52 protein-coding genes, 1 pseudogene and 1 riboswitch (1 of these 54 cut by a window edge) are annotated in these 56,227 nt (G+C 73.4%); of the genes and pseudogenes, 19 read left to right on the plus strand and 34 right to left on the minus strand.

The window, feature by feature from the left end; translation table 11 throughout:
• Positions 1-89: 89 nt before the first annotated feature.
• From ACZ4YY_RS03140 to ACZ4YY_RS03160, 5 genes are all read right to left on the minus strand, one after another.
• On the minus strand, positions 90-326 hold the full coding sequence (locus tag ACZ4YY_RS03140; protein ID WP_468283257.1) for a DUF6213 family protein: 237 nt from the start codon (positions 324-326) through the stop codon (positions 90-92).
• Positions 327-351: 25 nt separating this feature from the next.
• Complete coding sequence (locus ACZ4YY_RS03145) at positions 352-1,737, minus strand: NADP-dependent succinic semialdehyde dehydrogenase (protein ID WP_468283260.1); 1,386 nt, start codon at positions 1,735-1,737, stop codon at positions 352-354.
• A 157-nt stretch (positions 1,738-1,894) separates the two neighbouring features.
• Positions 1,895-2,359 (minus strand): NUDIX hydrolase, encoded by a 465-nt coding sequence (locus ACZ4YY_RS03150; RefSeq protein WP_468283263.1) that lies wholly within the window; start codon positions 2,357-2,359, stop codon positions 1,895-1,897.
• Positions 2,356-3,894: an ATP-dependent DNA ligase gene (locus tag ACZ4YY_RS03155; RefSeq protein ID WP_468283266.1), complete on the minus strand. Its 1,539-nt coding sequence runs from the start codon at positions 3,892-3,894 to the stop codon at positions 2,356-2,358. Before ACZ4YY_RS03155 ends, ACZ4YY_RS03150 begins: the two co-directional genes overlap by 4 nt.
• 29 nt (positions 3,895-3,923) lie before the next feature.
• Entirely contained in the window at positions 3,924-4,871 is a 948-nt protein-coding gene (locus ACZ4YY_RS03160; protein ID WP_468283269.1) for an NAD(P)/FAD-dependent oxidoreductase, read from the minus strand.
• A 77-nt stretch (positions 4,872-4,948) separates the two neighbouring features.
• Between ACZ4YY_RS03160 and ACZ4YY_RS03165 the strand changes: the two genes are divergently transcribed.
• From ACZ4YY_RS03165 to ACZ4YY_RS03190, 6 genes are all read left to right on the plus strand, one after another.
• Complete coding sequence (locus tag ACZ4YY_RS03165; RefSeq protein WP_468283273.1) at positions 4,949-5,536, plus strand: helix-turn-helix domain-containing protein; 588 nt, start codon at positions 4,949-4,951, stop codon at positions 5,534-5,536.
• A gap of 109 nt (positions 5,537-5,645) precedes the next feature.
• Positions 5,646-6,623, plus strand: a complete 978-nt coding sequence (locus ACZ4YY_RS03170; RefSeq protein WP_468283276.1) for an NADPH:quinone oxidoreductase family protein — start codon at positions 5,646-5,648, stop codon at positions 6,621-6,623.
• Complete coding sequence (locus tag ACZ4YY_RS03175) at positions 6,620-7,804, plus strand: acyl-CoA dehydrogenase family protein (protein ID WP_468283279.1); 1,185 nt, start codon at positions 6,620-6,622, stop codon at positions 7,802-7,804. The genes ACZ4YY_RS03170 and ACZ4YY_RS03175 overlap by 4 nt, the downstream gene beginning before the upstream one ends.
• On the plus strand, positions 7,783-8,883 hold the full coding sequence (locus ACZ4YY_RS03180; RefSeq protein ID WP_468283282.1) for an acyl-CoA dehydrogenase family protein: 1,101 nt from the start codon (positions 7,783-7,785) through the stop codon (positions 8,881-8,883). Before ACZ4YY_RS03175 ends, ACZ4YY_RS03180 begins: the two co-directional genes overlap by 22 nt.
• 172 nt (positions 8,884-9,055) lie before the next feature.
• The gene (locus ACZ4YY_RS03185) at positions 9,056-9,922 is read left to right on the plus strand and encodes a phosphatidylinositol-specific phospholipase C/glycerophosphodiester phosphodiesterase family protein (protein WP_468283285.1); all 867 of its coding nucleotides are present in this window, start codon (positions 9,056-9,058) and stop codon (positions 9,920-9,922) included.
• Positions 9,923-10,155: 233 nt separating this feature from the next.
• On the plus strand, positions 10,156-10,350 hold the full coding sequence (locus ACZ4YY_RS03190) for a hypothetical protein (protein ID WP_189940055.1): 195 nt from the start codon (positions 10,156-10,158) through the stop codon (positions 10,348-10,350).
• Positions 10,351-10,387: 37 nt separating this feature from the next.
• Here the strand turns inward: ACZ4YY_RS03190 and ACZ4YY_RS03195 are convergent, their stop codons facing one another.
• The 10 genes from ACZ4YY_RS03195 to ACZ4YY_RS03240 all read right to left on the minus strand — a co-directional run bounded on the left by ACZ4YY_RS03195 (position 10,388) and on the right by ACZ4YY_RS03240 (position 19,096).
• Positions 10,388-11,626, minus strand: coding sequence for a phosphodiester glycosidase family protein (locus tag ACZ4YY_RS03195; RefSeq protein WP_468283288.1), 1,239 nt, complete (start codon positions 11,624-11,626; stop codon positions 10,388-10,390).
• Between the two features lie 279 nt (positions 11,627-11,905).
• Complete coding sequence (locus tag ACZ4YY_RS03200) at positions 11,906-12,166, minus strand: hypothetical protein (protein WP_468283291.1); 261 nt, start codon at positions 12,164-12,166, stop codon at positions 11,906-11,908.
• Positions 12,167-12,201: 35 nt separating this feature from the next.
• Entirely contained in the window at positions 12,202-13,800 is a 1,599-nt protein-coding gene (locus tag ACZ4YY_RS03205; RefSeq protein WP_468283294.1) for a polyamine aminopropyltransferase, read from the minus strand.
• A gap of 10 nt (positions 13,801-13,810) precedes the next feature.
• Complete coding sequence (locus ACZ4YY_RS03210; RefSeq protein ID WP_468283297.1) at positions 13,811-14,248, minus strand: DUF350 domain-containing protein; 438 nt, start codon at positions 14,246-14,248, stop codon at positions 13,811-13,813.
• Positions 14,249-14,314: 66 nt separating this feature from the next.
• The gene (locus ACZ4YY_RS03215) at positions 14,315-14,716 is read right to left on the minus strand and encodes a DUF4247 domain-containing protein (RefSeq protein ID WP_468283299.1); all 402 of its coding nucleotides are present in this window, start codon (positions 14,714-14,716) and stop codon (positions 14,315-14,317) included.
• On the minus strand, positions 14,713-15,219 hold the full coding sequence (locus ACZ4YY_RS03220; protein ID WP_468284325.1) for a DUF2617 family protein: 507 nt from the start codon (positions 15,217-15,219) through the stop codon (positions 14,713-14,715). Before ACZ4YY_RS03220 ends, ACZ4YY_RS03215 begins: the two co-directional genes overlap by 4 nt.
• A gap of 160 nt (positions 15,220-15,379) precedes the next feature.
• On the minus strand, positions 15,380-16,621 hold the full coding sequence (locus ACZ4YY_RS03225) for a mannosyltransferase family protein (RefSeq protein ID WP_468283301.1): 1,242 nt from the start codon (positions 16,619-16,621) through the stop codon (positions 15,380-15,382).
• Positions 16,622-16,674: 53 nt separating this feature from the next.
• Entirely contained in the window at positions 16,675-17,913 is a 1,239-nt protein-coding gene (locus ACZ4YY_RS03230; protein WP_468283303.1) for a hypothetical protein, read from the minus strand.
• 135 nt (positions 17,914-18,048) lie between these two features.
• The gene (locus ACZ4YY_RS03235; protein ID WP_468283305.1) at positions 18,049-18,579 is read right to left on the minus strand and encodes a hypothetical protein; all 531 of its coding nucleotides are present in this window, start codon (positions 18,577-18,579) and stop codon (positions 18,049-18,051) included.
• A gap of 10 nt (positions 18,580-18,589) precedes the next feature.
• Complete coding sequence (locus tag ACZ4YY_RS03240; protein ID WP_468283307.1) at positions 18,590-19,096, minus strand: SigE family RNA polymerase sigma factor; 507 nt, start codon at positions 19,094-19,096, stop codon at positions 18,590-18,592.
• Positions 19,097-19,398: 302 nt separating this feature from the next.
• On the opposite strand from ACZ4YY_RS03240, the gene ACZ4YY_RS03245 reads away from it, so the two are divergent.
• Positions 19,399-20,403, plus strand: a complete 1,005-nt coding sequence (locus tag ACZ4YY_RS03245; protein ID WP_468283309.1) for a hypothetical protein — start codon at positions 19,399-19,401, stop codon at positions 20,401-20,403.
• A 13-nt stretch (positions 20,404-20,416) separates the two neighbouring features.
• On the opposite strand, the gene ACZ4YY_RS03250 is transcribed toward ACZ4YY_RS03245, so the two are convergent.
• The 10 genes from ACZ4YY_RS03250 to ACZ4YY_RS03295 form a co-directional block, all read right to left on the minus strand.
• Entirely contained in the window at positions 20,417-22,144 is a 1,728-nt protein-coding gene (locus tag ACZ4YY_RS03250; protein WP_468283311.1) for a VanW family protein, read from the minus strand.
• 220 nt (positions 22,145-22,364) lie between these two features.
• Entirely contained in the window at positions 22,365-23,477 is a 1,113-nt protein-coding gene (locus ACZ4YY_RS03255) for a PP2C family protein-serine/threonine phosphatase (RefSeq protein ID WP_468283313.1), read from the minus strand.
• A 91-nt stretch (positions 23,478-23,568) separates the two neighbouring features.
• Positions 23,569-24,327: an IclR family transcriptional regulator gene (locus ACZ4YY_RS03260; RefSeq protein ID WP_468283315.1), complete on the minus strand. Its 759-nt coding sequence runs from the start codon at positions 24,325-24,327 to the stop codon at positions 23,569-23,571.
• 103 nt (positions 24,328-24,430) lie between these two features.
• Complete coding sequence (locus tag ACZ4YY_RS03265) at positions 24,431-24,757, minus strand: antibiotic biosynthesis monooxygenase family protein (RefSeq protein WP_468283317.1); 327 nt, start codon at positions 24,755-24,757, stop codon at positions 24,431-24,433.
• A gap of 59 nt (positions 24,758-24,816) precedes the next feature.
• Positions 24,817-25,677 carry an energy-coupling factor ABC transporter ATP-binding protein gene (locus ACZ4YY_RS03270; RefSeq protein WP_468283319.1) on the minus strand — a complete coding sequence of 287 codons (861 nt, stop codon included), beginning with the start codon at positions 25,675-25,677 and terminating at the stop codon, positions 24,817-24,819.
• A complete protein-coding gene (gene cbiQ / locus ACZ4YY_RS03275) occupies positions 25,674-26,423 on the minus strand; it encodes a cobalt ECF transporter T component CbiQ (RefSeq protein WP_468283321.1) in 750 nt (249 codons plus the stop codon). The genes ACZ4YY_RS03270 and cbiQ overlap by 4 nt, the downstream gene beginning before the upstream one ends.
• A 6-nt stretch (positions 26,424-26,429) precedes the next feature.
• Positions 26,430-26,810 carry an energy-coupling factor ABC transporter substrate-binding protein gene (locus ACZ4YY_RS03280; protein WP_468283323.1) on the minus strand — a complete coding sequence of 127 codons (381 nt, stop codon included), beginning with the start codon at positions 26,808-26,810 and terminating at the stop codon, positions 26,430-26,432.
• On the minus strand, positions 26,807-27,508 hold the full coding sequence (locus tag ACZ4YY_RS03285; RefSeq protein ID WP_468283325.1) for an energy-coupling factor ABC transporter permease: 702 nt from the start codon (positions 27,506-27,508) through the stop codon (positions 26,807-26,809). Before ACZ4YY_RS03285 ends, ACZ4YY_RS03280 begins: the two co-directional genes overlap by 4 nt.
• 30 nt (positions 27,509-27,538) lie before the next feature.
• A riboswitch (cobalamin riboswitch) is annotated at positions 27,539-27,721 on the minus strand.
• Positions 27,722-27,803: 82 nt separating this feature from the next.
• Positions 27,804-28,253, minus strand: coding sequence for an ATP-binding protein (locus ACZ4YY_RS03290; protein WP_468283327.1), 450 nt, complete (start codon positions 28,251-28,253; stop codon positions 27,804-27,806).
• A gap of 229 nt (positions 28,254-28,482) precedes the next feature.
• Complete coding sequence (locus ACZ4YY_RS03295) at positions 28,483-29,646, minus strand: PP2C family protein-serine/threonine phosphatase (protein WP_468283329.1); 1,164 nt, start codon at positions 29,644-29,646, stop codon at positions 28,483-28,485.
• 208 nt (positions 29,647-29,854) lie between these two features.
• Here ACZ4YY_RS03295 and ACZ4YY_RS03300 point away from each other — a divergent pair, with 208 nt between their 5' ends.
• Positions 29,855-30,895, plus strand: a complete 1,041-nt coding sequence (locus ACZ4YY_RS03300; RefSeq protein WP_468283331.1) for a YihY/virulence factor BrkB family protein — start codon at positions 29,855-29,857, stop codon at positions 30,893-30,895.
• 97 nt (positions 30,896-30,992) lie between these two features.
• Positions 30,993-31,490, plus strand: coding sequence for a phosphatase PAP2 family protein (locus tag ACZ4YY_RS03305; RefSeq protein ID WP_468283333.1), 498 nt, complete (start codon positions 30,993-30,995; stop codon positions 31,488-31,490).
• 308 nt (positions 31,491-31,798) lie between these two features.
• Here ACZ4YY_RS03305 and ACZ4YY_RS03310 read toward each other — a convergent pair whose 3' ends face one another.
• On the minus strand, positions 31,799-32,758 hold the full coding sequence (locus tag ACZ4YY_RS03310) for a helix-turn-helix transcriptional regulator (RefSeq protein ID WP_468284327.1): 960 nt from the start codon (positions 32,756-32,758) through the stop codon (positions 31,799-31,801).
• A gap of 277 nt (positions 32,759-33,035) precedes the next feature.
• On the opposite strand from ACZ4YY_RS03310, the gene ACZ4YY_RS03315 reads away from it, so the two are divergent.
• On the plus strand, positions 33,036-33,332 hold the full coding sequence (locus tag ACZ4YY_RS03315; protein ID WP_468283335.1) for an ANTAR domain-containing protein: 297 nt from the start codon (positions 33,036-33,038) through the stop codon (positions 33,330-33,332).
• 401 nt (positions 33,333-33,733) lie between these two features.
• Here the strand turns inward: ACZ4YY_RS03315 and ACZ4YY_RS03320 are convergent.
• Positions 33,734-34,072 (minus strand): annotated as a pseudogene (locus ACZ4YY_RS03320) (amidohydrolase family protein); the annotation flags it as partial.
• A 267-nt stretch (positions 34,073-34,339) separates the two neighbouring features.
• On the opposite strand from ACZ4YY_RS03320, the gene ACZ4YY_RS03325 reads away from it, so the two are divergent.
• Positions 34,340-35,311 (plus strand): alpha/beta hydrolase, encoded by a 972-nt coding sequence (locus tag ACZ4YY_RS03325; protein ID WP_468283337.1) that lies wholly within the window; start codon positions 34,340-34,342, stop codon positions 35,309-35,311.
• A 20-nt stretch (positions 35,312-35,331) separates the two neighbouring features.
• Positions 35,332-36,051, plus strand: a complete 720-nt coding sequence (locus ACZ4YY_RS03330) for an alpha/beta fold hydrolase (protein ID WP_468283339.1) — start codon at positions 35,332-35,334, stop codon at positions 36,049-36,051.
• A gap of 687 nt (positions 36,052-36,738) precedes the next feature.
• Here ACZ4YY_RS03330 and ACZ4YY_RS03335 read toward each other — a convergent pair.
• The 3 genes from ACZ4YY_RS03335 to ACZ4YY_RS03345 all read right to left on the minus strand — a co-directional run bounded on the left by ACZ4YY_RS03335 (position 36,739) and on the right by ACZ4YY_RS03345 (position 41,477).
• Positions 36,739-37,698, minus strand: a complete 960-nt coding sequence (locus ACZ4YY_RS03335; RefSeq protein WP_468283341.1) for a TIGR01777 family oxidoreductase — start codon at positions 37,696-37,698, stop codon at positions 36,739-36,741.
• Positions 37,699-37,809: 111 nt separating this feature from the next.
• A complete protein-coding gene (locus tag ACZ4YY_RS03340) occupies positions 37,810-39,822 on the minus strand; it encodes a flavin monoamine oxidase family protein (protein ID WP_468283343.1) in 2,013 nt (670 codons plus the stop codon).
• A 263-nt stretch (positions 39,823-40,085) separates the two neighbouring features.
• On the minus strand, positions 40,086-41,477 hold the full coding sequence (locus ACZ4YY_RS03345; RefSeq protein WP_468283344.1) for a glycoside hydrolase family 43 protein: 1,392 nt from the start codon (positions 41,475-41,477) through the stop codon (positions 40,086-40,088).
• Positions 41,478-41,924: 447 nt separating this feature from the next.
• Here ACZ4YY_RS03345 and ACZ4YY_RS03350 point away from each other — a divergent pair, with 447 nt between their 5' ends.
• Complete coding sequence (locus ACZ4YY_RS03350) at positions 41,925-42,497, plus strand: GNAT family N-acetyltransferase (protein WP_468283346.1); 573 nt, start codon at positions 41,925-41,927, stop codon at positions 42,495-42,497.
• 106 nt (positions 42,498-42,603) lie between these two features.
• Positions 42,604-43,251 carry a TetR/AcrR family transcriptional regulator gene (locus ACZ4YY_RS03355; protein ID WP_468283348.1) on the plus strand — a complete coding sequence of 216 codons (648 nt, stop codon included), beginning with the start codon at positions 42,604-42,606 and terminating at the stop codon, positions 43,249-43,251.
• 232 nt (positions 43,252-43,483) lie between these two features.
• Here ACZ4YY_RS03355 and ACZ4YY_RS03360 read toward each other — a convergent pair whose 3' ends face one another.
• From ACZ4YY_RS03360 to ACZ4YY_RS03375, 4 genes are all read right to left on the minus strand, one after another.
• Entirely contained in the window at positions 43,484-43,936 is a 453-nt protein-coding gene (locus ACZ4YY_RS03360) for a hypothetical protein (RefSeq protein ID WP_468283350.1), read from the minus strand.
• Positions 43,937-44,414: 478 nt separating this feature from the next.
• On the minus strand, positions 44,415-46,517 hold the full coding sequence (gene ligA, locus ACZ4YY_RS03365; RefSeq protein ID WP_468283352.1) for an NAD-dependent DNA ligase LigA: 2,103 nt from the start codon (positions 46,515-46,517) through the stop codon (positions 44,415-44,417).
• Positions 46,518-46,960: 443 nt separating this feature from the next.
• Positions 46,961-48,052: a sugar ABC transporter substrate-binding protein gene (locus ACZ4YY_RS03370; RefSeq protein WP_468283354.1), complete on the minus strand. Its 1,092-nt coding sequence runs from the start codon at positions 48,050-48,052 to the stop codon at positions 46,961-46,963.
• Positions 48,049-50,592: a SpoIIE family protein phosphatase gene (locus tag ACZ4YY_RS03375; RefSeq protein ID WP_468283356.1), complete on the minus strand. Its 2,544-nt coding sequence runs from the start codon at positions 50,590-50,592 to the stop codon at positions 48,049-48,051. The genes ACZ4YY_RS03370 and ACZ4YY_RS03375 overlap by 4 nt, the downstream gene beginning before the upstream one ends.
• Before the next feature lie 226 nt (positions 50,593-50,818).
• Between ACZ4YY_RS03375 and ACZ4YY_RS03380 the strand changes: the two genes are divergently transcribed.
• The 5 genes from ACZ4YY_RS03380 to ACZ4YY_RS03400 form a co-directional block, all read left to right on the plus strand.
• Positions 50,819-51,919, plus strand: coding sequence for a sugar ABC transporter substrate-binding protein (locus ACZ4YY_RS03380; RefSeq protein WP_468283358.1), 1,101 nt, complete (start codon positions 50,819-50,821; stop codon positions 51,917-51,919).
• 84 nt (positions 51,920-52,003) lie between these two features.
• Positions 52,004-52,786 carry an ATP-binding cassette domain-containing protein gene (locus ACZ4YY_RS03385; protein ID WP_468283360.1) on the plus strand — a complete coding sequence of 261 codons (783 nt, stop codon included), beginning with the start codon at positions 52,004-52,006 and terminating at the stop codon, positions 52,784-52,786.
• A 5-nt stretch (positions 52,787-52,791) separates the two neighbouring features.
• Positions 52,792-54,066 carry a sugar ABC transporter permease gene (locus ACZ4YY_RS03390; protein WP_468283362.1) on the plus strand — a complete coding sequence of 425 codons (1,275 nt, stop codon included), beginning with the start codon at positions 52,792-52,794 and terminating at the stop codon, positions 54,064-54,066.
• 121 nt (positions 54,067-54,187) lie between these two features.
• Positions 54,188-54,736 (plus strand): tellurite resistance TerB family protein, encoded by a 549-nt coding sequence (locus ACZ4YY_RS03395; protein WP_468283364.1) that lies wholly within the window; start codon positions 54,188-54,190, stop codon positions 54,734-54,736.
• A 537-nt stretch (positions 54,737-55,273) separates the two neighbouring features.
• Positions 55,274-56,227: the 5' portion of a glycosyltransferase family 2 protein gene (locus ACZ4YY_RS03400; RefSeq protein ID WP_468283366.1), read on the plus strand. Its footprint extends 726 nt past the window's final position; 954 of the gene's 1,680 nt are visible here — the first part of the coding sequence; its start codon is at positions 55,274-55,276; the stop codon falls past the right edge of the window.

Below are 56,227 nucleotides of genomic sequence, written 5' to 3' on the forward strand. Positions count from 1 at the left end.
CTGCACGAAGGCCCACTCGGCATCGGACAGTTCATGGCGACGTATCACCCGACCATGATCCCCGACCGAAGATCATTTGACGACAGACCCTAGGGGGTACCCCCGCTGCTGTGCGCGATGCACGCCACGTCGATGCGGTCGGCCAGTTTGGCCAGCTCGATCGTCAGCGCGGCCACCGTGTCCTCGTCGAGGTCCTCCGCCCCCGCCTCGACGAGATGCAGCCATCGACCGCCCAACGTCCGCAGCAGCTTGCTCACGTCGGCCGCGGACACCTGCAAGCTCCCGCGGTCGTCGACGATCAGAGGCAGAGTCACTTCGCGGTTCACACCCGGGATCGTAACCGCGCGGCGGTCACGCACCGTGCCAAACCGTGGTGATGTTGCAGAACTCCCGGATTCCGTGCCCGGACAGCTCACGCCCGTACCCCGACCGCTTCACACCCCCGAACGGAAACGCGGGGTGCGAGGCGGTCATCCCGTTGACGTACACGCCGCCCGCCTCCAGGTCCCGTACGAACCGGTCGACGTCGGCCTCGTCGCGGGTCCACACGTTGGAACTCAGTCCGAACGGGGAGTCGTTCGCGATCAGGACCGCCTCGTCGAGGTCTTCGGCCCGGTACAGGGTGGCGACCGGGCCGAAGGCCTCCTCGCGGTGGATGCGCATCTCACGGGTGACGCCGGTGAGGACGGTCGGCGGGTAGTACCAGCCGGGCCCGTCCGGGCGCTCGCCCCCGCACAGCACCCGCGCCCCGCCGCGCCGGGCGTCGTCCACCAGCTCCTCCAGGTCGGCACGGCCCCGCTCGCTGGCGAGCGGACCGACCTCGGTGTCCTCCTCCAGCGGGTCGCCGACCCTCAGCGCCCGCATCCCCTCGGCGAAGCGTTCGGCGAACCGGTCGTACACGTCCGCGTGGACGACGAACCGCTTGGCGGCGATGCACGACTGGCCGTTGTTCTGCACGCGCGCGGTCACCGCGACCTCGGCGGCCCGGTCGACGTCCGCCGACGGCATGACGACGAAGGGGTCGCTGCCCCCCAGCTCCAGCACCGTCTTCTTGACCATCTCGCCGGCGGTGGAGGCGACGGCCCGCCCGGCGGGCTCGCTGCCGGTGAGGGTGGCCGCCTTGACCCGCTCGTCGCGCAGGATGACGTCGACGCCGGCGGAGCCGATGAGCAGGGTCTGGAAGCACCCCTCGGCGAAGCCCGCCCGGTGGAACAGGTCCTCCAGGTAGAGGGCCGTCTGCGGGACGTTCGAGGCGTGCTTGAGCAGGCCCACGTTGCCCGCCATCAGCGCGGGCGCGGCGAACCGGACGACCTGCCACAGGGGGAAGTTCCACGGCATCACCGCGAGCACCGGGCCCATCGGCCGGTAGCGGACCAGGGCGCGCGCGGCACCGGAGTCGCGCACGTCGGCCTCGGGCGGCTCCTCGTCGGCGAGGAGGCCCTCCGCCCGCTCGGCGTACCAGCGCATCGCCTTGGCGCACTTCGCGGCCTCCGCGCGCGCCTGCTTCACCGGCTTGCCCATCTCGGTGGTCATCACCCGGGCGATCTCCGGGCCGTCCTCGTCGAGCAGGTCGGCGGCCCGGTTCAGCAGCGCGGCGCGTTCGGCGAACGTCGTCGTCCGGTACGTGCGGAACGTGGCCTCCGCGAGCTGGAGCCGCCGTTCCACCTCCTCCTCGCCCATGGCCTCGTACGTCTTGAGCGTCTCGCCGTTCGCCGGGTTCACCGTCGCGATGGGCATGACCGACCTCCTGCAAGCTGGCTGTGCTTCGACCTTCGCGCGCCGCGCCGGGAGCCGCAACGCGTGCGCGTCCGCCCGGCCCGTCCGCTCAGGGGCCCTTGCACTGTGAGCGCCTGATCAGGCCGCGCGGCCCGGGCGGGCACAGTGCAAGGACCCCTCAGGCCGAGTGCTCCGCCAGCCGGTCGAGAAACGCGGCCTGCGCCGTCACGATCACCTCGCGCGCCCCGTCCAGGCCGTACCAGGCGACCCGGTCCAGCTCCGGGAACTCCGCCAGCCGCCCGGAGCGCGGGGGCCACTCCATGACGAACGTGCCGGGATCGATCACCGCCGGATCGAGGTCGGCCTCGACCGCCCACGCCGTGACGATCTTGCCGTTGGTCTGCCGGACCTCCCCGAGCGGGATCGCCTCGCCGTCGGGCGGCGCCACGCCCAGCTCCTCGCGGAACTCCCGCCGGGCGGCCTCCCAGGCGGGCTCGGCGGGGTCGTACTCGCCCTTGGGGACCGTCCACGCCCCGGCGTCCTTCCGCGCGAAGAACGGGCCGCCCATATGGCCCAGCAACACCTCCAGGCCGCCGTCGGTATGCCGGAACAAGAGCAGGCCCGCGCTGCGCCTCGCCGTCACGGCCGGACCTCCGGGTGGGCGGCGAGCAGGGTCTCGACGGTGTCGGCGTCCTCGGGGCGCTTGTCCTCGCGGTAGCGGACCACGCGGGCGAAGCGCAGGGTGACGCCGGCCGGGTAACGGGTGGAGCGCTGGAGGCCCTCGTAGGCGATCTCGACGACGAGTTCGGGGCGCACGGTGACCCCCCAGCCGTTGTCCTCGACGGCCAGCTCGCCCAGGCGTTCGGTCTGCCAGGCGAGCATCGCGTCGGTCATTCCCTTGAAGGTCTTGCCGAGCATCGCGAAGCCGCCGTCGGCCGTGCGGGCGCCGAGATGGAGGTTGGAGAGCCTTCCGGTGCGCCGGCCGTGCCCCCACTCGGCGGCCAGGACCACCAGGTCGAGCGTGTGCACGGGCTTGACCTTCAGCCAGGACGCGCCGCGTCGGCCCGCGCTGTAGGGGGCGTCGAGGGCCTTGACGACGACGCCTTCATGGCCGCGCCGCAGCGTCTCGGCGAGAAACTCCTCGGCCGACCCGGCGTCCCCGGACCCCGCCACCAGCGTGCGCCGCACCCGCATCGGCTCGGGCACCAGCCGGGCCAGCTCCGCGTGCCGCTCGGCGAACGGCAGGTCGAGCAGGTCCCGGCCGTCCACGGACAGCGCGTCGAAGAAGACGGGGGAGACCGGGACGGCCTCGGCCACCTTGGCCACGTCCACCCGGGAGCCGACCCGGCCGGCGGTCTCCTGGAAGGAGCGGGGCCGGCCGCCGTCGTCGAACGCGATGACCTCACCGTCGAGGACGAACCGCTCGCCCGCCAACTCCCGGGCCGCCGAGGTGACCTCGGGGAGGCGGTCGGTGATGTCGTCGAGCGTACGGGTGTAGATGCGCACGCCGTCCGGGTCGCGGTGCACCTGGACGCGGATGCCGTCGAGCTTCTCCTCGACCGCGCAGGCGCCCAGCTTGCCGATCGCCTCGCTCACCGAGGACGCGGTGTGCGCGAGCATCGGCAGGACCGGACGGCCGACGGTCAGCCGGAACCGCTCCAGCGCCGCCGGCCCGTCCGTCAGCAGCGCCTGTGCGACCGTCCGCAGCGAGCCGGCCAGCATCACGGCCCGCCGGACGTCCGCCGACGGCGCCCCGGTGGCCACCGCCAGCCCCTCGACGGCCACCGCGTCCAGGGCGCCCTGGCGGACCTCGCCGGTGAGCAGTGCGAGCAGGAACCGCTGCTCGTCCTCGGTGGCCGCGCCCATCAACTCCGCGACCAGCCGGGCGCGTTCGGCCTGGGAGCCGGGGCCGGCGACCTTGCCGAGCTCGGTGAGGCGGGCGTCCACCTCGCGCACGGTGAGGGACGCGGTGCCGGCCGGCGGCACCGGACGGCTCAGCGTCTTCCAGCCGATCCCGAGCCGTCCCTGCGGCAGCCGTCCTGCCAGGTAGGGGATGACGATCGGGGCGTCGGCCGCCTCCGCGTCCCGGAAGAGTTCGGCGAGCAGGGCGATCTTGCGGGAGCGCGCCGAGGCGGCGGCGACCTCCCGGGACACGTCGGCGAGCCGGGTCAGCAGCATGCAGCCATGGTGCTACGCCGGCGTGCCGACTACACCTGGACCGCCGCGTCCAGGTCGCTCATCAGCAGCTCGCCGTTGATCGCGGCAGCGGCGCGGTAGCCGCGGGAGGCCGCGTTGACCACCTGTTCCGCGAAGCCGGAGGCGTTGCCCGCCGCCCACAGGCCGGGGACGGTCGTCAGGCCCCTCGCGTCGACGACCGGGTAGGTGCCGAAGGGCGTCTCGGTCATCTCGGCGCCGAGCCGCTCCAGCAGGCCGGTCCGCGGGACCGCCCGGGGGGCGACGAAGAGCGTCTCGCGGGCGTGGACCGTGCCCTGCCCGGACGGGGTGTCCCCGGCGAGCCGGACGCCGGTGAGCCGGTCGTCCTCGACGACGACGCCGGCGACCTCGCCGGGCACCACGACGACCCCGGCCGCGGCGAGCCGGCGCCGGTCCTCGTCGGACAGCTCCGCCTCGGCGACCGTGTGCAGGAAGAGCCTCACGTCCTTCGACCACTGGGTCACGATCAGCGCCTGGTGCACGCTGGACGGGCCGGTGGCCAGCACGCCGAAGGCCCGGTCGCGCACCTCCCAGCCGTGGCAGTACGGGCAGTGCAGCACGTCCCGGCCGAAGCGGTCGGCGAGCCCGGCGACCGGGGGCAGCTCGTCCTTCAGGCCGGTGGCGACGACCAGCTGCCGGGCGCGGACCGTCCGCCCGCTCGCGAGCCGTACGGCGAAGTCCTCGCCCTTCGTGGCGTCCACGGCCCGGTCGCGGACCAGCTCCACGCCGTACCGGGCGATCTCCTCGCGGCCCTTGGCCAGGAAGTCGGCGGGCGGCATCCCGTCCCGGGAAAGGTAGCCCTGCATGTGGGCGGCGGGCGCGTTGCGCGGCTCGCCCGCGTCGACGACCAGGGTGCGCCGGCGGGCCCGGCCCAGTACCAGTGCGGCGGACAGGCCCGCCGCTCCGCCGCCGATCACGATCACTTCGTATTTCTCGGTCATGGTGACCACCTCCACGGGAACGGTCGCTCGTGACGTACCGTATTGACAAACGTGTTTGCCGAATCTGCAATGTCCCCATGAGTGACGACGGCATGGAGACGGAAGCGGTGCTCGCCGAGGTCGGCCCCAGGCTGCGGCGGATCCGCAAGGAGAGGGGCGCGACGCTGGCCGGACTGTCGGAGGCGACCGGCATCTCGGTCAGCACGCTCTCCCGGCTGGAGTCGGGGCTGCGCAAACCCAGCCTGGAGCTGTTGCTGCCGATCGCACGGGCCCACGAGGTGGCCCTCGACGAGCTGGTGGGCGCGCCGGCGGTGCGCGATCCCCGGGTGCGGGCGGCGCCGATCGTGCGGCACGGGCGCACGTACTGGCCGCTGACCCGCCAGCCCGGCGGTCTCCAGGCCTTCAAGGTCCTGGTGCCGCGGAGCAACGACGAGCCGGAGCCCCGCACCCACGAGGGCTACGAGTGGCTGTACGTGATGTCCGGGCGGCTGCGGCTGGTCCTCGGTGACCACGACATCGTGCTGACCGCGGGGGAGGCCGTCGAGTTCGACACCCGGGTGCCGCACTGGTTCGGGTCGACGGGGGAGGGGCCGGCGGAGTTCCTCAGCCTGTTCGGACCCCAGGGGGAGCGGATGCACGTCCGGGCGCGCCCCAGGAGGACGTGACGGACGCGATGGTTCCCTGATCGGCAAGCGACCGCTTAGTATGCGGGGGATCCCGGTCCCCGGACCCCGGTCATCCCGGCCAGACGACGCAGTCCCGTGGAGGCTCCGCATGCAGGCATGGCAGGTGCACGAGAACGGCGAGCCGAGCGAGGTGATGCGGCTCCAGGAGGTGGAGCGGCCCACGCCCGGCGACGGCCAGATCCTGCTGAGGGTGCGCGCCGCGAACATCAACTTCCCGGACGTGCTCATGGCGCGGGGCCACTACCAGGTCAGGCCGCCGCTGCCGTTCACGCCCGGGGTGGAGATCTGCGGCGAGACCGAGGACGGACGGCGCGTGATCGCCAACCCGGCCCTGCCGTACGGCGGTTTCGCGGAGTACGCCGTGGCGGACGCCGCCGCCGTCCTGCCCGCTCCGGACGCCCTGGACGACGCCGAGGCCGCCGCCCTGCACATCGGCTACCAGACGGGCTGGTTCGGCCTGCACCGGCGGGCCGGTCTGGAGGCGGGCGAGACGCTGCTGGTCCACGCTGCCGCGGGAGGGGTCGGCAGCGCGGCCGTGCAGCTCGGCAAGGCCGCCGGGGCCACTGTCGTCGGCGTCGTCGGCGGCGCCGACAAGGTCGCCGTCGCCCGCGAACTGGGCTGTGACGTGGTGATCGACCGGCGTGCCGAGGACGTGGTCGCCGCCGTCAAGGAAGCCACCGGCGGCCGGGGCGCCGACGTGGTCTACGACCCGGTAGGCGGCGACGCCTACACCCAGTCCACCAAGGTCGTCGCCTTCGAGGGCCGGATCGTGGTCGTGGGCTTCGCGAGCGGGACCATCCCGAACCCGGGACTCAACCACGCCCTGGTGAAGAACTACTCGATCCTCGGCCTGCACTGGGGCCTGTACAACACCAGGAACCCGAAGCTGGTCCGGCACTGCCACGAGCGGCTCACCGAACTGGCCTCGCGCGGCGTGGTCAGGCCCCTGGTGAGCGAGCGGGTGCCGCTCGAGGGCGCCGCCGCCGCCGTGCAGCGCGTGGCCGACGGTGTCACCACCGGCCGTGTGGCCGTGCTCCCCACGCCGCGGAACGGAGCCGCCGCATGACCGTCGACGCCGCGGAACTCAAGCGCCGCACAGCCGAGTTGCTCGCCGCCCACCCGCCGGCCGACACGGGGCGCCTGGACTTCCTGCGCGCCCGCTTCGACGCCGGGCTCGCCTGGGTGCACTACCCAGAGGGCCTCGGCGGACTGGGCGCGCCCCGCTCCCTCCAGGCCGCGGTGGACGCCGATCTGGAGGCCGCGGGCGCGCCCGACAACGACCCCCGCCGCATCGGCATCGGCCTCGGCATGGCCGCCCCGACGATCCTCCAGTACGGCACCGAGGAGCAGAAGCGGCGCTTCCTGCGGCCGCTGTGGACCGGCGAGGAGGTCTGGTGCCAGCTCTTCAGCGAGCCCGGCGCCGGATCCGACCTGGCCGCGCTGGGCACCCGGGCCGTCCGCGAGGGCGAGGGGTGGCTCGTCAACGGGCAGAAGGTGTGGACGTCCAGCGCCCACCTCGCCCGCTGGGCCATCCTCATCGCCCGCACCGACCCGGACGTGCCCAAGCACGCGGGCATCACCTACTTCGTCTGCGACATGACCGACCCGGGCGTCGAGGTCCGGCCGCTGCGCCAGATCACCGGCGAGGCCGAGTTCAACGAGGTGTTCCTCACCGACGTCCGCATCCCCGACTCCCACCGCCTCGGCGGTATCGGTGACGGCTGGCGGGTCGCGCAGACCACGCTGAACAACGAACGCGTCGCCATCGGCGGGATGCGCCTGCCCCGCGAGGGCGGCATGATCGGCCCGGTCGCCCGGACCTGGCGCGAGCGCCCGGACCTGCGCACCCACGACCTGCACCAGCGGCTGCTGAAGGCGTGGGTGGAGGCCGAGGTCGCCCGCCTCACCGGTGAACGGCTGCGCCAGCAACTCGTCGCGGGCCAGCCCGGACCCGAGGGCGCCGGCATGAAGCTCGCCTTCGCCCGCCTCAACCAGGAGATCAGTGGCCTGGAGGTCGAACTCCTCGGTGAGGAAGGGCTGTTGTACGACGACTGGACCATGCGCCGGCCCGAGCTCGTCGACTTCACCGGGCGCGAGGCCGGGTACCGCTACCTGCGCTCCAAGGGCAACAGCATCGAGGGCGGGACCAGCGAGGTCCTGCTGAACATCGTCGCCGAGCGGGTCCTCGGCCTGCCCGCCGAGCCGCGCACCGACAAGGACGTCGCATGGAAGGACCTGGCCCGGTGAAGACACAGCCCGACCTGCTGTACTCGGAGGAGGAAGAGGCCCTCCGCGCCGCCGTCCGCGACCTGCTCGGCGACCACTGCGACCCGGCGGCCGTGATCGCCCGCACGGAGTCGGACGCGCCGCACGACCGCGAGGCGTGGAAGGCGCTCGCCGACGGCATGGGCCTGGCCGGCCTCCTCGTGCCCGAGGCGCAGGGCGGCCAGGGCGCCACCCACCGCGAGGCCGCCGTGGTACTGGAGGAGCTGGGGCGCGCCGTCGCCCCCGTCCCGTACCTGACCAGCGCCGTGGTCGCCACGGAGGCCCTGCTCGCCTGCGCGGACGGGGAACTGCTCGCCCGGCTGGCGTCCGGGCGGACCGTCGGCGCGCTCGCGGTCGGCCTGCACACCGCCCCGGGCGCGGCCTTCCCGGCCGTCCACGTCGCAGACGGGGCCCTGCACGGCGCGTTGACGGGCATCGCGGACGCGGTCGCCGCCGACGTGCTGCTCGTGCCGGCCGACGACGGCGGGCTGTACGCGGTCGACGCCGACGCCGTGACCGTCACCCCGCAGACCTCCCTCGACCTGACCCGACCGGTCGCGACGGTAGCCCTCGCCGGCGCCCCCGGACGCCGTCTCGGCGACGCGGAACCCGCCGTACGACGGGCCCTGCGCGCCGGGGCCGGGCTGCTCGCGTCCGAGCAACTGGGCCTCGCCGAGGCGGTGTTGACCGAAACGGTCCGCTATCTGAAGGAACGCAAGCAGTTCAACCGGCCCGTCGGCGGTTTCCAGGCGCTCAAGCACCGGCTGGCCCAGCTGTGGCTGGAGGTCGTCAACCTGCGGGCCGCCGCCCGCAACGCCGCCGACGCGCTCACGACCGGCGAGGGCGTCGACGTGGCGGTCGCCGTCGCCCAGGCCTACGCGGCGCCCGTCGCCGTCCGCGCGGCCGAGGAGGCGCTGCAACTCCACGGCGGCATCGGGATGACCTGGGAACACCCGGTGCACCTCTCCCTGAAGCGGGCCAAGGCCGACTCGATCGCCTACGGCACGGCCGGCGCGCACCGGTCCGCCGTGGCCGAACTCGTCGACCTGCGCGCGCCCTGACCGTCCCTCGGTGAAGCCCGCCCCACCCGGGGCGGGCTTCTTCGCGCGCCCGAGCCGAAGGAGTGAACACACGACGGCGGTCCGGCCAATTCATGGCATGTACAGGCCTTTTCGGGGCCCTGTTGGCCGCATACTCCCTGTGGCTCGGTCCCGCCCCACAGGGAGGCAGTACATGGCCCTCACCACCCGTCGCAGTGCCCTCACCGCCTTCGGCGCCCTCGTGGGCGCGGTCGCCCTCCCCGCCGGCCACGCGTCGGCGGCCGAACAGCGGTACGGAGTCCGCCCGTTGCGCCGCGCCCACGCCCACAACGACTACGAGCACCCGCGCCCCCTCCTCGACGCCCTCGACCACCGGTTCGGCAGCGTCGAGGCCGACGTCTTCCTGGTGGACGGCGAGTTGCTGGTCGCCCACGACCCGGAGGACCTCGACCCGGCCCGCACCCTGGAGTCCCTCTACCTCGCCCCGCTCGCCGCGCGCGTCCGGGCCCACCACGGCACGGTGTACCGGGGATGGCGCAGGCCGCTCCAGCTCCTGATCGACCTCAAGACCGAGGGCTCGTCCACCTACCTCGAACTGGACCGCCGACTCCGGCGCTACCCGGCCCTGTTCACCACCTGCGTCCACGGCCGTGTGCGCCGGGGACCGGTCACCGCCGTCGTCTCCGGCGACCGCGCGGCCCGCGCGCCCATGGAGGCGCAGACCGTCCGGCACGCCTTCTACGACGGCCGCCTCCCCGATCTCGGCACCAGCGAGGCCGCGTTCGCACCGCTGATCAGCGACAACTGGACCCACCACTTCACCTGGCGCGGTGTCGGCGCCTTCCCCGAGGCGGAACGGCGGAAGCTGCGCTCCCTCGTCGGCGCGGCGCACGGGCGCGGGCAGCAGGTGCGGTTCTGGGCCACGCCGGACGTGCCGGGCCCCGCCCGGGACGCCCTGTGGGGCGAACTCCTCGCCGCCGACGTCGACTACCTCAACACCGACGACCTCGCGGGCCTGGAGGCGTTCCTCGACGCCCACCGTGCTCAGAGCTCCGCATGAAAGGGGTGCCCGGCTCGCGGCGTCCCCTTTCGTTCGGAGCTCTTGGGGGTCCTTGCACGATGAGCGCCTGATCAGGCCGCGCGGCCCGGGCGGGCACAGTGCAAGGGCCCCTTGGCCGCCCGCAGCGCGGACACCACTCGTTCGGAGGACGGCCCGGTCACCCGAGCAAACCCTCCGCTACGCCACACTTGCGGCCGAATGCCGCGAAACCGGACGTGGCGGAGGAGGGTGTCGTGGCCGTTTCCATTTCCGTGGTGCTGTTGCTGCTGATCCTGGCGGTGATCTTCCTGCGCAACGGCGGACTGAAGATCTCGCACGCGCTGGTCTGTCTGCTGCTCGGCTTCTTCCTGGCCGGCACGAGCATGGCGCCGACCATCCACAGCGGCCTCACGGCGACGGCCGACATCGTCGGCAGTCTCAGGCCGTGAGGCCGGCCGGCTGTGTGCCCGCGCGGGCACGGACCGGCTACGGGACGAACACCCCGATGCCGTTCGGCACGGCACGTTCCACCCCGTCGGACGGGTGGTTGCGCACGGTGACCCTCGTGGCGCCCGGCGCGCGGACGACCAGCGTCGACGAGCCGCCGCCGTCCAGGTTGAAACCCTCGCTCGCACCGAGGTTCTTCAGCTCGGCGGCGAGCTCGGCGATCGTCAGGCCCTTGCGGTAGGCGGGCGCCCCGTCCACCGCGAGCAGCAGCACCCTCCGCCCGCCGTCCATGATCCCCACCGCCGTGCGCACCGCCGACGTCCGGGTGTTCAGCCCGGGCAGCGGCGTACCGCCCGAGAGCACCGGGTGGCCCCCGAGAGCGAAGCGGTAGGTACGCCCGGACGCGGCCGTGAGGCCGTACCGCACCACCACCCGCCGGCCCGCGGTGAGCTGCCGCAGCCGCCGCGCGCCCGCCTCCCGGCCGACCAGCACCGTGGTGTCGGCCGCGACGGGACCGCTGCCCGGGGCGGTCGAGAACGACACGACCACGCCCTGCCTCACCGTCACCTCGTAGGTGTCGGTGCTGCACGGCGCGGCCCGGTCGGTGTCCGTGCCGCACACGGCCCGCGCCCGGGAGGCGCTGCCCCAGTCGGCGGTGTACGCGCCGACGGAGTTCTCCGCGAGCGCGTACTGGTTGAGCCCCGCGACCGGTATCGGGGCGCCGCGGCCGACCGTGTCGAGCGATCCGCGCAGGACCAGACTGTCCAGCCGGGCCCGCCCGTCGTCGCTCACTCCGACGACGTCGTCGGTGTCCGTGCCGCGTGGCAGGGCCGGCCCGAACCGCTGGCCGTTCGGGACCGCGCCCTTGAGCGCCCTGCCGTCGTCGACAACCGGCCCCACGCTCGCGCCCGTCGCCGTGATCCCCGGATGCTGCACCTCGGTGTTGTTGAAGAAGTCGCCGTTGACGCCGGCGACCGCCTGCTGCGCGTCGGCCAGCCGGGAGACGCCGGCGCGGGCCGCCACCTTCCCCGGGTGCAGCAGGCCGAGGCGCACCCGGCTGTCGGTGAGGTCGACGTCGAGGACGTGCACGTGCGTGGTGCCGGCCGTCGCCCGCACGTCGTGGTGCCGGTACACCACCCCCGGCGCGACGGTCGCCGCGCTCGCGGCACCGGCCGGCGACGCCCCCGTCAGGGCCGCGCCGGCCAGGGTCACCAGGGCCGTCAGCAGTGTCGGAAGCGTCGTTCTCCGTCGCCGGGAACGTTCCTGATGCGGTGTCACGAACCCCCCTGTGTCGTGTGGGCGGCAACCGTCTCACGGCATCGGGGGAGGTCAGCAGGGGTGCGGGCCCGAACACCACGAGATCGGGTGAACAGGGGCACGATTTCGGGTGGCCCGGTGGCCGCTCGGGTCGTCGGGCGGGCGGCGACGTGCTAACCGGATCAGTCGGCGTACGGAGTGAAGTGGGCCGGAGGGTGGTCGACGGGCAGGCCCGGCATCCACGCCGTCGGGCCTGGGCGGTGCACACGAACGGGGACGGAGCGGCAGACGGTCCGGCGGTTACCAGCGCCGGTCGCCGACGCCCTCGCCGGGCTGGCCGGACGGCTCGCCCCGCCAGCCGGTGACGACGGCGACCCGCTGCCGGCGCCGGAGTTGGCGCAGGTGCCGCTGAAGCCACGGGGGCGGGCGCGCTGACGGCGTACGTCCCGTGCGCTGCCGGGGCGCGCGGGCGGGCAGGCCCGCCTCGGACCCGTGGGCGGGCCGGGTCTGTTCGACCTCGCCGAGGTGGGCGGTGGCCCGTGCGGGGACGTGGGCGAACAACGGGTCAGGCTGCGGCCGGGTGCGCTGTCACCGCATCAGTAGTTCCGCCACTCGTTGAGCACGTACTCCAGCACCGCCGGATCCATCAGCGTGCTCGGCCGGACGTCCTCGCGGCGGCGGTCGACGGGGAACACCGTGGCCGCCTCCAGCACCGCGTCGTCGAGGTAGCGCAGGCGCGGCGCGTCCGGGGCCAGCCGCAGGGCCGGGGGCGTGCCGCCGGGAGCGGCCAGGACGAACCCCCAGTTGCCGAAGCTCGGCACGTCGACCTGGAACTCGGTCGTCGCCAGCCCGGCCGCCCGGACCGTCGCCGCGATCGACCAGAACGTCTTCGGCGCGAAGAACGGCGACCCGCTCTGCACCATCACCTTGCTCTGCGGTGTCAGGACCTGGCCGAGCAGGCTGTAGAACTCCACCGAGTACAGCTTGGCCAGTGCCGCCGTGTCGGGGTCGGGGAAGTCGATGACGACCGCGTCGTACCGCTGCCGGGCGCCGCGCAGCCAGTTGAACGCGTCGGCGTTGACCACCTCGACCCGGCGGTCGGCGAACGCCGCGTCGTTCAGCTCGCGCAGCGGCCCGAACTCGCGTGCCAGCCGGGTCATCGCCGGGTCCAGCTCGACGAGCGTCACGTGCCGCACGTCGTCGTAGCGCAGCACCTCGCGCAGGGCGAGCCCGTCGCCGCCGCCCATGATGAGCACGTCGCCGCGGCGCCCGGACAGCGCGGGGTGCACCAGCGACTCGTGGTAGCGGTACTCGTCGACGGAGCTGAACTGGAGGTCGCCGTTGAGGAAGAGCCGCATGTCGGGACCCCCGGTGAAGGAGGTGGAGCGGGTGACGACGATCTCCTGGTACGGCGTGGTCTCGGCGTGCACGATCGGGTCCTTGTACATCTGCTGCCGGGCGGTGACCTCGAGGTCGTCCGCGAGCACGTACGCCGTGCCGAGCACCGCCAGCACCGCCGTGACGAAGGCGAGCAGACCGATCCGCACGACCCGCCGCGTCTGCCGGCGGAAGATGAACACCACCACGATGACCCCGGCCACCGCGTTGACCGCGCCGACCACCAGCGCGCCCTTCAGCTGGCCGAACGTCGGCAGGAGCAACAGGGGGAAGCACAGTCCGCCGACCAGCGCCCCGATGTAGTCGACGGCGAACATGTCGGCGACGGCGCTGCCCGCCTCCTGCCGCCGGATCCGCTGGAGCAGCGTCATGAGCAGCGGGATCTCGGCCCCGATCAGCAGGCCGACCACCATGGCGATCACGACCATCGCCGGGGTGTAGATCTGCAGCCAGGCGAACGCCGCGTACAGCACCAGCACGGACAGTCCGCCGACCAGCGCCAGGACGCCCTCCACCAGCGCGAACGCACCCACCGCCCGGCGGCGCAGCGGTTTCGCGGCGAGCGAGCCGAGGCCCATCGCGAAGACCATCACGGAGATGACCACGGAGGTCTGCAGCACCGAGTTGCCGATGAGGTAGCTGCCCAACGCGGTGAGCGCCAGCTCGTACACGAGCCCGCACGCCGCGCAGAGGAACACGGAGAGCAGGAGGAGGAAACGCGCCCCCCGGGTGTGCCGGACGGCCGGGGGGCGGGAGGACGCCGCGCTGTCGCGGTCCTGCAGGGAGGTGGCGCTCATGGGTGGGTGCTTACGAGATGGCCGCGCCGACCATGAACGCGGTGCCCAGGTACATGCCGGCCTGGACCCAGGCGGCGGGGTGCGGACGGTCGGCGTCGTCGTCCAGGACGACGGCGCCCATCTGACCCGGGGTGAGCAGACCGATCACGACGCCGACGACCGTCATCACCAGCACCCCGGCCAGGCCGTACAGGAGGGTGCTGGCCAGGCCGTAGCCGAGGCCCCGCTCGGACTCGCTCGCCCGGACGGCCTCCATGATGACCAGGCCCACGGCGACGGACTGGCTGCCCAGCAGGACGGCCGCACCGCGGTTGCGGTCGGTCCACACCACGTGGAAGAGCTTGCCGGGCGTGACGAGGTCGAGGGCGATGAAGCCGACGGCCATCACCACGAGGCCCACCACTCCGTAGAGCAGGGCCTGACCGGCCGACTCGAAGATCTCGGTCACTGCGTTGCCTTTCGTCAGGGCGTCGTCAGGGTCTGGGGCCGGGCACGGGGTGTCCGCGCCGGGGAGTCACTTGCCTTCACCGGGACCGCCGCCACGGAAGCTCGAACTGTCCGGGTTGGGCCAGAGGTTCAGGTACCGGCTGTGGCGGTGGTAGCCGTTGCGGTAGTCCTCGATCTCGATCCGGCTGCCGCTCCGGTACGGCGACACGGTGACCATGTCGTCGCCGTAGCGCAGGAACTCCATCCGGCCGCCGGACGCGCGGTCGGTCGCCTTGCGGTGGCCGTGGATCGCGTCGGCGACGGCGTTCGGGGTGCTGTCCGGGTCGACCCAGCCCGTTCCGCCCGCGGTGTACTTGTCCTTGATCCAGCCGCGCGGCACCCCGGTGCCCCCGCCGGAGGAGCAGGCGGTGAGCAGGGCCGCGGTCAGCACGGCCGCCACCGCTGCGCGGACGAGTCGGGCGCTCTTCATCGGGCCTCCAGCCGGGTGTGCGTCGATACGATCTGGCCGTTCTGCGGATAGGTGTGCCAGGTGCGCCAGACCAGCCCGCGGCCGGGCGGCCCGTCGGCCGCCTCGAGGACCACCGCCGTCAGTGCCTCCGGCGAACCGGGGAAGATGCCGCACAGACTGCTGTCGTTGCCGTCCACCTCGCCGAGGATCCGCGCCACGTGGTCGCTGAACTCCCCGGGGGCGAGCCGTCGGGTCTCCGCCCGGAAGTCGTAGGTCCAGCCCGGCGGGCGGTGCGTGTACGTGGCGGGCAGACCCTTGGCGGTGCCGGGCAGGCAGGCCACGGTCTCCTTGACGGGACCGGCGAAGACCTGGTGCGAGGCGCCGAGCAGCCGCAGCCGTACGTCGAGGCCGCCCACGGTCACCCGGCGTTCGGCGAGTGCCGGCCGTTCGGTCAGGTCGAGCGAGAAACAGAGCTGGTCCGCGTCCGTGTCCAGGTAAGGGGTGTCCAAGGATATGGCGTGCAGGACGGAACCCCCCGGTCAGATGTTGCTATAAGCGGCGCTGAGTATGACACATGACGCCGGTGGGCTTCTCTGGGCGGGTGGGCCGGGGGAGGTTCGGTCCCGGCCGGATCAGCCGCCGGTCCAGCCGTGGATCGCCGGCCGCACCCGCTTCCAGGACCCGTCAGCCCGCCCAGTGGCCGGACAGGAACGTTACCGCGAGGACGACCGCCAGCGGTGTCAGCAGTGCGAGACAGGTCTCCTTGACCCCGTCGCGCCGCAGGCTCCAGTGGGCCAGCGCGGTCCACAGGGGCCACCACAGGAGGGTGGCCCGGGGCAGGGACTGGTACCAGTAGGAGGTGCCCAGGGCCCACAGGGTGAGGGCGATGTACAGGGCTTCGGCCCAGCGGCGGCGCACCAGCAGCAGGGCCAGCAGCAGCAGACCGGTCGCCATCGCGACCAGCTCCAGTTGGAACTCCCATGCGTAGCCCGTGGACAGGCGGTGCCCGAAGGCGTTCTCCCAGGTGTGCCGGAGCGATGCGGCGGGGGTGTGGAAGTCCCGGTACCAGCCGCGTTCCTGCGCGTGCTTCCAGGCCATCCAGTCGCCGGTTCGGGCGAACAGGTAGACGGTGTACGCCGCGGCGGGCAGGAGGGGCAGCGCGCACCACGGCAGTGCGCGCGGTCGGTGCCCGTCGCGGCGGGCGTCCCGGGCCGTGAGGAACTCGACGACGATCGCGGCCGCGAGGAACAGTCCGCTCACCCGCACGGTCGTGGCCGCGGCCGCGAGGAGGCCGGCCGTCGGCCAGGCGCGGTTGCGCGCCGCGAGCCAGGCCGGCAGCGCGCACGCGAGGAAGAGCGACTCGCTGTACCCGGCGGCCAGGAACACCGCGGCGGGCGACAACAGCAGGAAGAGCACGGCCCGTCGGCCGGCCCGGCCCCCGTCGTCCGGCCGGCCGAGTCCGGCGATCCGGGCCAGCGCGACCACCGCGACGGCCCCGCTCACCAGGGAGACCAGCAGGCCGGCCACGGTCCAGTCGGGGATCACGGAGTGCACGGCGCGCAGGACCATCGGGAAGCCGGGGAAGAACGCCACACGGTTGTCCGAGGCGCGCTCGAGACCCGGGAAGGAGCCGAAGTACCCGTACTCGGCTATGTGTTGGTAGTGCCTCCAGTCCCAGCGCTCCCACAGGGACAGCAGCGGCCTCGGCGTCCTGTCCTTCGATCCGCCCACGGACAGCCAGGCGGTGCAGTAGGCGACGAGCCACAGCCCCAGCCGGGTCACCACGTACAGCCGGAGCACCCGCCGGTCCGCCGGGGTCAGCCGGTCGAGCAGCCGCCGCACGGTGCCGGTCGCAGTCGTGCGGGGCGGAGCGGGGGGTGCGGGAGCCGTCGGCGGTGCGGTGGTCGTGCGCAGGGGCGTGGTCATGGGGGGTCCGTTTCCGTGCCGTCGGGCGGGGAGGGGGCGGGGGAGGGCAGGAGTCAGGGCACGCCGAGTTCGAAGAGGACGTAGCCCGCGTACGAGCCGGAGGCCGCCGCCGCGATGCCGAGGAGGGTCAGCTGGAGGGACAGCGACAGGCGGCGCAGCGCCACGGCGAGCGGGAGGAACAGCGGGAAGGCGGGGAGCAGGTAGCGGGAGACGTTGCCGAAGATCTGCCGGCTGCCCAGGACGAGCACGAAGGTCAGCACCGTGTGGACGACGAGGACGGCCGGCGGGCGCAGCCGGATCAGCAGCGGCAGCAGGAGGACCGCGAGCAGCACGGTGAACACCCCGACGACGTCCGCGAACCGCCATGCGAAGAGGTAGTCGAAGTGGCCCACCGGAACCGAGGAGAACACCTCCAGGGTGTGGCCGCCGTAGTCGAACTCGTGGGCCCACGCGCCGGACTGGAGGGCGAAGTAGCCGCCGGGCTCGCCCGTGCGCAGACCGACCCAGCCCACGTAGGCGACCAGCCCGAGCGGGGCGACGGCCAGGGCGGTCAGGGGCCGCGCGACACCGTCGCGGTCCCGGTCGCGGTACACGGCGAGCAGCGCGGCGACCCCCAGACCGGCGACGAGGGAGGCGGCGGTGGGGCGGTTGAGGCCGGCGGCGCAGGTGAGGAACCCGGCGGTGAGCCAGCGGCGGGTCATGACGGCGTGACACGCCCAGGCGGCGAGGGCCACGTACAGGGAGTCCGAGTAGACCGCCCATTCCACGCCCGACCCCGGCCACACGGCCCACAGCCCGGCCGCCGCCAGCCCGGCCCGCCGGCCGGCGAGCAGGGCGGTGACGGCGTGGATCCCCAGCGCGGCGACGAACGAGGCGACGACCGAGACCAGCAGGCCCGCGCCGAACAGGCCGAGGCCGGTGACCTCGGAGACCAGCCGCATCAGCGCCGGGTAGAGCGGGAAGAACGCGGCCGAGTTTCCCTCCAGGGTGATCGGGCCGGCGGCGTCGCGGAGCGGGACGAGCGCGGGATCGTAGCCGTGCTCGGCGATCTGCCGGTACCACCAGCCGTCCCAGGTGCCCAGCACGTCCCAGGGGTGCTCGCCGCCGCCGAACCGCGGGTGCTTCTCGCGGTAGTCCCCGGCGGAGTCCAGCAGGAACATGAAGACCGAGAAGCCGATGAGCTTGAGCGTTCCGTACACCGCGAGGACGGGTCCGTGGCGCCGGAGCGCGTCGTGCAGCCGATGGCGCCGTCCGGCGCCGAACCAGGGGCTCGCGAGGGCCGGTTCGGTCACGGTTCGTCCTTGTCTGTGCTCTGTCGCAGGGCATGCCGAAGCCCTCCGCGGCACGGTGTGATCGGGGGAGTGGGCGGGCGGTGGTGCGGAGCTGCGAACACAAGGCGAGCCGGGCTCCCCCTGTGTTCGCAGCCCTCAGTCCGCCGGGACGGCGACCGACGACGCGGAGGTCGGCGCGTCGTCGCCGGCACCCTGTGTCGCCGGGGCGGTGGCCGGCAGGGTGGTGGCGCCCCTCGCGGGCGGGGTGCTCGGCGGGTCGTCCGCGGTCGGGTCCCCCGCGACAGCCGTGCCCGGGGCGGTCGTGGGCGGCGGGACGGTGACGGAGGCCCGGCCCGTGGGCGCGGGGGGTGTCGCGGGCGTCGACGAGGTGGGGTCGCCCGAGGGCACGGGCGGCGTCGGCGTCGTGCCCGGGGAGGACGCCGGGCTCGCCGCGGGCGCCGGGTGCGGACTGCTCGGCTCCACCCGGTCCGGGGTGTCGGGCAGCAGGAACAGCCCCAGGGTGAGTCCGGCGAACGCCAGCGTGGAGCCGACGACCAGCCGGGCGGTGCGCATCCGGCGGCGTGCCCTGACGCCCGCCCGCAGACGTTCGCGGTCCCCGGACGCGAAGGGGACGTGCTCCTCGGAGGTGCGCATCAGCTGCGCCAACCGCCGTTCGAAGTGATCCATGACCTCTCCCTCACCCCACCGGCTCGATGACGTCCGCCAGGAGCCGGCGCAGGCGCGCCACCCCGCGCGAGGCATGGGACCGAGCGGTGCCCACCGGACAGCCCAGTGCCTCCGCGACCTGGCCCTCGGGCAGGTCCTGGTAGTAGCGCAGCACCACGGCGGCCCGCTGCCGCGGCGGCAACCGGGCCAGCGCGGCCTCCAGCCGGTGGCGCTCGGCGACGGCCGCTGACACGTCGCCCGCCGCCGCCACCTCCGGCAACTGGTCGACGGGACGTTCGCCCCACCAACGGCGGCGGGCGGAGCGCGCCGCCGCACGCACCAGCACCTTGCGCACGTACGCCTCCGGGGCCTCGTCGGCGACCTTCGGCCAGACGAACCACAGCTTGACCAGGGACTCCTGCAACAGGTCCTCGGCCCGGTGCCGGTCGCCCCCGGTGAGCAGACGGGCCAGGTGGAACAGGCCCGACCAGCGGGCCGCCACGAACTCGTCGAACTCACCGGCGCGAGCTTGTTCCATCCGCACAGTCCCCGTCCTCGCCGGCCGCCTACATCCGGGAAAAGGCCCTGGCACCCCCCTCACGCTGCACTCACGGACTGTGATGTGGGTCACGGACGGTAGGGAAGGGGCTCCGCTCGCCTCACCGGGTGCGCCACCGAGACGCTCGCGGAGCGCCTTCGCGTTGCTCGGAGAGCCCTCTGGGCTCGCTCGCGGAACCCCTCTGCTCGCGCGCAGAGCCCTGCTCATCGCTCGGAGAGCGCCTCGAAAGCGACAATCGAGGCAAGGACCCCCAAGGCGCCGAAGGGTGGAAGGGGACACGGATGGATCTCGACACCGTCGCCGACGAGCTGTACGCCCTGCGGCCCGAGGACTTCACCGCCGCCCGAGCGACCCGCGTGGCGGCGGCACGGACGGCCGGCGACCGCGCGCTCGCCGACCGGATCGGCAAGCTGCGCCGCCCCAGCCGCTCGGCCTGGGCCTGCAACCTCCTGGTCCGGGAGCGGCCCGACGAGATCGCACCGCTGCTCGGGCTCGGACAGGCGCTGCGCCGGGCCCACCACGACCTCGACGGCGCGCGGTTGCGCGACCTCATGCGCAGTCAGCGGCAGCTGATCGGGGCGCTCGCCCGCCAGGCCCGTGAGCTGACGGCGGCGGCCGGTCACCCGATCGGCGAGGACGCGGTGCGCGAGGTCGAGGGCACCCTGCACGCCGTCCTCGCGGACGAGGGCGCCGCTCGGGAATGGGCCGCCGGCCGCCTCGTCCGGCCCCTCGACCCGACGGTCGGCTTCCCCCCGGTCGCTGAGACGCCCCGGCGTCCCGCGCCCGCCCCACCTGCGGAACCGCCCGAGGGCGGAGCTCCCGGGCGCGGCCGGTCGGCCGGGCGGGGCCGGGCCGATGAGCGGGGCGGGGCCGCGGAGGATCAACGGGCCGGGAAGCGGAGCCGGGCCGTCGAGGGCCGTCGTGCCGAGCAGGAGCGCCGGGCGGAGGAGGACCGTCGCGTCGCCGAAGAGCACCGTCGGAGCCTGGCCCGGGCCCGCGAGGCCGCCCGGGAAGCCGAACGAGACCTACGGGCCCGGGAGGAGGAGACCGCGTCGGCCGAACGCGCCGCCACCGACGCCGGGGAACGGGCGGCCCGCCTGCACCGGCGCACCGACGAACTGACGGAGGAGCTCCGGGCTCTCCGGAACGACCTACGGCAGGCCCGCACCCTCGAGCAGCAGGCCCAGGAGCAGGCGCGAACCGCGGACCGGCACGTCCGCGAGGCCCGCCGCCGGGCCCGGACGGCGGGCCGGGAGGTGGAACGCCTCGAACGAGACCTGAGCTAGACCCCGAACGGGATCACTCGCAGACGATCTCGTCCCGCGGCGTGTAGTGCGTGCGGAACGGCTCCCGCCGCACCTCGCGGCCGCCGTCGTAGAAGACCCGCTCCACGGTGACGTCGAAACCCTCGAGCGGCGTCTGCGGCACGCACTTCTCACCGGTGCCCACCTTGTGGGTGGGCTCCTCGACGTCGGTACGGGGGCCCTTGACCGACTTGATCTCGTCGTACTTCTTCGTGCCGAGGAAGGTGACGGTCACGGAGGTGTCGGTGGACTCCGCCTGGATGGCGAGGGTGTGACCGGAGTCGTTGGTGAACCGCAGGTCCAGCCTGCCCCAGGCGACCGTGGCCTCGCGGCCCTCCGGGTAGCGCTCGATGTAGAAGGAGTGGGCGCCGTGTTCGACGGGCTTGACGCCGGCGAAGAACAGCGCGTTGAAGACGGTCGTGGCGACGGCGGAGACCCCGCCGCCGGGCGCCTTGGTGAACTGGTCGTCGAGGATCATGATGCCCTCGACGAAGCCGTTGGCCTCGGTGCGTTCACCGACGGTCCGGTTGAAGCTCCATGTCTCGCCGGGCGAGACGACGGAGCCGTTGATCAGCTGCACGGCCCGCCCGATGTTCTTCGTCCGGTAGGGGGCCGCCTCGAAGTCGACGGTGAAGGAGGACATCTTCTCCGTCAGGCCCAGCCGCGCGATGTTCTCGCGGGTCACCTCCGGCTGCAGACGCCGTACGGGCAGCTCTCCGGTGCGGGCGGCGCCCGACTTCGTCAGCAGCGGCAGCACCGCCTTGCCCAGGGCCTTGTCGGTGACCTGCACGCCGGCCCGGGCGTCGTCGGCCACGACGACCCGGTCGCCGTCGAGCCCCAGCCGGGCGTTGCGGGCGGTGGTGGTGACGCCGGCCAGGGAGCGGGCGACGGCGGGGGCCTCGCGCAGGCCCTTGGCGTCGAGCTCCGGAGTCAGCCGGCCGGAGCCGTCCGGCCGCAGGGCGAGGTGGTCGCTCAGGACGGCCTGGTCGATCGTGACCGGCTTGCCGTCCGCGGTCAGGGTGACCGGCGCCGACACGGCCGGCCGGGCGAACTCGCGCACCGCCCGCTCCACCTCGGCCGCCGTGACCTTCGGCGGGGACGTGCGGGCGGGCAGCGCGGTGGCCGGGCCCGTCCCGCCCCGCAGGAACGCGGCGCGCAGCGTGCCGACCGCGGCGTCCACGTCCAGCGCGTAGCCGGTGCGCGGGGCGACCCGTTCGACGCGGCCGTCGGCGAAGGTGACGGCGCCGTCGCGGACCTTCTGGTCGAGCGTGCCCGCCAGCCGCCCGAGGGCGGCACGGGTCCTGTCCTCGTCGACGCGTACGACGGGCTCGATCGCTCCGCCGCCCGAGCGGAACAGGCCGCCGATCACGCTGAACGGGTCGGAGCCGGTGCGGGTCGCGCGGTCCACGGTCCCCCCGGCGTCGAAGGCGATGCCCGCCTCCCGCGGGTCGACCGTGCCGGCGCGGTCGCCGACCCGCACGGCGATCACCCGCGATCCGGCCGCCGCCAGGTGCCGCTCCAGCTTCCGGGTGGCCTCCTCGTGGCTCAGACCGCCGATGTCCACACCGCGCACGGTCGTCCCGGACTCGATCTCCCCGCCCGTGACGATGAGCCCGGTGAGATACAGGCCACCGACGCCGACGGTCAGGGCACCGCCCGCCAGGGCGAGGCGGGCGGGAACGGAGGCTATTCGCGAGGCGGAGCCTGATGGGGGGCGGCGCATGGGTCTCCTGGGCGTTTCGGGTGGTCGAGAGGGCGGTGTACTACCCGAGGGCGCGACGCTGAGCGCGGGGCGAGCACCTCAAACTATCCACAACCGGACCCGTGCGGTGCTATGTCCCAGAACACGTATGTTCCAGGTCACGTGTTTCCGGCCAGGACGCCCCGCCCGCTCACACCGCGCGGTTCGCCTCGCGCCGCGTCGCTCATGGGGCAAGGAACCCTCAGGCCGGGCAGCTCACGTGCGCGGCCTCCGTCTCCGCCTCCCGGTCGGCCGGCTTGCGGAGCAGCAGGAGTGCCGCGTCGTCGTGCAGCCGGCCGCCCACGTGCGCCAGCAGGTCGTTGTGGAGCGCGTCGAGGGTGCGCGCCGGATCGTCCGTCACATGCCGGGCCAGTCCCTCGGCGAGCGAGTAGAACGCGCGGCCGTGGTCGCGGGCCTCGGTGACCCCGTCCGTGTACAGCAGCAGCTGGTCGCCGTCGACGAAGGGCAGCACCTGGAGGGTGGGCGCCTCGGCCGTCAGGGCGCGCAGGCCGAGGGGTGGTGCCGGGCGGGGCGTCTCGACCGTGACGACGTCGCCGTCGCGCACCAGCAGCGGGGGCGCGTGCCCGCAGTTGACCAGCTCCAGGTCCCCCGGCCGGGGGTGTCCGGCGACGACGGCGGTGACGAAGTCGTCGCTGCCGAGGTTGCGCGCGAGGCTCCGCTCGATGCGGTCGACGACGGCCAGCAGGTCGGGCTCGTCGTAGGCGGCCTCGCGGAACACACCGACCACCAGCGCGGCGGTCCCCACGGCCGGCAGCCCCTTGCCGCGCACGTCGCCGACGATCAGCCGGACGCCGTACGGGGTGGACACCAGCGCGTAGAGGTCGCCGCCGATCCTCGCCTCCGCCGCGGCGGCGCTGTAGCGGACGGCCGTCTGGAACGGCCCGACGTTCGCCGGTACGGGCTTGAGGAGCGCGTGCTGCGCGGCCTCCGCGACCGAGCGGACCGCCGCGAGGACCCGCTCGCGACGCCCCCGCAACGCGCTGGCCAGGCCGCTCGCCAGGGTCACGGCCCCCAGCGCGGCCAGGATGACCGCCAGGTCCTGCCCCGGCGTTCCGTCCCGCACGCCGAGCGCCGCACCCGGCGCCATGGCGAGCAGTCCGACGCACAGGACGCCGAGCGGTCCGCAGGTGGTGGCCGCGAGCGCCGGCGCGGCGGCGAGCAGGGGCAGCCAGGTCATCGCGGTGCCGCAGACGAGGTCGACGACCACGACGACGGAGACGATCAGTACGGGCAGTACGGGCGTTCCGGCGGCCAGATGGGCGGCTGCGCGTTTGGGGGTGGTCGCCTGACTCATGTTTCGTCCGCGGTCCTCACCTGTGGGCGGGGGTGTGTGAAGGCTTTCTCAGGAAACAGGTTCGGATCCGCCCGTCACAAGGAGGGGATTTTCAGATAGTGAGAGAAAGACCCCTGGTCACCCGGCTCGCCGTCGGGAGCAGCAGGGACCGGGCCTGCTCCAGCCGGGACAGCCGGTCGGCGGGCAGCGAGATCCCGAGCGAACCGAGGGTGTCCCCGCTGTAGACCGGGACGGCGACGCAGACCGTGCCGAGCGCGTACTCCTCCATGTCCGTCACGGCCGGGGCGAGCGGCGCGTCGTCGAGGCGCCGCAGCAGTTCCGGCCGGTCGGTGATGGTACGGGGCGTGAGGTCGGCGAGCTGGTGCCGGGAGAGATAGTCCCTGCGGGCCTCGTCGTCCAGCTCGCGCAGCACGGACTTGCCCAGCGCGGTGGCGTGCGCGGCGTCCTCGAAGCCCACCCAGAGGTCGACCCGGGGCGCGCGGGGGCCGTCGACGATCTCGGCGACCCTGATCTCGCCGTCCTCGTAGAAGGTGAGGTAGGCGGCGGTCGACAGCTCGTCGCGCAGCGCGGCGAGCGCCGGCCGGACCCGGCTGAGCAGCGCCTGCCCGCGGCCCACGGTGTGCAGGGTCCCCAGCTTGTCGCCGAGGACGAACCCGCCGTCGTCCAGCTTGCGCAGGTATCCGTCATGGACCAGCGTGCGCAGCAGGTGGTAGGCGGTGGCCAGCGGCAGCCCCGTCTCCCGGGCCAGCTGTTTGGCCGGAGCGCCGTTCTCGTGCGCGCCCACCGCCTCCAGCAGCCGGAACGCCCGTTGCACGGAGGTGATGAGCGTGGGGCCATCCCGAGCACTCATACGACCAGCGTGCGCCGGGCGCGCGGCGCAGGCAAGGTGCGGCCCGTCGCACCGGCGTGCGCCGCCTCCCGGTCCCCGGAGGACGGCGCACGCGCGATGACACCTAGGCGTTCTTCGGCGCCGCCTGCTGCACGATCTCGAAGGACCACAGGGTGGAGCCGGACGCCGCGGGCTTCGGCCGCTCGGCACCCTCGCCGCCGCCCTGGTGCGCGGTCTTCATCGGCCCCTCCATCCAGGCCTGGAACGACTCCTCGTCGCGCCAGCGCGTGTAGACCAGGTAGGTGTCGGTGCCCTCCACCGGCCGCAGCAGCTCGAACCACTCGAACCCGTCGGAGTTCTCCACGGCGTGGGCACGGGAGGCGAACCGCTTCTCCAGCGTCTCCCGCTGCTCGGCCGGCACGGTCAGTACGTTGATCTTGACTACGCTCATGGGCCCATCCTGCCGGATCGCTCCGCGCGGGCCCACCGGGCGCCCCGGCGCCCCCGCCGTCACCCCTCCGCGGCCGGCAGCGGGGCAGTGGCGTGTGCCGCTGCCAGGGCGGCCAGCTCGTCCGGGTCGCGCGGGCCCGGCTCGGTGTCCGCCAGCAGACCCCGGGCGCGCAGCAGCCGGGTGACCGCGGCGCCCCAGGGCAGTCGCAGTCCGGCCTGCCGGAGCAGGTCGGTGCGGGCCAGCGTCGTCACCGCGGGGCCGGTGCGGACGCCGGAGGGGGTGAGCAGAGCGGCGTCGTCGGCCCAGCGCAGGGCGAGGTCCACGTCGTGGGTGGCCATCACCACCGTCGTGCCGGACGCGCGCAGCCCGTCGAGGGTGGTCAGCAGCCGCTCCTGGCCGTCGGGGTCGAGCCCCGCGGTCGGTTCGTCCAGGATCAGCACGCGCGGCCGCATCGCGACGGCGCCCGCGATCGCCGTCCGCTTGCGCTGCCCGTAGGACAGCAGATGGGTGGGCCGGTCGGCCAGGGCCGCGATGTCCAGGGCGTCCAGCGCCTCCGCCACCCGGGTCCGCACCTCGTCGTCGGAGAGCCCGAGGTTCAGCGGCCCGAACGACACGTCCTGGGCGACGGACGCCGCGAACAGCTGGTCGTCGGGGTCCTGGACGACCAGCTGGACCGTCGTCCGCAGACGGGTCAGCCCCGTGCGGTCGTACTCCACCGCCCGCCCCTCGACCGTCAAGGCGCCGCTGCGCGGCCGCAGTCCACCGCTCAACAGCCGCATCAGGGTGGTCTTGCCGCTGCCGTTGCGGCCGAGCAGGGCGAGCGCCCGCCCCGCGCGGATCTCGAAGTCCAGGCCGTCGAGCACGGTCGGGCCGTCCTCGTACGCGAAGGAGGCCCCCCGCAGCGCGACCAGCTCGCTCATGACAACGGCCTTTCGAGTACGAGGGTGAGAGCGGCCAGGGCCACGAGGAGCCCGGCACTGGCCGAGGTGAACCGGACCGAGACGCGGGCCTCGGGGACCAGGACGCGCAGCGTGCCGTCGTAGCCGCGTCCGGCGAGCCCGGCCTGCAGCCGTGTCGCCCGGTCGAAGGCCCGCACGAACGCGGTGGCGCCCAGCCCGGCAAGGGACCGCCACTCGGCGGCCCGGGAGGTGTGCCCGAGCCGTGCCGCCTGCGCCTCCCTGATCCGACGCACGGAGTCCAGCAGCAGGAAGCTCATGCGGTACGTCACCAGCGCCACGTCGACGACCGGCGCCGGCACGCCCGCCTTCACCAGTCGCGGCAGCAGGTCGGACATCGGCGTGGTGAACGCGAACAGCAGCACGCCGAGGGAGGCGGCCGAGGTGCGCAGCATCAGCTCCCCGGCCCGGGCGGACCCGCCGTCGGCCAGGGAGACGAAGCCGCCGGGCCCGCCCACCTGCACCAGCAGGGTCACCGCGCCCGTCGCACAGAAGCCCAGCGGCACCCGGTAGGCGCGCCACAGCCGCCCGGCCGGCACCCCCGCCGGGCCCAGCAGCACGGCGAGCGCCGTCACCAGTACCAGGGCCGCGCCCGGCCACGGCGGCAGCGAGATCGCGAGCACGGTGAGGCCCAGCCCGAGCACGGCCTTGTCCACGGGATGACGGTGGCGCCAGCGACTGCCGTGCGCCGCCGCGTCGATCGGCAGCACGAGCGCTCAGGTCCGTTCCGCCACGGACGCCCCGGCCTCGGGCTCCTTCGCCGCCGGGACGTCCTCGGCCGGCAACTCGGCCCGCGCGCGCTGTTCGCCCTGGCGCCGCCCGCGCCGCAGCCCGAAGTAGTAGGCGAGGACACCCGCGCCGAGGGCGGCCTGGACCGCGAACAGCGCCGACTCGATTTCGCCCGACGGGGGCTCGTACAGCGGTGAGAACCACGGCTCGTAGTCCGGCTCGAGCTCGGTGATCGCCGTCTGCGCCTCGCCGTCGGAGCCCGCGAAGGGCTCCTCCTTGTGGTCGCCCAGCCCGAGGGCCAGGGGCAGCACGGCGAGCGCCAGCACCGCGAGCAGCAGCAGGAGGTTGATCTTCGTGTTCCGCTTCACCGGGCCGCCGCCTCCGTTCCGGCCGGGGCCTGCCGGCCCGTCACGAGCACGCCCAGACGCGTCAGTTCGCCCTTGCTGGACTGCACCAGCAGACGCATCACCAGCACCGTGAGCAGGCCCTCGCTCACCGCGAGCGGGATCTGCGTGACGGCGAAGATGGACCCGAACTTGCCCAGGGCGCCCAGGAACCCGCTGCCCGGGTCGGGGAACGCGAGCGCCAACTGCACGCTGGTGACGCAGTACGTGGACAGGTCGGCGACGAACGCCCCGAAGAACACCGCGACCATCAGCGGCACGCCGTAGCGCCGCAGCAGCCGGTACATGCCGTAACCGGCCCACGGGCCGACGATCGCCATCGAGAAGACGTTCGCGCCGAGCGTGGTCAGGCCGCCGTGCGCGAGCAGCAGCGCCTGGAAGAGCAGGGTGATGGTGCCCAGCACCGCCATGATCGGCGGCCGGAACAGGATCGCGCCCAGGCCGGTGCCGGTGGGGTGCGAGCAACTGCCGGTGACGGAGGGCAGCTTCAGCGCGGACAGGACGAACGTGAAGGCCCCGGAGGCACCGAGGAGCAGCGTGCTCTCCGGGTGCTCCCGCACCTCACGTTGGAGCGAGCGGACTCCGTGGACGACGAACGGCGCCGACGCGACGCCCCAGGCGACCGCGTGCACCGGAGGCAGGAAACCCTCGGCAATGTGCATGGCTCAGCAGACCCTCTCCAGCACCTCGTGGATGGTTGACGCGCCTTGGCCGGTCTCCTGGCTGACGGGTACCACCGCCCGTACTCCGCCTTCCCGGGTCCGAGGACCCAGTGGCCGCCCGCGAGGGCCGGAGCCGGACTTCCCGATCACAGTGGCGAGGGCCGCACCGGCATCACACCGGATTTCCCGTTCACCAAGGCGTGGTGACAGTAGTGCCCGTACAGGGGTGGTGACAAGCGGCAACGGGGGCGCGCGGACGGTGTCCGGCGGCTCACACCCCGGCGCACACGTCGCCTCAGCGGGGTTCCGGGACGGCCGGGGAGAGGCCCGGCGCCCAGGCGAGGACGGTGACGGTGGTGCCCCGGCCGGCCTCGGTGTCGACGGCGAACTCGTTCACCAGTCTGCGGGCCCCGCTCAGGCCCATGCCGAGGCCCCCGCCGGTGGTGTAGCCGTCGGTCATCGCCAGGTCGAGGTCGCCGATTCCGGGGCCGGTGTCGGTGAAGGCAAGTCTCAGGCCGCGTCGGCCGTCGTCGTCCTGCGGAGCGATCTCGACGTACCCGCCGCCGCCGTGGACCAGGGTGTTGCGGGCCAGCTCGCTGGCCGCGGTGACCAGCTTGGTCTGCTGCACGAGACCGAAGCCGAGGCCCGCGGCGGCCTGCCGCACCCGATGGCGCACCCAGCCCAGATCCGCGTCCGAACCGATCGGCAGCGTGGCCGCGAGGACGTGTCCCGGGACCGGGGTCACGTGACCGCTTCCCGGCCCGCTGCGCGGGTGGCCGGGCCCGCCGGACGTCCGCTCCCGTGCGGGTGGGAGATGAGCGTTGTTCGTCGCGACACCTGCATCGTCTCCCTGCGCACGGAACCGTGCGGCTGCCGGGCGGCACGCCTCCGGCTGATCGTTGCCGTATGACAAACATTAGCGTCGGGGTGCGGTGCGAACAACAGCGGCCGTCCGGCGGGCCGGGGGCTTCGGATCAGCGTCCGCGCCAGTCCAGGCAGACCACCAGGGCGTCGTCGTCCGGGGAGGGCCGGCCACGGTGGACGGTGAGCTCGCGCAGGATGGCGCCCGGCACGTCGGCGGCCGGCAGCAGTCGGGTGGCGGCGATCGCCCGGGCCAGCGCGCCGTCCCCGAACGCCTCGCCGCCGGGGGAGGCCGCCTCGTGGACGCCGTCGCTGACGAAGACGAGGCGGTCGCCCGGCTCGACGCGGAACTCCTGCGTGACGTAGTCGGTCTCCTCGAACATGCCCAGCGGCAACTGGGCCTCGAAATGCACCCGTTCCACGGTCCTGTCGCGCAGCCGCAGCAACTGCGGGGACCCGGCGTCGACCGCCCGGACCAGGCCGGTGACGAGGTCGAAGTCGAGCATCAGCACCGACAGGAAGCACCGGCCCCGGTAGTGCGAGTAGACGGCCTGGTCGGCCAGGGCGGCCTGGTCGTCGAGGGGGATGCCGGCCCGGCGCGCGTTGCGCAGCGCGTTGACGGCCAGGTTCGTCAGCAGGGAGGCCTCGATGCCCTCCCCCATGCCGTTGGTGACGTACAGCATCAGACGGTCCGCCGTCGCCGACCAGTCGAAGTTGTCGCCGAAGATGGCGTAGGCGGGCTCGAGCTGCGCGCCCAGCTCGTACTCGGGGCGGGCACAGGAGCGGCCGGGCAGCAACTGCCACTGCATCTCCGCGGCCAGCGTGAGCCGGTCCCTGCGCCGGGCCTGGAAGTACAGGTCCGTGTCCCGCTCCGCGACGACCACCTCGTGCCCGAGCACCTGGGCGATCTCGGCCAGCTCGCCCACCACGTCCCGCGGCTGGTCGCCCCCGGGCAGCGTCACCGTCAGCACGCCGAGCCGGTCGCCGCGGACGGAGACCGGCAGGTGCACCCGCACCGGAGCGCCCTGGCGGACGGGCTCCACATACGGCTCCTGCGCGCAGAAGGCCCGGCCGGCCGGACTGTCGTGCACGGGCACCGGCTCCAGGGTGTGCGGCAGCTCGGACACCGGTCGCAGCACCGTCAGGCCGTAGTCGGCCAGGAACAGCTCGACGGACTCCGCCGTGTACTGCTCGACCAGTACACGGCGGACAGCGTCGAGCAGCTCGTGAGGGGCCGCCGTCCGCAGACTGCGCTCAGCGGTCGCGAATCTGTTCACGAGCGGGGATCACCCACCTTTCCGTGGAAGGGAGCGGGGGCGGATGTCTCCACCCCCGGCGTGCGGTCGTTCGAGGAACCGGGTACCCCGGGCGGCCTCGGACCTGTGCGTCTGTGGCCCGTGTCTCGCCCCGGGGCGCCCTGGGGAGCTTCCGCGCGCCCCCTCCGGGCGACGCATGATCCGGCCCGATCGGGTTACTCCGGGTGCCATGGCACGGACATCGAAATCCGATCACCGCACCGGTGGCCCGCAGGCGTCCGAGCAGCAGCGGTCGCCCGGACCCGGCGAAGAAGTGGAACGACGGGCACCGGACGAACCCCGCAAGCTGCCGAAGCGGTCCTGGCTGGCGGTGCTCAAGGGCACGGTCAAGGAGTTCAAGGACGACGAGCTCACCGACCGTGCGGCCGCCCTGACGTACTACGGCGTGCTCTCGCTGTTCCCGGCCCTGCTGGTGCTGGTGTCCATCCTGGGACTCGCCGGCCGGTCGGCGACCGAGCAGGTGCTGGAGAACCTCCAGAAACTCGCCCCGGGCTCGGCCCGGGACATCATCAGCGACGCCGTCCAGCAGTTGCAGGGCCGCGGCGGCATCGGCTCGATCATGGCGGTCGTCGGTATCGTCCTGGCGGTGTGGTCGGCCTCCGGCTACGTCGCCGCGTTCATCCGCAGCGCCAACGCCGTGTACGACATGCCCGAGGGACGTCCGGTGTGGAAGGTCCTGCCGGTCAGGGTCGGGGTGACGGTGGTGCTGCTGGTGCTCGCCGTGATCAGCGCGCTGATCGTGGTGTTCACCGGCGACTTCGCCCGCCGGGCCGGTACGGCGCTCGGCGTCGGCGACACGGCGCTGACGGTCTGGTCCATCGCGAAGTGGCCGGTGCTCGTCGTCCTCGTCACGATCATGATCGCTCTCCTGTACTGGGCGACGCCGAACGTGAAGGGGCGCGGCTTCCGCTGGATCACCCCGGGCAGTGTGCTCGCCCTGCTGATCTGGCTGGTCGCCTCGGCCGGCTTCGCGTTCTACGTGGCCAACTTCGCCTCGTACAACAAGACCTACGGCACACTCGCCGGCGTCATCGTGTTCCTGGTGTGGCTGTGGATCAGCAACATCGCCATCCTGCTCGGTCTGGAGTTCGATGCCGAGCTGTCCCGGCAGCGCGCGGTCGCCGGTGGCCTCCCGCACGACGAGGAGCCGTACGTCGAGCCCCGCGACACCCGCGCCTGGACGGAGGAGGACGAGCGCCGGATGGAATGAGCGGCCCGCCGCGTTAGGGACCGGCGAGACCGGGAAGTCGCAGGTCATGAGGGTGTTGGCGGATCTTCGCAAGCGCGATCGACAGCTCGTGCGACAGGTGGCCTCGTGGCCGTGGAAGCCCGTGCGGCGCGTGCTGCCGGCGGTCGAGGAGGCGGCGCAGCACACCAAACTCTGGTGGGGCGCCGCCGCCGTCATGGCGACGGCCGGAGGGTGGCGGGGACGGCGGGCCGCGGCGGCGGGGGTGCTGAGCATGGCGGTGGCGGAGACGGTCTCCAACTGCGTCGTCAAGCAACTGTGGGAGCGGCGCCGGCCGCCGAAGGAGTGGATCCCGCACGAGAAGGTCCACGACCGGCCCGAGTCCTCGTCCTTCCCCTCCGGGCACACCGCGGCCGCCGTCGGCTTCACGGCCGCCGTGGCCGTGACCTGGCCCCGGGCGGGTGCGGCGTGTGCCGTGCCGACGGTGCTGGTGGCCTGCGAACGGGTCCACACCGGCGCCCACTACCCCTCCGACGTCACCGTCGGCGCGATGATCGGCCTGGCCGCCGCCGTCCTGGCCCACCGGGCACCCCGGCTGGCGGCCCGCGCCCTGACCTGACACCGGAGCCTGACGCCCGGGCTCTCGCGCCGGCCGGGGAACCGCGCCGTGCCGCTGGGCGGCTGTTCCCTCGAGGAGGCGAGCTGCGGCCGGGTGGAATGCCCGGCCCTGGTCGTGGGGAGTCCCCGGCCTGGTCGTGGGGAGTGCGGGCGGCGCCGGCGGGCCGGACGGCGAGGCGGCGCCCGCATGGCGGACGGCGAGGAACCGTGGCAGGGGTATGTGCGCCACCCCGAGGGCGGGGTTCCCGAGCACGTCGGTGACACGTGGACACCTACCGGAGCCGTGGAGGTGCGCGCCGCCGGTCGACCTCACCCCTCGGCGAGGGTCCGGTGGGGCGGTCGGCCGTACGCGTTGCGGTACAGGACCGCGAAGCGGCCGGGGTGGAAGAAGCCCCAGCGGGCCGCGACGTCGGTGACCGTGGTGCCGTCCAGGGGGTTCGCCGCCAGCAGGTCGGCGTGCGCGTGGGACAGCCGCACCCGGCGCAGATGGGCGAGCGGCGTGGTGTCCAGGTGGCGCCGGAAGGCGTACTGCAGGGCCCGGACCGTGACGTGCGCGGCCGCGGCGATGTCGGCGACCGTGATGGGCTGGTCGGCGTGGTCGTCGATGTAGGCCAGCGCGAGCCGCAGCGTCGTCGGGTGGGCGTCGTTGCGGTCGCCCGCGGTGGGCTCGGTGAGGGCGGTGTTGGGGAAGGCGGCCAGGACGCTCGCGGCCAGGTGCTGGGCGGCGGTGGAGGCGATCAGCGGCTGGTCGGCCACGTCGGGTTCGGTGAGGATGTGGTCGCGCAGGTAGTCGACGGAGCGCCGCAGGTGGCGCGCCGCGGCCGCGGAGTGGGGCCGGTGGCCGGTCAGCCGCACCGGCTCGGGTCTGCGCCCCGGCGCCCCCGCGGCGACCTGCGTGAGCAGGTCGGTGTCCAGCATGGTGATGTTGTACCGGGCGTTGCAGACCCGGCCGCTGTACGGCAGCTCGGGCGGTGCGAAGGACACCACGTCACCGGGCCCGAAAGCGTCCTCGACCCCGTCGAAGGCATGGTCCTGGATGGTGCCGTCGTGGACCAGGCACAGACAGATCCGGCCCAGCGGGGTGACGGAGTAGCTCATCTCGAAGTCGAGGTCGAGTTCGTCGACCGTCACGGACGGCATCGCGGCACGGCTCATCCGCGCCCGGCCCGCCTCCGGCGCGTTGCTCCCGATGTGCATCTTGGCGTAGGCCCGGCTGAGGAAGTCCTCGGTCACTTCCAGGTCGTCGCTGTCGAAGAACAGCGTGTCCATCACGGCCTCGTCCTCTGGGTCGGGCGCTGGGCGCGGGTCCGGAGCGCGACGGCCGGGACCCGCCGCGAGGTCCGCGACGAGCGGGGACCGCCGCTTGTTCGTCTCTGTCACCTGCCCGCCTTGCCGGCCTGCATTCGTTTTCCGGACCGGTTCGGCCCAAGGTCTTCGTCCCTGGGGCAGCCGATGTCGTCATCGGCGTGCAGGCTGGAAGGCGACGGCGCCGCGACGTCGCCCGACGGCGCCTCGTGGAACTAGGACAGTGGAAAGACAGGTCACCATGGCAGCGGAGGAGGATCTGCGGGAGCGGATCGGCGTTCTGGAGCAGGAGATCGAGCAACTGCGGCAGGCCGTCGCCTCCCACGCCGTCATCGACCAGGCCATCGGCGTGGTCATCAGCGTCGGCCACCTGCGGCCCGAGCAGGGCTGGGACGTGCTGAAGGAGATATCCCAGCACACCAACACCAAGCTGCGCGAGGTCGCGGAGTACGTCGTGCAGGGCGCCCACTGCGGCTGGCTGCCCGACGGGATCCACAAGGCGCTGGTCGACGCCCTCCAACGCCTCAACGAGGCGTGACACGACGCCTGCCCCGCTCCTCACCCACCCCCTCCCCTGTGACTCTCCCCCCTCCCTTGTGACTCTCGGTAACCCTTGACGCGGCGTAGAGCCGATGCCCGGGGGAGAGCGTGCGGAGGGGGATGACGTGCCGCCACAGTCGGTGCGGTTCGAGGTGCTGGGCCCGTGCGGCTGCGGCGGGGACGGACCCAGGAGGAGCCCGGGGCCGCAGGAGCGCGCCTTCCTTGCGCTGCTGCTGGTCAGAGCGGGTCAACCGGTCGCCGTGGGGAGATCCGGTCATGTCCCCGGAGACCATTGCCCGCGCCCACCACATCTCCGTGCGCTACCTGCACAGGCTCTTCCGGGACGAGGGCACCATCGGCCGGCCACCGCCGCGACGGTGCGCCCGCCCGGGCCGGTGGCGCATCAGGTCGCGCCGGCACTCCTCCAGCCGGCGGCGCAGCACCCAGCACGATCTGGCCGCCCTTCGGGTCCGAGGTGTTCCTGTCGTAACCGGCCGCCTCGAGGGCGGCCCGGTTGAGGGCGGCCGACTGGTAGAGGTGCAGGACGAAGACGGGCGTGTCCGGCGCGGCGGCGTCGAGTTCCGCGACCGTCGGCAGCCGCCGCTCCGCGAACTGCTCAGCCGACCAGCCCCCGACCACCCTCGCCCACTGGCCCCTGGGGGTGCGGGCGGCCTGCTCGCGCAGCATCGCCAGACCCTGCCGCAGGGCGGGCACCCCGTCCCAGCGCAGCTCCAGCACGCTGAGGCCACGGAATCCCGGGGATTGTGTCCGACCCGGGGGAACCGCTGTCTGTTCCGCCCCCAAGCCGAACCGCTGGGCGCGCCTCGGTGTGTTCCGTGAGCGCACCGCATGAGTGCTCACAGCGCACTGCGGTGGGTGTTCACGCCCGTCGCCGCGGTGCGCTGTGAGGACAACTCCCGTGCACCCGTGGGCAATGTCCGGACATCGGGCGGATCTAGCGTGGCCGGGCAGGACTTCGCTCACCGATAACAGCTGGAGATACCCATGTCCGACGTCGTCGAGCCGGCCGCGCCGGTGCTCGAACCCGCCGCGCGGGCGTTCGCCGAGGCGACCGCGAACCCGCCGTACCTGTTCGACCTGCCGCCGGCGGAGGGACGCAAGGCCGTCGACGAGGTCCAGTCCGGCGAGATCGACAAGCCGGCCGTCGACGAGGAGTGGATCATCGTCTCCGGCGGTCCCACGGGCAGTGTCCGCGCCCGCATCGTCCGCCCCGCCGGTGCCGGGGGCACCCTCCCGGTGATCCTCTACATCCACGGCGCCGGCTGGGTGTTCGGCAACGCCCACACCCACGACCGGCTGGTCCGCGAACTCGCCGTCGGCGCCGAGGCCGCCGTGGTCTTCCCCGAGTACGACCTCTCGCCCGAGGCCCGCTACCCGGTCGCCGTCGAGCAGAACTTCGCGGTCGCCCGGTGGATCGTCGAGCAGGGCGCGTCCAAGGGCCTGGACGGCGCACGGCTCGCCGTGGCCGGCGACTCCGTCGGCGGCAACATGACCGCCGCGCTGACCCTGATGGCCAAGGAACGCGGTGGGGTCCCGCTGGTGCAGCAGGTGCTGTTCTACCCGGTCACCGACGCCGCCTTCGACACGCCGTCCTACCACCGGTTCGCCGAGGGCTACTTCCTGCGCCGTGACGGCATGCAGTGGTTCTGGGACCAGTACACCACCGACGCCTCCGAGCGCGCCGAGATCACCGCCTCGCCGCTGCGCGCCACCACCGAGCAGCTCACCGGCCTGCCCCCGGCCCTGGTCGTCACCGGCGAGGCCGACGTCCTGCGGGACGAGGGCGAGGCCTACGCCAACAAGCTCCGCGCCGCCGGGGTCCCGGTCACCGCCGTGCGCTTCCAGGGCGTCATCCACGACTTCGTGATGCTCAACGCCCTGCGCTCCACCCACGCCGCCGAGGCCGCCATCACCCTCGCGGTGCACACCCTGCACACCGCCCTGCACACCGCCTGAGAACGAGGAGACACCCCGACATGACCACCACCACGCCCACCGTCCTCCTCGTCCACGGCGCGTTCGCCGACGCCGGCAGCTGGTCCGGCGTCATCGGCGAGCTCCAGGCCCACGGCATCCCCGTCGTCGCGCCGCCCAACCCGCTGCGCGGACTGGCCTCCGACGCCGCGTACGTCGCCTCCGTCGCCGCGCAGATCGACGGCCCCGTGATCCTCGTCGGCCACTCCTACGGCGGTGCCCTCATCACCGTGGCCGGTGTCACCGAGAACGTGGTCGGACTCGTCTACGTCGCCGCCTACGTCCTGGAGGAGGGCGAGAGCCTCGGCGAGCTGCAGGGCCGCTTCCCGCTGTCGCCGCTGGTCAGCAACCTCAAGGAGTGGACCTACCCGCTGCCGGGCGGCGGGTCGGGCGTCGAGGTCACCATCGCCCGGGACGCCTTCCCGACGGTGTTCGCCGCCGACGTGCCCGCCGAGGTCACCGAGGTCCTCGCCACCGCCCAGCGTCCGCTGGCGGCCGCCGCGTTCGAGGAGACCGCGGTCGCGGCCGCCTGGCGGACCAAGCCGTCCTGGGCGCTCGTGGCCGGCGGGGACCACGCCATCAACCCGGATGTCCAGCGGTTCGCCGCCAAGCGGGCCGGGGCGACGATCGTCGAACTGGAGGGCGCCTCGCACGCCGTCGCCGTGTCCCGGCCGAAGGATGTCGCCGACCTGATCCGCGACGCGGTGCGCGCGACGAAGTGACCTCCCGGCCCGGGGGTCCCGGCCGCGCGCCCGCGCGGCACGCCACCGGGCCGGGGGTGGACCGGCGTGCGGACACCACCGGCCGCGCCGACGCGCTCCCCGGTGACGCGTCGACGCGGCTCACCCGCGGGCACCGTGCGCCGGCGCCGGCCATCCGGAACCGCCGGCGGCGGTCCGGGGGCGACGGTGCGGTGGGGGGGGCGGCGCCCGCAGGCGCGGTACCCCGGCCCGCAGCCCTGCCGCGGCGGGCGGTTCGGGCGGTCGTGGGGCGTGCCGCGGCGGGCGGTTCGGGCGGTGGTGCAGTGCGCTGCGGCGGGCCGCCTGCGTGCCGCGGCGGGTGGTTCGGGCCGTGCGGGGGGTGTTGCGGGCGGGTGGCTTGCGTCGTCGTGCGGTGTGCCGCCGTCGCGGACTGCTCTGCGCGGGTGACCGCTTGCGTAGCGGACCGCCCCGAGCTGGTGATTGCCTCGCGCGGGTGACCGCCGGCGCCTCGAAGTGCTTGCACTGCACGTCGCGCAGTGTGCTGCGGCGGGCCGCCTGCGCCGCGGCGGGGTCCTGCCTCGGTGGGCGGCCCGCGGTGGTGGTTGCGGCACCGGACCGTCTGCACCTGGCGCGGCCCCGCCGCCGTGGACCGCCGGCTGCCCTGGCGCAGCCCTGCGCGGCGGGCCGTCGCCCGGCCCGCTCGGAGGGTCACGTCCGGGCCGGTACCGCCGAGCTCCGGCGACGGTGTACGAGGTTCTCGGCCGCCTCGGGCCAGTCGGGGTGGGTGAAGGTGAAGCCGGCGGCGAGGAGGCGGCCCGGGACGACGCGGCGGCTCTTCAGGAGCAGTTCCGTGTCCGAGCGCAGCGCGAAGGCGCCGAGCTCCGCCATCCACCTCGTCGCGGGCAGCCCCACCGGGACGCCCCAGGCGGAGCGCAGCGCCCGCATGAACGCGCGGTGGGGCAGGGGCGCGGGGGAGGAGAGGTTCACCGGCCCGGTGAGGTCCTCTCGGTCGATCAGGAACCGCACCGCGCGCACGAAGTCCTCGTCCTGGATCCACGACACGTACTGCGCGCCGCCCGCCACCGGACCGCCGAGCCCGAGCCGGGCCATCCTCGACAGCACGTCGAAGACCCCGCCCCGGTCCGGGCTCATCACCATGGCGGACCGCAGGGCCACCGTGCGGGTGTGCGGGGTGGCGGCCTCCTCCTGCTCCCGCTCCCAGTTCCGGGCGATGTCGACGCTGTACGCCCAGTAGCCCGGAACATCAGGCTCGCTGCCGCCGGGCTCCCCGGTCGCCTCGTCGTGGGCGGCGTCGAAGCGGTGGGCGTAGATCGTGGCGGTGCTCATCTGGAGCCACACCCGGGGCGGCCGGGCGGCCCGGGCGATCGCCTCGCCGACGACCCGCGTGGAGAGCACCCGTGAGTCCATCATCTCCCGCAGGTTGTCGGGGGTGTACCGGCAGCTGACGCTGCGCCCGGCCAGGTTGATCACGACGTCACTGCCGTCGACCGCCCCCGCCCACTCGCCGAGCGTCCTGCCGTCCCACGGCAGCTCGCCCGGGCCCTGCGCGCGCCGGCTCAGCACCACGACCTCGTGTCCCGCCGCCGTGAGCGCCCGCCGCAGCACGGTCCCCACCTGCCCGGTCCCCCCGGGTATGACGATCTTCATCGGGCTTCCCCTCCTCGTCGTGACACGACACTACCCCGGATTTTGAACATGTTCAAAACCCGGGGTAGCAGTCCGAGTGGAGAGGCGTCTCAGCGCGGGCGGGGGTGCCCCTCAGGCCCGGTGCGCCTCCCACGCGGCCCGCACCGCGGACTCCACCGCCCCCTCGATCCACGACGGCTTGACCGAGGTGTGGTCGCCCGCGAAGTGCAGCGGCCCCTCGGGGGCGCGGATCGCCGTCAGCAGTTCCGTGTGCTGACCGGGGAGCAGCACGGAGGCCTCACCGTACGCGTAGGGGTCGCGCAGCCAGCTCTGGGTGCGTCCGGCGCCCGTGTAGAAGACCTCGACGCGCTGACCGTAGACCTGCTGGAGGCCCCGGAGGGCGTGCGGGTAGCGCGCGTCGTCGTCCAGGGAGTCCCAGCGCGAGGCGTCGTCGGCCCAGCTGTAGGAGGCCAGCACGACGCCGCCCGCGCTGCCCTCCACCGGGTGCGACGGGTTGATCATGAAACGGTTGGAGTTGTCGGACACCGAGCCCCCGCCGACGATGTGCGCCGCCTCCGGCTGGTCGCGGCCGACCCAGCGGTTCGCGGCGTAGTGCACGCGCTGCGCGTCGCTGATGTGGCCCTTCGGCACGGACGGGTGCGCGCCCAGCAGACTCCCGTCCGCCGGCGCCTTCCCGGCCCGGTACTGCTCGTACAGCCCCGGCCGCACCGCGTCGAGCTCCCGCTTCCAGTCGGTCTCCTCGAACTCCCACCAGCGGCGGGCGAACTCCAGGAGCACCTTGGTCGCGCTGTCGTAGTGCAGCTCGGCCACGGCCCGCCGCTTCCCGTACGACATCAGCGGACTGACCTGCACCTGCCGCAGACCCGAGAACGGCACCGTCACGATCGCCACGTCACCGGTGAACTGCTCCCGCACGACCTTGCCGTCGCGGCCCTCGGACACGGTGTCGATCCACACGTGGGGCCCGTCGGCACGGACGTGGGCGGTGCCGTCGCCTGCCGCGCGGTCCGGCGTCCAGTACTCGATGCGGGTCGCGCGCCGGTCGAGGCGCAGCACGTCGGAGACCTCCTCGAGCAGCGCGTCCGGCAGCGTGGCCGTGCCGCCCACCAGCTCCCAGAACTCGGTGTCCGGGCTGATCAGCGAGGCGCTGATGAAGCTGTGGATGAAGGAGAGCGGGAGACGGGAGGTCAGGTTGTCCAGGGTGCCGATGAGGTCGACGGTGCGCTCGTCCAGGCCGGCCTCCTCGGTGAGGAACCGGTACATCGACCAGTCGCCGTACCTCTGCACGACCCGCGCCCAGCCCCGCACGCGCTCCGGCAGCGGCTTGTCGACGCGCTTGCCGTCGGCGCCCACGGTGCTGAACTCGTCGCGCACCGGGTCCAGGGCCGTGCGCAGGATCGTCGAGGACGGCGTGTCCCAGTGCTTCTGCGGCACCCCGAACGACCGGTTGACCCGGCGGGGCGACCTGGCGTACTCGGAGCGGCGCACGCGGACGCCGTTGACGTGCAGCCAGGCGTTGTTGACGGGCTTGCCCTGGGCGTCGACGTCGACGAGGTGGAACCGGCGCCGCTCGACCCCCAGCTGGTCGATCAGGGCCATCACGAGCGGGTGGCTGCCGGGGATCCGCATGGCTCCCGCCTCCGCGTACTGGAGCGGATCGGCGAACGCCTGGGCCGCGTGCTCGTGCCCGCCGGTGCGGAAGGTCTTGATCCGGCCGCCGACCCGGTTGCCGTTGGCCTCCACGAGCGTGACCTCGTGCCCGGCCCGCTTCAGCAGCCAGGCGGCCACCAGCCCGGCGGGTCCGGCGCCGACGACGAGCACCTTCTTCGCCGTCCCCGTCCTGGTCCGGGGCAGGCCGTCGGCCAGGACCTTCCCGTATCCGGGCACGAGGGGTCGGTCCTGGTCGTCGACCACCAGCAGGGCCCGGGCGACCTCCAGGCAGGCGGCCCAGTCGGCGGTGGACCGCGGCCGGCGGGGGGCCTGCGGCACGGTGACGGCCGAGGCCGGGGCGGCCGAGGCCACCACGGCGGCCCCGGCCGCACCGGCCGTGGCGGTGAACTGCCGCCGGGAGAGGTGGGGTCGGGGTGACGGGGAGGGGTCGACGGAGACGCTGGAGTTGTCCATGTGCCCTGGATACGGGGCGATCGGCAGGCCGTTCGGAGGGTCCGGTGGATCGTCACCTGAACGTGGGAGCGTGACGTCCGAAGCACGCTCCCGCCGGTGCCTCCGTACGGGCCGCACGCAACGGAATGCTCCCGGCGCACCGGGAAACCCCCCGCCGGGGGTTTGACCCCTGCACATCACCCGCGCCGGACCCCTGACGCCGGGCGTCAGGGGTCCGGCGCCCGGCGAAGTGGAGACGCCTCAGGGGGTCGACACCGTGGGTGTCAGTAACCGACGCGGAAGGTGGCGTCCTGACGGTCCGTGGTCGTCGAGATCGGGTCGATGCGCAGGGCGTAGCTGGAGTGGCGTATGTAGCGGGTCGGGTTGTTGTACGAGCGGAAGGACGACCAGCTCGCGTCCGCCAGCCCCGCCGTGCGCTGGAAGGTCGCGTCCGCCGCGAACGTAGACGTGCCGTCGTTGACGTCCAGCCGGAGCTGGTAGTCGTAGTGGCGCAGGTAGCGGCTCGGGTAGTTGACCGACTGGAAGGAGACCGCCGAGCTGTCGGCGAGCCCGGGGACCAGCTTCCACAGGGAGTCCTTGTACGCCTCGATCGGGTACTCGTCGATACGGCCCGCGTAGTCGGAGTGGCGGACGTAACGGGACGGGAAGTTGTAGGACTTGAGCCGGTTCCAGGCCGGGGCGCCCCACTTCGCGAGGAGGTTGGTGTACTCGCTCGAGGTGATCGTCGTGATGCCGCAGTGCTTGGAGTTCACCGGCTGGGTGTACGCCCGTTGGTCGAGCGCGGTCCAGGTGCCCGCGGCCAGGTCGGGGGACTGCCAGGCGTAGAACACGCCGTTGGGCGTGTACGTGTCGCCCCAGAGGTACCAGGCACCGGACGTCAGGGACTTCACGACCGTGGGCGCCTCGGTGCCGCCGTGCGCGACCCCCGTGCCGAACTCGGTGAAGCTGCCGGGGTTCAGGGAGGTCGAGCGGGCGGCGACGAGCGTCTGGTTCTTCTTGAAGAAGAGGTAGTTGACGCCGTTCACGCCCACGGCCATGTCACCGTCGATGACGTCGTAGCCGGGGTCGAAGAAGACCTGCGGGGCGGAGGCGGTGACGAAGTCGGTCGTGTAGTTGACCATGATCACGTTGTGGCCGCTGCTGTTGACCGAGGAGTAGATGACCGCGTACTGGCGTCTGCCCGCGTCCCAGAACGCCTCGGGCGCCCAGCTGTGGGTGGCCATGTCGTGCAGCTTCAGCCGTCGGTAGCCGGTGAAGGTGCGCAGGTCGGCGGAGTCCCAGACGTGGATGTACTGGCTGTTGTAGTTCCAGTCGGTGCCCTTGAGGTCGGTGGCGAGGACGACGAACGTGCCGTCCTGCTTGCGCATGATGAACGGGTCGCGCAGCCCGAGCGCGCCCTGCGTGGGGGTGACCACGGGGTTGTTCTGGTTCAGCGGCGTCCAGTTCAGCCCGTCGGTGCTGACGGCGAGGTGGAGACCGTAGTCGGTGCCGTCTCCGAGCTTCGTCGACTCGGTGAAGTAGCACATCACGTACGCGGAGTCGGCGGCGTGCGCGGTCCCGGCGCCGAGGGTCAGCGCGCCGGACACGGCCAGTGGGGTGGCGGCGGCCATGCCCAGGAACAGTCGGCGGGAGGGAAGGGGGCGGGAGGAGGTCATGCCGGCTCCAGGAGGGTGGGAGGGGGGAAGGCTCATCGATTCGATCGGCATGAGGGTTCGTCATATCGAACGCAGTTCGATGAACCGGTCAGAACGTAGACCCCGCTCATGTGCGCGTCAATCACTCTGCACGGTGTTCCTCACGGAGGCCGCCCCCGAGCCCATCGAGCCCATCGAGCCCACCGAGCCCCCCGAGCCCATCGAGCCCATCGAGCCCACCGAGCCCACCGAGCCCATCGAGCCCATCGAGCCCATCGCCCACAGAGCCCGCGGGCATGCCGAGCCCGCAGAGCGCGCGTGGCGGCGACCGCGCACCGTCGCGAGCCCGCTGCCGCGAGTAGGGCCGTCGGTGGTCCGGCCGGTTCCGCCCCGGTGACGGCCGTCTAGCGGTGGGACCGACAGCGCGAGGAGATGGCCGTCCAGCGCGGGGACTGACATCGTGAGGGCATGACCATCGACGTGCGCCCGGCTGCCTCCTTCCCGGACGTCCGGACCGTGCTCGGCCCGAAGTCGCCCGGGGCGAACGTGTGCTGGTGCCTGAGCTACCGAATCCCCTCCAAGCTCAACAACGAGCTGCGCGGGCCCGCCCGCGGCGAGTACGTTGCCGGACTGTGCCGCGCCGACCCCCCTCCCGGCGTGCTCGCCTACGACGGCGACGAGCCGGTCGGCTGGGCGGCCGTGGCGCCGCGCGCCGACACCTCCTTCGCGCGCAGCCGCACCATCCCGCACGTCGACGACCTGCCGGTCTGGTCGCTGTGGTGCATCCGGGTGCGCCCCGGCCACCGCAGGCAGGGCATCACCCACGCCCTCATCGCCGGCGCGATCGACTTCGCCCGCGCCCACGGCGCACCGGTGCTCGAGGCCTACCCCCTCGACAACGGCGGGGCGCGGGTCGACCTGACGATGGCCTACGCCGGCCTCCGCCCGAACTTCGAGCGCGCCGGGTTCAGCCACGCCGCCGACACCACCTCGGTGCTGGCCGGTCACCCCCGCGTCGTGATGCGACGCGACCTGCGCTGAGCCGGAGGAGACGCCGCGCACCGGCCGCGTGTCAGAATGAACAGCGGCTCGACGCCGTCCCGCCGCGCCCCGTTCCCGTGCTCCCCGATCCACCGAGGTCCCGTCCGTGTCCAAGCCCGTCGCCCGTGTGCCGCAGCGACGCAACGCGCGGTCCAACCGGGCGCGCATCCTGGCCACGGCCCGCCAGGAACTCGGCCGCAATCCCGACATCACCCTGGAAGAGCTGGCGCGGGCCGCCGGTGTCGTGCGGCGCACCCTCTTCGGTCACTTCCCCGGCCGGGCGGCGCTCCTCGAGGCGCTGGCCGAGGAGGCCTCGGACACCCTCCGGGACGCGGTCGCGGCCGGCGTGAAGCCCGAGGAGCCGGCCGGGCGGGCGCTTGCGTACTTCACGCTGTCGATGTGGCCCGTGGGGGACCGCTACCGGATGCTCCTGGCGCTGGCCCGGCACGACCTGGGCGCGGAACGCGTGACCGAGATCCTCGCCCCGGCCCGTGCCGAGGTCACGGCCATCCTGGAGCGCGGACAGCGGGACGGCGTCTTCCACACCCACCTGCCGCCGGCCGTGCTGAGCGCCGGCCTGGAGGCGATGATCGTCGCGCTGCTGGAGGCCGTCAACACGGGGGCGTGGGAGGACGACGGGACCCGCGCCGCCGTCGCCACGCTCGTCGCGGCGGGCGTGCCGGAGGAACGGGCCCGGGACGCCGTCCGGGGCGCCGCGGCCGCGCTCGCCGACGAGACGGCCGCCGACGACTGAGCCGCCCCGCGCCGGCCTGGCCCGGGTACGTGCCGGACTCGCCCCGGCGTGGCCCGGCCGGACCTAGGGCCCTTCTGCTCTGACTCAGGTCACTAGTAGGTGACCGACACCGGGCCCGAGGCCGGTGCACCCCGTACGCGCGGAGGCCGTGACTTCCTGGAGAGACGCGACGTACTCGGGGGCGGTCGGTCACCGCCCCCGAGCGAACCCGTGCCGGAGGTGCGTCAGCGTGTCAGACGCGCCACGGCGGCAGCGGGTACAGGTAGGTGCACGGGTAGACGCAGCTGATCGGGCCCGGCATCAACAGACCCGCGTCGTCCTCGTTGTCGGCGCCTCCCGTGAAGTAGACCTCGGGCACCCAACCCCACTGCCCGTTGTCGGCGAGGGTGCTCGCCCACCAGTTGTTGGTGCCGCCGCTGAGAGTGACGGATGCGCCCTGCTTCTCGTAGACGAACCAGTTGGACGAGCCGCCGTACGTCAGGTAGCCCACGACGCCGCTGTTGACGTCCCGGCTGTTGTACACGGGCACGTTGCCCCGCCACAGCGGGCAGAACCGCACGGTCTCCTTCCAGGTGCTTCCGTTGTACGGGTTGGTCAGCGACCGCTCGCTGGGTGAGTGACAGGGGTAGCCGTCGTAGGCCGCGGCGGCGGGCGCGGCGACGAACATGGCAGCCACGGCAGCCACGGCCGCCAAGAGAGCGGTCAGGCCTTGTCGGAATCTGGCCACAGGTGGTGAATCCCTCCTTGATCCTGCGACGGCGGGGATCCGGTGGAGAACCGCCGTCGGCGATGGGCATAGATCACGACTTCAGTCGGCACCTGTCGGTTCCCGTGTATAGACAGCAACTTTGAACATGAGCATGCCGTGGTGAGCCAGGCCGGTCGGGTGGTCGTCCACCCGCGGTCACGAGGCCGCGCGGGTGGGTCACAGGGCCGCCGCACCGTGGTCGTTCCGGCGGCCGACACCAGCCCCTCCGTCTGCGAGTAGGCGGCGTCCTCGGGTTTCGGTGTTGCACGGCCGGGTCCGACGCCGCACCCGCCTGACGCGTACGGCGGGGTACTGGCGGTCCCGGCGGCGCGGCACCCGCGCCGGTCCGCCCCGGCGGACACCCGCGCCGGTCCGCCCCGCGGTCGGCGGGCGCCCGTCAGCCGGGGGCCCGCTCTTACCCTCGGTCGAGGTGGTCGGCTATGAGGACGGCGAACTCGTCGGGGGTGGCCAGCCGGACGCCGAGTGTCTCGGCCTTCGCACGCTTTGACCCGGCGCCCTCGCCGGCGACCACCAGGGTGGTCCTCTTGGAGACGCTGGAGGAGGAGCGGCCGCCTGCGCGTTCGACGAGTTCGTTCATCTGGTTGCGGCTGAGCTTCTCCAGCGGGCCGGTCATCGCGCCGGTGACGACCACCGTCATCCCCGCCAGCGGACCGGCGGCCGCCGGCGCGGAGGGCGCGGTGTCGCCGTCCGGGTCGGAGCCGGAGTCCGGCATCGGGGGCGCGGTGGCGCCCGGCTCGGTCATGTTGACGCCGACGGAGACGAGTTTGTCGATGAGCAGCCCCAGTTCGGCGAGTTCGGCGACGATCGACGGGGCCTTCTCGGTGCCGATGCCCTCGACCTCCTGGATCGCCGCCGCGTCGGCGGCGCGGAGGCGGTCCATGGTGGCGAAGTGCCGGGCGATGCGGCGCGACATGGAGCGGCCCGTGCCGCGGACGCCGAGCGCGCACAGCACCCGGGACAGCGGCTGGTTCTTCGCCGCGGCGAGAGCGGCGAGGAGGTTGTCGGTGCTGGTCTCGCCCATCCGCTCCAGGCCGAGGAGCTGCTCGCGGGTGAGGGTGAACAGGTCGGCGAGGTCGGTGACCAGGCCGGAGTCGACGAGCTGGACGACCCGGGTGTGGCCGAGGCCCTCGATGTCCAGCTGGTCGCGGCCCGCGGCGTAGGAGAGGGAGGCGACCAGGTGGCAGTTGCGGCCGTTCTCGCAACGCCAGCGCTGCTCACCGGTGTCGATGCCGGATCCGCACCGAGGACACGACCGGGGGAACACGACGGGCTGTTCGTCGCCGGTGCGCAGATGGGCGACGGGAGCCTCGACGCGGGGGATGACGTCGCCGGCGCGGTGGACCATGACGTGGTCGCCCAGGCGCAGATCGCGGCGGGTGATGTCGGCCGGGTTGTGGAGCGTGGCGTAGGTGATGGTGGAGCCGTCGATCTCGACCGGTTCGAGGACGGCTCGGGGGGCGATGATCCCCGTGCGCCCCACGTTCCACTCCACCTCCAGCAGCCGGGTGATCTTCTCGACGGCCGGCAGCTTGTAGGCGATCGCCCACCGCGGAGCCCGCGAGCCCGAACCGGCGGCCTGCTGGTCGGCGGCCGCATCGGCCTTGACGACGATGCCGTCGATCCCGAACGGCAGCCGTGAGCGCAGCGCGGCGATCTCCTGCACGCGGGTCAGCACCTCCTCCACGGTGGTCGCGGTGACGCCGGGCGCGGCCGTGGCGGCGGTGGTGTTCACGCCCAGGGCGGCGGCCCGGACCATGAGGTCGCTGTGCGCGTCCCCGCGCAGCCGGGCGGCGAGTTCGCCGTCGGTGCCGGCGAGGGGGAGCAGGCCGTAGCCGAAGAACGTCATCGGCACGGTGTAGGCGCGGTCCCGGGCGCGCAGGGTTCCCGCCGCGGCGTTGCGGGGGTTGGCGAACGGCTGCCCGCCGTGCGCGGTGCGCACCTCGTTGGCGTACTCGAACTGGGCGGTCGTCATCAGGACCTCACCGCGCACCTCCAGCGTGACCGGCTCGGCCAGGTGCTCCGGCAGTCCCTCCACGGTGCCGATCGCGTGCGAGACGTCCTCCCCGGCCGTACCGTCACCCCGGGTGATCAGTCTGGTCAGCCGGCCGCGGGTGTAGCGGGCCGCGATCGCCAGACCGTCCAGTTTCACCTCGACGCTGTACCGCTCCACCTCCCGCCCGATGCGCCGGGTGAGCGACGCGGTCCACGCGGTGAACTCCTGCGCGGAGAACACGTTGTCCAGGCTCAGCATGGCCACGGTGTGCGGGACGTCGCCCTCCACGGCGCCGCCGGCGACCTTCCCGGTCGGCGACTGCGGCAGTACCTGCCCGGGATGCTCGGCCTCCCACTGCGCGATGCCGCGCACCAGTCGGTCGTAGGCGTCGTCGTCCAGCGCGGACGTGCCCCCCGTGTAGTAGGCGGCCGACGCCCGCACGGCGTCCTCGACCGCCTGCGCGTAGGCGGCGGCGTCGACGATCACTGCGGCAGCTGTAGTCATGCGGGTCATCCTGCCCGCCACCACTGACAACGCCCCGGCGCCCGGAGACCCGCGCCCGGCCGACGCCGGCTCGCCGACGGCCCGTACCGACCTCACCCGGTCAGCCCGACCCGGCCGCAGGCGCCCGCTCGGGTCCGGCCCGGTCGCAGGCGGCGGCCACCGGCCTCACCCGTTCGGTCCGGCCCGGTCGCAGGCGGCGGCCACCGGCCTCGTCCGGTCAGCCCGGCCGGTCGCACGCGGCCCGCACTGACAACGCCCCGGTGCCCGGCCCCCGCGCGCCCCACCGCCCGCTCCGCAGCGGCCTGCGGCCCTCGTCCGGTCAGCCCGGCCCGGTCACGCGCGGCGGCCACCGGCCTCATCCGTTCGGTCCGGCCCGGTCGCAGGCGGCGGCCACCGGCCTCACCCGTTCGGTCCGGCCCGGTCGCAGGCGGCGGCCACCGGCCTCACCCGGTCAGCCCGGCCCGGTCGCAGGCGGCCCGTAGCTCCGGTGTGCAGATCTGGTCGACGGTGTACACGCCGTCCTTGACCAACGTCTCCTCGACGGTGTCGGCCGTCACCGTGCGGGCGGTCAGCAGCACGGACGGGATGTCCCTGTGGGTGGGGCTGTCGGTCGTCGTCGTGGCGCTGTCGCGCGCGTTCTCGCCGCGTCCCAGCGCGACGGCCATCGCGGCGGCCGCGGTGGCCTCCTTCTCGAAGGACTTGTACACCGTCATGTACTGCTCGCCCTTGACGATGCGCTGCACCGCGTCGAGGTCGGCGTCCTGGCCGGTGACGGGCGGCAGTGTCCGCACACCGGCGCTCTTGAGCGCCGAGACGACGCCGGCTGCGATGGAGTCGTTGGCCGCCAGGACGCCGTCGATCCGTCCGGGGCCCAGGGCCGCGATGGCGGCGGACATGTTGGTGTGGGCGTTCTGGGTGCTCCACTCCAGGGTGTCGTAGGCCCGGCCGATCCTCACCTCGCCCGCCAGGACGGACAGCGCGCCCCTCCTGTACCAGGCCGCGTTGGGGCTGGCCGGATCGCCGTTCATCATGACGACGGTGCCCGCGCGCCCCTCGTCTCCCCGGTCGTCCATGGCCTCCAGGAGCGCCTCGCCCTGGAGCCGGCCGACCTGTGCGCCGTCGAAGCCGACGTAGCCGGCGATCGGGCCCTCGGCGAGCCGGTCGTAGGCGATCACCGGGACGCCCGCCCTGCGCGCCTCCTGGATCGAGGAGCGGAGCGCCCTGGTGTCGGCGGCGTCGAGGATGAGGACCTTGGCCCCCTTGGTGATCATGGAGATCATCTGTTGCCGCTGTCGCGTCACGTCGTTCTCGGCGTTGGCGTAGGTCAGCGTGCAGGACGGGCACCGCTCCTTCAGTCCCTTCTCGATCAGCGGCTTGTCCGCGTGCTCCCAGCGGGGGACCGCCCGGCTCGGCAGCAGCAGCCCGACGGTGAAAGCGTCCGTGCCCGTCGCGTCGTCGCCCCCGCAGGCGGCCAGGGGCAGGGCCATGAGTGCCGCGGCGCACACCGCGACGACGCGTCCGGAGCGGCCCCTCACGGCAGGCCCCCCGGCACCGTCCGCGGGCCCGCGTCCGCGGTGACCGGCTCGCGTTCCGGCACGGTGATCTCGCTCCACACCTGCTTGCCGCCGGCCACCGGCACCGAGCCGAAGGACTCCGACATCGCCTCGACCAGGAGCAGACCCCGGCCGCCGGTCGACTCCCAGTCCACGATGACCGGCTTGGCCGGCGTGCGCGGCGAGGAGTCGCTCACGCAGACGCGCAGCCGGTCCCCGCGGAGCATCAGGTCGACGCGGACCGGCCCCTGGGTGTGCACCAGGGCGTTGGTGACGAGTTCCGACACGACGAGCAGCACCGCGTCGGTCGTCTGCTCGACCCCCCAGCGGCGCAGGGTGCGCGAGGTGAAGCGGCGGGCGTGCATGACGGCGTCGGGCAGGCGCCACACCATCCAGCCGGCCCGGATCGGCCGGGTCCGCATGCCGTCGTAGCGCATCAGCAGCAGCGCCACGTCGTCCTCGCGGCGGCCGAGGTCGCCGAGCAGTTCGTCGGCCATGCGGCCCGGATCCGCGGGGTCGGCCGCGGCGAGCGCGGCCCGCGTGCGGTCCATGCCCTCGTCCAGGGGCAGGTCGGCGGCCTCCACCAGGCCGTCGGTGACCAGGGCGAGGACCGTGCCGGGGGTCAGCGGGACCGCGGTCATGGGGAACTCCGCCTCGGCGAGGACGCCCAACGGGGGCCCGCCCGCGACCTCCACCTCCTCGGTGCCGCCGTCGGGATGGCGCACCAGCGGCGCGAGGTGCCCGGCCCGGACGAACAGGATGTTGCCCTCCTCCATGTCGAGTTCGGCGTAGCAGCAGGTGGCGAACAGGTCGGTCTCCATGCCGACGAGGAGCCGGTTGGCGTGGGAGACGACCACGTCGGGCGGGTGGCCCTCCATCGCGTACGCCCGGACCGCGGTACGCATCTGGCCCATGATCGTCGCGGCCCCGGCGCTGTGCCCCTGCACGTCGCCGATCACCAGTGCCACCCGGTCCTCGGACAGGGCGATGACGTCGTACCAGTCGCCGCCCACCTGGAGGCCGCGTCGGGCGGGCAGATAGCGGGCGACGGCGGTCCCGCCGGGCAGTTCGGGCAGGCGTCTGGGCAGCAGGCTGCGTTGGAGCATCGTCGCGAGTTCCTGCTCCGCGTCGTGGGCGTGCGCGCGTTTGAGGGCCTGTCCGACGAGGGCCGCGGTGGCGGTCAGCAGGGACCGTTCCTCGGGGACGAACTCGTGCGGCCGGTCCCAGCCGACCAGGCACACTCCGGCGACCCGGCTCTTGGCGGGCAGCGGCAGCACGGCCAGTCCTCCGTCGCCGATGCCGGCCAGCCCGGGTTCGAGGGCGGTGCCCGCGGGCCACAGGTCCATCCGCCCGTCGCGCAGGGCCGACCGCAGGGTGGGCAGGGCACGCAGCGGGGCGTCGGGCCACTCCGTGCGCCACTCCGACCGCCAGGCCTCCGGCCAGGCGGTGGGCTGCGGCGGGTCGAGCACGGTGACCATGAGCCGGTCGTCCTGCAACGCGGCGAGCGCCACCCGGTCGGCGCCCAGCGGCTCGCGCAGGGCGGCGACCACCACCCGGCCGACATCGTCGACCGTCACGGCGTCGTCGAGGGCGGCGGTCAGCCACTGGATCCGGGAGACGTCGTCGGCGCCGCCCCGCAGCACCCGGGTCGCCGTCACCACCCCGAACACCCGCTCCAGGTGGTCGTCGGCGTTCGTCTCCACCCGGCAGCTCAGGCTCAGCCAGCGCATCCCGCCGGCGGGGCCGCGGACCCGGAACTCCAGCTCCCGCCGTACGGCCGCCTGCGCGGACGGCTCCAGGACCGACATCAACGCGTGCATGTCCTCGGGGAGGGCATGGGCGAGCAGGGTGTCGGCCTTGCCGTCGAAGTCCTCCGGGGCGATGCCGACCAGGTTCAGCAGGGTCGCGTCCGCCTCGATCAGCCCGGTGTCCGGGACCAGGACGAACGTGCCGACCCGCAGGCTCCGCAGGGCAGGACGCAGCAGGGAGACCGGCCCGGGCGGCCCCGTCCCGGGCGGGAGCAGTGCGGCGACCGCGTCGGCGTACCGCTTCAGGAAACGGCGCTGCTCGGGTGCGAAGCCGTCGGCGGACGTTCCCACGACGACGAGGCAGCCCCGTCGCCGGCCCTCGACCGTGAGGGGCAGCGCCCCCGGCGAGGTCTCCGTCCGCGGAGGGCCCGGACCGGCCTCGGGGGAGCGGGCGCGGGTAGCGGCATCCGGCCAGGCGGGCCGGTCGGTGCGGAAGGCCCGGGCCGCGGGGGAGTCGCCGGACAGCGGCAGACGCTCGGGCAGGCCCGGCGCGGGAAGACCACGGCCGGCCGTGTCCACCAGCTGAAACTCCTCCGGCCCGGGACCGGCCAGGTAGACCGCTGCGAGCGCCGCTCCCGAGAACGTCAGCACCCTTTCCGCGGCGACGGCCTCGGAGCAGGCGTCGGTCGAAACCCCCGAAGAGGTGTCCAGGGCATCGGCCGAGGAGGCCCACAGTTCCGAGACTCCGGCCAGGGACCGGCCGTCATGAGGCATGTCCGCAACGACCTCCCGTCCGCGCCGCGAGTAGTGACAGGTTGAGAACGGGGCACCCGCACACCAGAATCGCATATACGGACAATCTGAACATACTCACCTTATGGTCGCGGACGGCCCGATCCCTCGTCGCCGTCGGCGGCAGGCGCCGGTCGCAGTCCGGCACTCCTGCGAACCCGCCCCGTGAGCCCCCGGCCACGCGAGGAAGGACGAGGAGGTAGCGCACATGAAGGCCCGCACCAGGGACGCGGCCGCCACCGTGACCGCGGTCGCGGCGGCCGTCGTCCTCGCGGCCTGCGGCTCGGACGCCGGGAACGACCCGGCGAACGACCCCGGGCAGGAGGACGCGCCGCGTATCGCGCTCCTGCTGCCGGACGCCACCACCGCCCGCTGGGAGACGCAGGACCGGCCCCTGCTCGCGAAGAAGATCGAGGAACTGTGCGACACCTGCGCGGTCGAGCACACCAACGCCAGAGGTGACGTGGCGCTCCAGCAGGAGCAGATGGACTCGGTGATCACCAAGGGCGTGGACGCCATCGTGCTCGTCGCCGTGGACGCCCGATCGCTCGGCCCCGCGGTCGCGGAGGCCCAGGAGGCGGGCATCCCGGTCATCGCCTACGACCGCCTCGCCGAGGGCCCGATCTCGGGTTACGTCTCCTTCGACGGCAGAGAGGTCGGCAGGCTCCAGGGCACGGCACTGCTGCGGGCCATGGGCGACAAGGTGCCCGGCGGCCAGATCGTCATGATGAACGGCGACCCCAGCGACCCCAACGCGGTGTCCTTCAAGGCGGGCGCGCTGTCCGTGCTCGACGGCCGGGTGAAGATCGGCAAGGCGTACGACACCCGGCAGTGGAGGACCGAAGCCGCGCACATGAACATGTCGGGTGCCCTCTCGGCCCTCGGCGCCGACACCATCGACGGGGTCTACGCGGCCAACGACGGCCTCGCGGCCGGCAGCATCGCCGCCCTCAAGGCGAACAAGGTCGAACCGCTGCCCCCCGTCACCGGTCAGGACGCCGAACTCGCCGCCGTCCAGCGCATCGTGGGCGGCGAACAGCACATGACCGTCTTCAAACCCTTCGGACCCGAGGCCGCCGCCGGCGGAGCGATGGCCGTCGCCGCGGCCCGCGGGGAGAGCCTGGACCGCGTCGCCCCGGACCGGGTGCGCACCAGCGACGGCAAGACGGTCCGGGCCGTCCTGCTCTCCCCGGTGTCCGTGACCGTCGACAACATCAGGGACACCGTGGTGAAGGAGGGCCTGCACACGATCCAGCAGATCTGCACCCCCGAGCTCCGGGCCGCCTGCGCCCGGGCCGGACTCACCTGACCGCCCGCTCCGGTCCCCCGCGGACCGGTCCGTTCCGGTCGGAGCCGACCTGGCCGTCCCGTCGGAGCCGGCCCCGGGAAGGAGATGGTTTCCGTGCCGGATCCCCCCCTGCTGGCCCTGCACGGCGTGTGCAAGCGCTTCGGCGTCGTCGACGTCCTCACGGACATCGAACTCGAACTCCACTCCGGCCAGGTCGTCGCACTCCTGGGGGACAACGGAGCCGGCAAGTCCACCTTGGTCAAGGTGATCTCCGGGGTCGCGCCCGCGGAACGGGGCGTCATCGAGTGGGAGGGCCGCACGGTCCACATCAGACGCCCGCACGACGCCCGGGACCTCGGCATCGCCACCGTCTACCAGGACCTCGCCCTGTGCGGAAACCTCGACGTCGTGGGAAACCTGTTCCTCGGACGGGAGATCCGCCGGTACGGGTTCCTCGACGAGATGGAGATGGAACGCCGCACCCGACAGCTGCTGGAACGCCTCACGAGGGGCCTGCCCGACCTGCGCGGACCCGTCGTGTCCCTCTCCAGCGGCCAGAAACAGACGGTCGCCATCGCCCGCTCCCTGCTCGCGGAACCGCGGGTCCTCCTGCTGGACGAACCGACCGCGGCCCTGGGGTTCGAGCAGACCACGGAGATCCTGGACCTCATCGACCGACTGCGCGACCGGGGCCTGGGGGTCCTGCTCATCAGTCACAACATGGGCGACGTCAAGGCCCTCGCGGACCGCGCCGCGGTGCTGCGCCTGGGCCGCAACAACGGCTTCTTCGACGTGAACACCGCGTCCCAGGAGCAGATCATCGCCTCCATCACCGGCGCCACGGAGAACGTGCCCCGCCGGCCGGCCTCCCGGGAGGCGGGGTGGTGAGGAACATGCGCCGCAGGGCTGACACGAGCCGGACCGAACCCGTCGCGGCCGACGCCGCCGAACCCCGCCCACCCGAGCGCGGACGGGCCCTGCCACGGGCCGTGGAGGGCGCGGTCGCGGTCGTCCACCGCAAGCTGAGGGCCGGCGAGCTGGGCTCGCTGCCCGTCGTCCTCGTCCTCGCCGTCGTGTGGATCACCTTCCAGTCCCTCAACCCGAACTTCCTCTCTCCCCGGAACCTGTCCAACCTCAGCGTGGACATCGTCGGTACGGGGCTGATCGCGGTGGGCATCGTCTTCGTGCTGCTGCTCGGCGAGCTCGACCTGTCCGTCGGCTCCGTCAGCGGGCTCGCGGCGGCCGTCTTCGCCGTGCTCAACGTGAACAACGGCGTGCCCGAGTGGCTCGCCCTGATCGTCGCGGTGCTCGCGGGCACGACGGCGGGGACCGTCCAGGGCTACTCCATCGCGAGAACCCGGGTGCCGGCGTTCGTGGTCACCCTCGCCGGACTGCTCACCTGGAACGGCGTCATGCTCTCCATCCTCGGCAACAGCGGCACCATCAACCTCGACGAGGACGGCCTCATCGCCAATCTGACCAGCTACTACTTCACGCAGGACGCCATCGCCTACGGCCTGGCGGCGGTCGCCGTCGGCACCGTCTTCCTCGTGTCCGACCGGGACCGGCGCCGCCGCACGGCGGTCGGCATGCCGCACCGCTCCCTCCGGGACATCACGGTGCGCACGGGCGGGCTCGCGGTCGTCGCGTTCGTCATCGCCTATCTGCTCAACCGGTTCCAGGGGCTGCCGCTCGCCCTGCTGGTCTTCCTCGTGATGGTCTCCGGCCTCGACATCCTGCTCCGCCGCACGCATTACGGTCGGCAGGTCTACGCGCTCGGCGGCAGCCTCGAGGCGGCCCGCCGCGCCAGCCTCAGCGTCACCCGGGTGCAGACCGCGGTGCTCGCCGTCTCGGGCACCATGGCCGCGGTCGGCGGGCTGTTCCTGGCCTCGCGCATCACCTCCGTGAGCCAGGGCTCGGGCTCCGGCGTCCTGCTCGTGAACGCCATCGCGGCGGCCGTCATCGGCGGCACCAGCCTGTTCGGAGGGCGCGGGACGACCTGGTCCGCGGTGCTCGGCATGCTCGTCATCCAGTCGATCGCCTCCGGCATGGCCATCACGGACACCCCCACCGCCGTGCAGTTCGTGATCACCGGCGGGGTGCTCTTCGCGGCCGTGGTCATCGACTCCCTGTCACGACGCTCGCAGGAGGCCCACGGGCGGGCCTGACGCCGTCGCGACGAGACGAGGGGCGCGTCGCGGAACCAACGCGCGGGGGTCGGCCGTTGATCAGGTCGAGCGCGCGCGAGCGGGTTCGCCAGATGACGCAGACGACACCGAGGTGACCTCAATGGCAATGTGGGACCGGCTCAAGGACCAGGCCAAGACGCTCCAGCAGTCTCAGGCCGGGCGCGGCGCGACCGGTGGGCAGAGCCGCGGCGCGGGGGCCGGCGGGGGTGGGCGCGCCCAGTTGGTCAGCGTGCTGAAGACCCAGCTCGGCTCGCTCAAGACCGAACTGAAGAGCGGCGCCTACCGGGACGCGAGCATGGCGATGTGCGCGCTGGTCGCGGCGGCGGACGGACACGTGGACCCGGCCGAGCGACAGCAGGTCGAGTCGATGATCCTCAGCAACGAGGTGCTGCAGAACTTCCCGCCGGAGCAGCTGCGCCAGCGCTTCAACAAGCATGTGGACCAGCTGGTCCGCGACTTCCCGCAGGGCAGGGCCGAGGCGATGCAGGAGATCGCCAAGGCCGCCAAGAAGCCGACCGAGGCGAGGGCGGTGATCCAGACGGGCATCGTCATCGCGGGCGCCGACGGCGACTTCTCCCCGGCCGAGCAGGCGATCCTCCGCGAGGCGTGCACGACGCTGGGGCTGTCCCCCGCCGAGTTCCAGCTCTGACCCCGCCTCCGGTCGGGTCCGGGCGAGGCCGGGTCCCCGTGATCCCGGTGTCGCCGGGCCCGACCGGCCCGGCCCGCGGGGCGGCCCGCCGGACGGCTGCCCCGCCACCGGCCGGGTACCCGACCGGCCCGGCGTACGGCGCGGCCCGCCCCCGAGTGGGCTGCCCCGCCGTCCACCGGGCCCGCCAGGAGGGCGCACGCGACGACGCGAGAGACGCCCGCACCCGGATCGGCGCCCAGCACGCTCCCTGTGCGCCCGCGGTCCCGCCCCGTCCCGCCGCTCGGAGGGCGAGGCCCGCGCCGGGACCGGCGGCACCGGGCGCCGCCGAACATCACCCCGCGGGCCGCGCCGGACACACCGGCGGGCCGGCGGACGACGGCGCGGGCCGGCACCCGAGGAGGAGGCCCAGGAGGCCCCCCGTACCAGTGCTGAATCCTTCCTTCGAGCGACCCGTGCAGCAATCGGACCAGCCGAACGAAAGGGACACGCCCGTGACGGCTAGGGGTTGGAGGTGACCACCTCTTCTAGGAGCAATGCATGAGCGTCGATTCCCCGGACGCGATCGCGGCGGAGATCCGGCCCGCGGCCACCTCGGCCGCCCGGCAGACGGCGGCTGCCCCGTCCGGAGGGACCGGCAGCCCCGTCCTCCCCGAGCCCCCGGACGACCAGGAGAAGTACTCCTACGTCAGGCGTCACCTCTGGATCCTCACGGTCGCCTCGCTCATCAGCATGAGCTGTCTCCTCTGCAGCCAGTTCCGGCTGATCCAGTCCTCGACCTGGCTGATCGTCCTGCTGCCCTGTCTGGTCTTCACCCTCCTCTACTACGTCGTCTCGCTGCGGGTGAACGCCTTCACCGCCGACTTCGATCTGAGGGCCCACCGCGAACTGGTCCAGGACTGGCGTCCGGACGTGTATCCGACGGTCGCGGTCCTGCTGCCCGTGTGCGGAGAACCGGTCGAGGTCCTGGAGAACACCTGGAGGCATGTGAGACGGCTTGCCGACCGTTACCCCGGCAGGGCCACCCCCTACGTCCTCGACGACTCCGCCGATCCCGAGCTCGCCGACCTGGCCGCCTCATTCGGTTTCGTCTACGGGAGCCGGCCCAACCGGGGCTGGTTCAAGAAGGCCGGCAACCTGCACTACGGGCTGGGCATCTCCGACGAGCAGTACGTCCTCGTCCTCGACGCCGACTTCGCCCCCCGGGCGGACCTCCTGCACGAGCTGCTGCCGTACCTGGAGCGCGAACCGGACCTCGGCATCGTCCAGTCACCGCAGTACTTCCGCGTGCTCGGCCGGCAGACGTGGATCGAGCGCGGTGCGGGCTCCGTCCAGGAACTGTTCTACCGTGCGGTCCAGGTGTCCCGTCAGCGCCACGGTGGCGCCATCTGCGTCGGGAGCTGCGCCGTGTACCGGCGGAGCGCGCTCGAGGCCAACGGCGGCACCACGCTGATCGAGCACTCGGAGGACGTCCACACGGGCTTCGACCTCGGA

This window comes from Streptomyces sp. NPDC030143 (genome assembly GCF_055573695.1).

Bases quoted from the DNA above. Each gene is read 5' to 3' on its own strand.
- ACZ4YY_RS03380 (WP_468283358.1), top strand. From the start codon at position 50,819: ATGAAGGCCCGCACCAGGGACGCGGCCGCCACCGTGACCGCGGTCGCG.
- ACZ4YY_RS03390 (WP_468283362.1), top strand. From the start codon at position 52,792: ATGCGCCGCAGGGCTGACACGAGCCGGACCGAACCCGTCGCGGCCGAC.
- ACZ4YY_RS03215 (WP_468283299.1), bottom strand. From the start codon at position 14,716: ATGAAGAGCGCCCGACTCGTCCGCGCAGCGGTGGCGGCCGTGCTGACC.
- ACZ4YY_RS03160 (WP_468283269.1), bottom strand. From the start codon at position 4,871: ATGACCGAGAAATACGAAGTGATCGTGATCGGCGGCGGAGCGGCGGGC.
- ligA (WP_468283352.1), bottom strand. From the start codon at position 46,517: ATGACTACAGCTGCCGCAGTGATCGTCGACGCCGCCGCCTACGCGCAG.
- ACZ4YY_RS03240 (WP_468283307.1), bottom strand. From the start codon at position 19,096: ATGGAACAAGCTCGCGCCGGTGAGTTCGACGAGTTCGTGGCGGCCCGC.
- ACZ4YY_RS03145 (WP_468283260.1), bottom strand. From the start codon at position 1,737: ATGCCCATCGCGACGGTGAACCCGGCGAACGGCGAGACGCTCAAGACG.
- ACZ4YY_RS03385 (WP_468283360.1), top strand. From the start codon at position 52,004: ATGGTTTCCGTGCCGGATCCCCCCCTGCTGGCCCTGCACGGCGTGTGC.
- ACZ4YY_RS03180 (WP_468283282.1), top strand. From the start codon at position 7,783: ATGGAAGGACCTGGCCCGGTGAAGACACAGCCCGACCTGCTGTACTCG.
- ACZ4YY_RS03175 (WP_468283279.1), top strand. From the start codon at position 6,620: ATGACCGTCGACGCCGCGGAACTCAAGCGCCGCACAGCCGAGTTGCTC.
- ACZ4YY_RS03330 (WP_468283339.1), top strand. From the start codon at position 35,332: ATGACCACCACCACGCCCACCGTCCTCCTCGTCCACGGCGCGTTCGCC.
- ACZ4YY_RS03340 (WP_468283343.1), bottom strand. From the start codon at position 39,822: ATGGACAACTCCAGCGTCTCCGTCGACCCCTCCCCGTCACCCCGACCC.
- ACZ4YY_RS03260 (WP_468283315.1), bottom strand. From the start codon at position 24,327: ATGAGTGCTCGGGATGGCCCCACGCTCATCACCTCCGTGCAACGGGCG.
- ACZ4YY_RS03300 (WP_468283331.1), top strand. From the start codon at position 29,855: ATGGCACGGACATCGAAATCCGATCACCGCACCGGTGGCCCGCAGGCG.
- ACZ4YY_RS03205 (WP_468283294.1), bottom strand. From the start codon at position 13,800: ATGAGCGCCACCTCCCTGCAGGACCGCGACAGCGCGGCGTCCTCCCGC.
- ACZ4YY_RS03250 (WP_468283311.1), bottom strand. From the start codon at position 22,144: ATGCGCCGCCCCCCATCAGGCTCCGCCTCGCGAATAGCCTCCGTTCCC.
- ACZ4YY_RS03165 (WP_468283273.1), top strand. From the start codon at position 4,949: ATGAGTGACGACGGCATGGAGACGGAAGCGGTGCTCGCCGAGGTCGGC.
- ACZ4YY_RS03235 (WP_468283305.1), bottom strand. From the start codon at position 18,579: ATGGATCACTTCGAACGGCGGTTGGCGCAGCTGATGCGCACCTCCGAG.
- ACZ4YY_RS03265 (WP_468283317.1), bottom strand. From the start codon at position 24,757: ATGAGCGTAGTCAAGATCAACGTACTGACCGTGCCGGCCGAGCAGCGG.
- ACZ4YY_RS03345 (WP_468283344.1), bottom strand. From the start codon at position 41,477: ATGACCTCCTCCCGCCCCCTTCCCTCCCGCCGACTGTTCCTGGGCATG.
- ACZ4YY_RS03285 (WP_468283325.1), bottom strand. From the start codon at position 27,508: ATGCACATTGCCGAGGGTTTCCTGCCTCCGGTGCACGCGGTCGCCTGG.
- ACZ4YY_RS03315 (WP_468283335.1), top strand. From the start codon at position 33,036: ATGGCAGCGGAGGAGGATCTGCGGGAGCGGATCGGCGTTCTGGAGCAG.
- ACZ4YY_RS03270 (WP_468283319.1), bottom strand. From the start codon at position 25,677: ATGAGCGAGCTGGTCGCGCTGCGGGGGGCCTCCTTCGCGTACGAGGAC.
- ACZ4YY_RS03155 (WP_468283266.1), bottom strand. From the start codon at position 3,894: ATGCTGCTGACCCGGCTCGCCGACGTGTCCCGGGAGGTCGCCGCCGCC.
- ACZ4YY_RS03225 (WP_468283301.1), bottom strand. From the start codon at position 16,621: ATGACCACGCCCCTGCGCACGACCACCGCACCGCCGACGGCTCCCGCA.
- ACZ4YY_RS03310 (WP_468284327.1), bottom strand. From the start codon at position 32,758: ATGGACACGCTGTTCTTCGACAGCGACGACCTGGAAGTGACCGAGGAC.
- ACZ4YY_RS03395 (WP_468283364.1), top strand. From the start codon at position 54,188: ATGGCAATGTGGGACCGGCTCAAGGACCAGGCCAAGACGCTCCAGCAG.
- ACZ4YY_RS03245 (WP_468283309.1), top strand. From the start codon at position 19,399: ATGGATCTCGACACCGTCGCCGACGAGCTGTACGCCCTGCGGCCCGAG.
- ACZ4YY_RS03255 (WP_468283313.1), bottom strand. From the start codon at position 23,477: ATGAGTCAGGCGACCACCCCCAAACGCGCAGCCGCCCATCTGGCCGCC.
- ACZ4YY_RS03335 (WP_468283341.1), bottom strand. From the start codon at position 37,698: ATGAAGATCGTCATACCCGGGGGGACCGGGCAGGTGGGGACCGTGCTG.
- ACZ4YY_RS03375 (WP_468283356.1), bottom strand. From the start codon at position 50,592: ATGCCTCATGACGGCCGGTCCCTGGCCGGAGTCTCGGAACTGTGGGCC.
- ACZ4YY_RS03170 (WP_468283276.1), top strand. From the start codon at position 5,646: ATGCAGGCATGGCAGGTGCACGAGAACGGCGAGCCGAGCGAGGTGATG.
- ACZ4YY_RS03185 (WP_468283285.1), top strand. From the start codon at position 9,056: ATGGCCCTCACCACCCGTCGCAGTGCCCTCACCGCCTTCGGCGCCCTC.
- ACZ4YY_RS03325 (WP_468283337.1), top strand. From the start codon at position 34,340: ATGTCCGACGTCGTCGAGCCGGCCGCGCCGGTGCTCGAACCCGCCGCG.
- ACZ4YY_RS03350 (WP_468283346.1), top strand. From the start codon at position 41,925: ATGACCATCGACGTGCGCCCGGCTGCCTCCTTCCCGGACGTCCGGACC.